The sequence below is a fragment of the Undibacterium sp. GW821-FHT11B02 genome (assembly GCF_058808955.1).
Window position 1 is genome coordinate 57,672 of sequence record NZ_JBXASD010000016.1, and the last position, 52,003, is coordinate 109,674.

Genomic DNA, 52,003 nt, shown 5'->3' on the forward strand with positions numbered 1-52,003 from the left:
GCGGTCGCATATTTGCTTTCATCATGCAAATAGCTGGCTGCATCGCCATTTAACCCTGCACGTAGCGTGGTGACGATATTAGCCTGACTGATGCCCAGGACCGCTGCCTTGCGCTGGTCTACCAGCAAGATTTTTCTTGGCGCATTGATGATACTGCTGTCATCAACATCGACCACACCAGCAGTTTTATTGAACACAGCACGCACGGCTTTGGCAACCTGTCGCCTGCCTTCATCTGTAGGGCCATAAATTTCTGCCACGATGGGAGCCAGCACCGGTGGACCAGGCGGTACTTCCACCACTTTGACATTTGCAGCATAGCGCCTGCCAATTTCCTGCAAGGCCGGGCGCAGGCGGCTGGCGATGAGATGACTTTGCTCCGAACGATGATGTTTATCCACCAGGTTCACCTGCAAATCACCGACATCACCGCCAGAGCGCAAATAATACTGGCGCACCAGGCCATTGAAATTGATGGGTGCAGCGACACCGGCATAGGCCTGATAATCTGCTACTTCAGGCACCGTGGACAAATAAGCTCCCAGTTCACGCAATACCGCTGCTGTTTTTTCTACTGGCGTACCGGCAGGCATATCGACCACCACCTGAAATTCTGATTTGTTATCGAAAGGCAGCATCTTCAGTTGCACCCAGCCGAATACCGGTAAGATGACCGAGATGGCAATCAGTGCGAATATACCCAGAGCCAGCTTCCAGCCATTCGCTCGTCCCTTGCGCTCATCCAGGAAGGGACGAAAGACCTTGGCAAATAGGCTGCCAAGCTTTTTCTGCAATTTACTTTCACGTACACCATGGCCATGCTTCATCCAGATGCGCGCAAGCCATGGGGTGACGATAAAGGCTATAGCCAGCGACAGCAGCATACCCATGCTGGCATTGATGGGGATGGGGCTCATATAAGGACCCATGAGACCGCTGACAAAGGCCATAGGCAACAACGCGGCAATTACCGTCAATGTCGCCAATATGGTTGGCCCACCGACCTCATCGACGGCACCGGGTATGATTTCGGTCAGTGACTTATTCGGGAACAGTGCCTGATGCCGGTGTATGTTTTCGACGACGACGATCGCATCATCCACCAGGATGCCTATGGAAAAAATGAGCGCGAACAGGGACACCCGGTTCAGGGTAAAGCCCCATGCCCAGGACGCAAACAAAGTCACGGTCAAAGTCAGTATGACTGCCATACCGACAATCGCTGCTTCACGTCGCCCCAATACAATAAACACCAGCGCCACTACAGAAGCCGTAGCAAACAATAACTTCTGTATGAGCTTTTTTGCCTTGTCGTCAGCGGTTTGACCATAATTGCGGGTCATACTGACTTCCACACCTTCGGGTATAAGGGTATTGCGCAATTCCTCAACGCGCTGTTTGACAGCATCAGCAACGGCGACGGCATTCTGACCTGGTTGTTTACTGACGGCGATGGTCACTGCTGGGTATTCAGCAGCCTCCTTGCCCGTTTGCCCGTGCCAGACATAAGAAGTAGCAGGCAATGGTCCGCCTTCAATTTTGGCGATATCACTCATGAAGACAGGCTTGCCAGCTTTGACGCTGACCACGACTTCTGACACAGCTTGTGCGTCATGCAAAAATGGACCAGCATCGATGGCAATGCTTTGGTTGGCGTGCGTCAATTCACCAACCGGCAAACCCAGATTGACGGCTTGCAGACTGTTTTGCAGATCGGTTACTGTCAGGCCATTCGCCGCCAGTTTGGCCGGATCAAGTTCAATACGAATGGCGCGACCAGGGCCACCTGTGGTGCTGATTTCACGCGTGCCTTTCACACGCTTGAGTTCAGCTTCTATGCTGTGGGCAACACGTTCCAGATCATAGGCGGCGCTCTGCTGATTCTTGCTCCACAAGGTCAATGCCACGATGGGTACGTCGTCGATGCCTTTCGGTTTGACAATGGCTTCCAGTGTACCCAATTTGGCGGGGAACCAGTCACGGTTACTGTGCACCACGTCATACAAACGCACCAATGCTTCGGTGCGCGGCACGCCCACTTCAAATTGCACGGTCATGATGGCCATGCCTGGCCGCGATACGGACGCCACATGTTCGACATTGGCGATTTGGCCCAGCACCTGTTCAGTGGGTATGGCAACTTGCTGCTCGACCTGTTTGACTGATGCACCAGGAAAAGGTATCAGCACATTCGCCATCGTCACATTGATTTGCGGTTCTTCTTCACGCGGCGTGACAATGACGGCGAATACGCCGAGCAAAAATGCCACCAGAGCCAGCAAGGGAGTAATTTGCGCCATCTGGAAAAATTGCGCAATACGGCCAGAGAATCCCAATTGTTTGGACATAGATATCTTTAGCGAGATTGGGCAGCGACCAAAGGATTGAGCACAACTTTTTCACCTGCAGCAACGCCAGCCAGCACCTCTTGTTCATCTCCGCTCACTGGGCCAGGTTTAATTTGTCTGAGCAGGGCCTTGCCCTGTTGGTTCACGACATATACGCCGTACAGCTCGGCCCGGCGCAACACCGCCCTCACAGGAACATACAAGCGTGCATTGTCATCTTTACCCAAAGCCTGCACCGGCAATTGCAGCCGTGCAAACATGCCGGGGGCAAGTCCGTTCACAGCAGGTAAATCGAAGCGCAGTTGTACGGTATGGGTACCAGCATCCGTCACGGGCAATACAATGAATTTATCAACCTTGATAACGCGCTGTGTCTGTGGCAAGCCAGGTATCTCAATACTGACAGACTGTCCGTTCGCCAGACTGGCCAGTTGTGCTTGTGGCAGTGTTGCTGTAACACGCAACGCGGTAGGGTCAAACACTGACATCAATGCCTTGCCCGGCGTCACCATATCGCCCTCACTGATATAAACATCAGCAATGCGACCTGCATAAGGGGCTGTCAGGTTATAAAAGCCTGATTGTGTTTGCACTGCACTGGCTTGGGCGATTTGTGCGTTGGCATCGGCGGTGGCAGACTTAAATTGTGCTTCGGCGCGGTCAAGCTGAGCCTGACTGATGTATTGACGGACAAATAACTGTTTTTGACGTTCGAAATCTTTGCTTGCCACCTGCAAGCTGGCACGCGCAGCCTCAACCTGCGCCAGACTGGCATGGGCCTGCTGACTGGCAGCACGGCCATCCAGACGTACCAGCATTTGTCCGCCTTTCATACTGTCACCGGCCTTGACCGGCAATTCAGTGATAGCACCTGATACCTGCGCAGAAATGACCGTTTGCCTGACTGCTTCGACCACACCGTCAGCAGTAACGCTGCTGGCAGTATGACTGGACCTGACCTCAGCCACCTGCAGACCAGCAGCTGCAACTTCAGCTGCAAAGCAGATGGCAATCGAAACAAATACTAGCTTCGATATAAAGTGAATTGACGAAATCAGTGTTCTGGAAGTCATGAATAAAGTCTCTGTTAACGAATAGCTATTGTTTGCAAAAAGCATTTGCATGAGCTACTCGCACATAATATTCTTATTTGCGCAATTACGCAAATAGTAAATTAAGTGAGTACAATATCCTCAACCAGGGGTATGATAGAAACATTCCCACTCTCACACTGCATTGTTATGGATGGATTGTCTGATCAGGCGCTGGTGCAGGTTGCCAATTATTTTTCGGCATTGGCTGAACCTACCCGTTTACGTATCTTGAACTGCCTGCGCGAAAAAGAACACAATGTCGGCGAACTTGCTGAACGCTGCGCCTGCTCGCAGGCGAATGTTTCGCGCCACTTGTCCACACTGGCAAAACATGGCCTGGTGGCACGTGAAGGGCGCGGCACCTCGGTGTATTACCATATCGCCGATCAGTCCATTTATGCACTTTGTGACCTGGTATGCGGCAATGTAGCGCGCCAGTTTGAATCCCAGGCGGCCCTGTTGAACGGTAGCCGCACTGGTACTGGTTAATTCGGACGACTCAAATCAAGGCGCGGTAAAACAGACTGATTGCCACACAGACCAGCATGCCAATGAAAATGCTCTGTACCTGATGAGCAGGCAGACGCACAGCAATGCGTCGTGCAGCCAGCATACCGCCCACCGTAGTGATGACGAAAAAAACTGACAAAGCCAGTGGCAAGCTGGCTCCACTCAGCACGGCGGAACCTACTCCCATGCTACCCACCAGACTGACGACCAATAGCGATGTCGCCACTGCCACATGTATGCTGGCATTGGTGTAATGCCTGAGCATGGGGACAATGACGAAGCCACCACCAACACCCAGCAAACCCGTCATGAAGCCTGAGACAGCACCAATTGAGGCAATCACCGCCCCCGTTTTAAAAGACCATTCAAACCGGCCGGTACTGTGATTGATACGCGCGAGTGCAGAACGCGGACCGTGCTCATCTTCTGGCGACCTTACCTGCACCACCAGGCGTACTGCAACAGCACACAGGATCAGCGCAAAAGCCAGCATCAGCCATTGCTGCGACAGACGATGTGCAAGCTGCACGCCCAGTAGCGTGGGAAGACTGCCGGCTACCGCCATCAGGATGGCAGCCCGATAACGCACCTGCTTACGATACAAGCCTTCAATAGCACCGATAGCAGCGGCCGTGCTGACAGCAAGCAAGGCAACCGGCATGGCTTGCTGCATACTCCAACCCTGCGCGTACACCAGCGCCGGGACCGCAAGTATTCCGCCACCCGCTCCCGTCAAACCCATGATCAGTCCAACCACAGCACCAATCAGGATAACGAAGACATCAGTCAGCGGGAGTAGCATAAAACCTCGCAATAAAAATGGTAAGTGTATTCCTTGCTGATTGACTCGTCGAGTCAAGGCCTCTTTAGATTAACGCAAACACGATATCAAATTCACCAACAATTTTGCTATCATCAGCACATCACGCAAAACCGGACTCTCCATGAAACCGCACATACAAAGTTTCTTCGATACCCAAACCTGCACAGCTACGCATGTCGTGTTTGATGAGGCTGGCGGCCATGCTGCCGTGATTGATCCGGTGCTGAATTACGAGCCCAAATCAGGCCGCACAAAAACTCAGTCTGCCGACCAGGTACTGGAATTTCTTCAGTCACAGCAATTACAACTGCAATGGATACTGGAAACCCATGCCCACGCCGACCACCTGTCCGCAGCGCAATACATCAAGCAACATGCTGGTGGCAAAATCGCCATCGGCCAACACATCGGCGAGGTGCAACAGGTTTTCAAATCCTTGTTCAACCTGGAACCGGCATTCGCCGTGGATGGCTCACAATTCGATCACCTTTTTATCGATAATGAAGAATTTTTCATCGGCAAACTGACAGCCCGTGCATTATTTGTACCCGGCCACACCCCGGCAGACATGGCCTACCATATCGTTGACAGCATCTTTGTCGGTGACACGCTGTTCATGCCAGATGTAGGTACGGCACGCTGCGATTTCCCCGGTGGTGACGCCACCCAGCTATATCATTCCATACACAGGTTACTGGCATACGCGCCAGAAACACGGCTATTTTTGTGCCACGATTATCCGCCTGCCGGACGCAGCACCTGTACCCAAACCACGGTTGCGCAGCAAAAAACAGAAAACATCCATGTCCGCGATGGTGTAGCAGAAGCAGAATTCGTGGCCATGCGGGACAAGCGCGACAGTGGCCTGGAAATGCCCTACCTCTTACTGCCTGCCATACAGGTAAATATTCGTGCCGGCGTTTTTCCTGCCCCTGATAACAATGGCATCAGCTATTTAAAAATCCCGCTGAACAGTCTTTAAAAAAACAGTGAACTCCCTGATCCATGCCAGTTCAAAGGCAGTGGTGTGTCTGCACGCAAAATTATAAAATGTTATCATTTTGAAACAATTTACTTTTGCACACAGAATCCACTCCATGTAGAGTGATCAATCATCGCAACTTGAAGGAAAACTATGGCAACTATCCACGTCACAGGTCAAGGCTTGAATTTCACTGCACCTATAGCAACTGCTATCAGCTCTTCACAAAAATCCACATCAGGTAGTTTTATCAGCAGCTTCATGCAATCCGAATGGGCGGGCTATAACCTCACCTACAGTAGTGGCAGTTACACGCCGACCAGTGGCACAATAACCTCATTTACTGTAAGAAATGCACTGGGTGTCGAGCAGTTCAGCATCAGCGGAGTTTCGTATCAAATCCAAGCCAATGATGACTTTAGCCAACTGTCAACTATTTTCGTCAAGATGGTGGCCGGGGACGATACCTGGACTGGCACCGCGGGGAATGAATTATTCTACCTTGGCCTGGGTAATGACAGCTTTGATGGTGGTGCGGGCCTGGACACGGTGCTGATACAGGCTGTGTCAAATAACTTCTCAATCAACCAGGTGAAAAATGGCTTCACTACCACCATTAATGCACCAGGAACTGCAGTGAACGGCCAGGTGGATTATTTTACGAACGTTGAAAGACTGCAATTTACTGACAAGATGGTGGCTCTGGATCTGGATGGTAATGCTGGCCAAGCCTATCGACTGTATCAGGCAGCCTTCAATCGCACGCCTGACAAGGCAGGATTGGGATACTGGATAGGTCAACTGGACAAAGGGGCTGAAAACCTGAACCATGTCGCGGCAGGTTTTGTGAATTCTGCTGAATTCAAACAAATGTATGGTGCTAATATCTCAGACAGCACGTTTTTGACAGCACTGTATAACAATGTGTTGCATCGCAATCCAGACCAGGCAGGTTTCGACTACTGGAATGGCCGCGTTGCAGCCGGCATGACACGTTCGGATATTCTGGCCAGCTTTAGTGAAAGTGCAGAAAACATCGCCCAGGTGATAGGACAAATTTCTCATGGCATAGAATATATCCCCTTTGGTTAAACCCTCATCCTACAAGGCCTGCCATGTCCGCACCCATCAAACGTATAGCCATCAGCACCGGTGGTGGTGATGCTCCTGGCCTCAACGCTGTCATACGTTCGGTAGTACTGGCAGCAGAACGGCGTGGTTGGGAATGTTTTGGCATACGCGAAGGCTTCAACGGTATCTTGCTACCTGAACGCTATCCGCACAACGGTGTCGTGCGTCTGACAGTGGATCAGGTGCGCGGTATAGGGCATCTGGGTGGCACGATATTGGGAACCACCAATCATGGCAACCCCTTGAAGTTTGCCACTACCATGCCAGATGGCAGCGTGCAAGAGATTGACCGTAGCGGTGATATCCACCGCCATCTGAAGCAGATGGATATCGATGCCCTGGTCTGCATAGGTGGTGACGGCACGCTGACCATCGCCAATGCCTTGCACCTGCAAGGCTTGCGGGTGGTGGGGGTACCCAAGACCATAGATAACGACCTGGACAAGACCTTTACCACTTTTGGTTTTGATACGGCAGTGTCGTTTGCTACCGAATGTGTGGACAGACTACATAGCACGGCGGAAAGCCACCAGCGCATCATGGTGGTAGAAGTAATGGGGCGTTATGCCGGATGGATTGCCTTGCATTCCGGCATTGCAGCCAATGCCCATGCCATCGTGATACCTGAAATTCCCTATGATGCTGAAAAAATCGCTGCCATGATAAGTCACCGCGATGCCAATGGCCGCCATTATTCCATTGTATTGGCAGCAGAAGGGGCGACACCCATAGGAGGACAGCATGCCGTACAGGAAAGTGCTGGCAGCGGGCACGTTGAAAGGCTGGGCGGCATAGGTGAAAAACTGGCGCGTGACTTGCAGCAACTTACGGGCAAGGAAGCCCGCGCCGTGGTACTGGGTCATTTGCTGCGCGGTGGCAGCCCGACAGCATTTGATCGTCTGTCAGCCATGCGTTTTGGCGCAGCGGCAGTACGTGCGCTGGACGAAGGGCATTCCGGCATCATGGTGGCCCTGGCTTTTCCGAACGTGAATTATGTCGCATTGGAAGAGGTAGCGGGACGCATGAAAGCAGTACCCATGGATAGCGACACCCTGCAAACTGCCCGTGACATCGGCATCTGCCTTGGTGACAACTGAATTTCCAAGGGTGTTTTGATCTATCTTTTTAGCAGGCCAGTGAGATAGAGCCGCAGCCCTGGTGCTTCAAACTTCTCCTGATATAGGCTTCAAACTTCTCCTGACATAGGCTTCAAACTGGTCGGCTGGCAAGGGTTTCGAATACAGATAGCCCTGTACTTCATCGCAGGTTTGCTCACGCAAAAATTCCAGCTGTTCTTTCGTTTCCACACCTTCTGCGATCGTCATTAAACCCATGCTTCTGGCCATGCTGATAACTGCACTGACAATCGCCCGGTCTTCCGGGTCACTGGTAATATCGCGCACAAAACTCTGGTCTATCTTCAGTTTATACACCTTGAACTGCTTCAGGTAACTAAGTGATGAATAGCCTGTACCAAAATCATCGATGGACATGCGTATGCCACGCTCGTGCAGATTATTCATGACTGCAACAGCGCCTTGCGGATCATGCATGGCAACGCCCTCGGTCAATTCCAGTTCCAGGCATTCAGGCGGCATATCTGCTTCACGTAAAATGCGCGTGACCAATGCGGGTAAATCATGGTGACGGAACTGGACCGCTGACAAATTGACGGCAATCAGCAAATCGGGGAGACCATTTTCCTGCCACTGTTTCCATTGCCGCACGGCCGTGCGCAAGACCCATTCACCAATGGACAAAATCAGACCGCTTTCTTCTGCAACCGGAATAAATTCCGCTGGCGATACCGCACCCAGCAGCGGATGCTGCCAACGCAACAGCGCCTCTGCACCCAGCACAGCACCTGTCTGCATGGCAATTTGCGGTTGATAATGTAATTGAAACTGCTGTTTTTCCACTGCCTGGCGCAGGGCATTCACCAGTTCCAGATGGCGGGTCGAACGCTCCTGCATTTCCTGGGTAAAGAAGCGGAAAGCATTGCGTCCTTCACGCTTGGCGCGATACATGGCGGCATCGGCATTGCGGGACAATGTTTCGAGGTCTTTACCATCGTTAGGATAAATGGCAATACCCAAGGAAGCTGTCACATTCAAATCATAGTCACCGATACAGAATGGCGCATTAACAACCTGCATAAGTTTTTGTACCACCTGTTCCGCCTTGTGCTCATCGACACCTGTCAATAACAAAATAAATTCGTCGCCACCCAGCCGTGAGATCGTATCATTTTCACGCATCGCAGCCACCAGACGCTTGGCAAGTTCAACCAGCATAACATCGCCCAAACTGTGACCAAGGGTATCGTTAATGTCCTTGAAGTGATCCAGGTCAAAGAAAATCACCGCCAGTGAATCATTATTTCTTTCCGCCAGACTAAGTGCATAACGCGCCAGTTCGTCCAGCAGAGTGCGGTTGGGCAAGCCTGTCAGTGCATCATAGTGGGCAAGATATTTGATACGTTCTTCAGTACGTTTTTTGTCGGTGATGTCTTCCTGTATTGACAGGAAATTGGTCACTACACCTTCACTGTTGCGTATTGGCGAAATATGGGCAAGGTCAGTATGATCCAGGCCATCAGCGTAACGGTTGATCAGTTCGCCTTTCCAGCTTTCGCCACGCTCAAGCTGCTGCCACATGTCATCATAAATTTCCGGCGCGGTCCGGCCTGACCGCATGATACTGGGCTTGCGCCCGACCACTTCATCAAGACGCATGCCCGCATTCTTCAGATAGGCGACATTGGCATATTCAATATTAACCTGGGTATCGGTAATGACGATGGCATTCGAGCTCTGTTCCAGCGCTTGTGACAGTTTGCGCAAGGTCTCTTCTGTCTGCTTGCGTTCTATGCCGATGGCGATCAGGTTTGCTGCCATTTCAAGCATCTGCAGGGAAAACAAATCAGGGCTCAAAGGCTTTCGGTGATAAATGGCAAAGGCACCTATGACCTTGCGATCTGCAGAAAAAAACGGCTCTGACCAGCAAGAGTGCAGGTCCGCCTGCTCAGCCACGGCCCAATAATTGAGCCAATAAGGGTGAGTAGACAAATCGGCAGCAATAGTGCGATTCCCGGTAAACAAGGCATTTCCGCAAGACCCCACGCCGACACCTATCTGCACCCCGTCTATGGCACTGGTATAAAATTCTGGCAAACTGGGTGCAGCGCCAGTGCGCAAACGCACACCATCCTTGTCCAGCAACATAATAGAACACAGGCAATCCGGCAATAGCGATTCCACCTTCAGTACGACATCATGAAATAGCTCTTTCTGCGTCGCAGTACCGGTAATTCTCTCCAACATAAAGCTACGTAACTCTTCCATCTGCAACGCGTGCTGACGCTCGGCTTCGAGGTCGAAACGATTTAGCACATGGCTGACGTCCACCGCAAATTCGATCAGCAAATCCTGTACCGCTTCATCAAAGGCATTTTCATGATCTGAATACAGGTTGAAGGTACCCACTACCTTGCCATTGTTAAGCAAAGGCAGTGCCGCTGAAGCCTGCCATCCTTGTTCAGCGCCACGCACGTGCCACGGCGCGGTGACAGGATCAGTTAAAAAATGCTGGCACCAGTAAGGTGTCTTTTGCAAATATGCCTGAGCGCTCGGCCCCTGGGCAGTCAATTCACCGGGACGGAGTGAAATATGCAAGTCACGCAGGTAATCAACGCCTGCTCCAAACGAGGCAATAGGTTTCAACACCTGCTCGCTCTCATCTGCCAAACCTATCCAGGCCATTTTAAGCCCACCTATCGTGACTGCATCTTCGCAGATGCGTGGCATCAGTTCAGCCCGGTTGTCAATGCGTAAAATGGACTGATTGCACTGTGCCAAGGCACCATAAAGCTGGTTTAACCGTGCACTTTTCTGTGCCGCCAGGCGTCTTTCTGCTTCAATAGCTGCCAGCCTTTGCCGGGTAACGACCAGCCACCCCATAATACTGTCTTCCGCTCCTTGCCTGACGGTCACGGGCCCAGCAAAATTCCCTTTGCCCAAATTCACCAGACCTGCATGTACCTCACTCAGCGTACTACCCAACGTCAGATTTAGGGCACGGTAAGATCGCCATAGCAAACCCACTAGCAAAATGCCAACCACAATGAACAGAACGCGCATACGTAAGGCAAACTGCTCTGCCTCCCTGACCAAACCCAGATTGCGTATTTCTATCATTTCATGGGCTTGCGCAATCGGGCGCAAGATGGCCAGTTTGGCTTGCCGGTACTGCTCGTCATACAACATGGTGATAGCACGTTGTCTTGCTAATTGCGGATCTTCTGTGGGGCTTTCTATTAACTGCATTGCGGCCCGCTCTAAGCTGGTCAGGGCATCAGAATTGGCCTTGGCCAGTTCCAGTTTGGCCAATTCTTCTTTACTTAGGCCCGCGTTACCAAGCAACTCAAGCAAAGGGATGCTGCGTCCGGCGACGCCAGGATGATCCGTCGTGCGACTGGTATTGATCGCTGGAACCAGATCCCAGAACAGGTTCTGCCCCGGCGCTGGCCGCGCTGCCTTGCCATTGCGCACATCCAGGATATGCTGGTAATAACGCTTGTAGTCGGGATTGCCAGTAACAATATAACTGCGCACCATGCGCGTCAGGTCTTCCGAGGTTTGTTGCAGCTCCATGGACAAGACATGAGATTCAAACCTGAGCTCGTTCATCTGGTCTATGGACTTTTCTGAGCGCACATACCAGATAAAAACCAGCGTAAACATGGCGAATACCCCCAATGTCAGCCAGAAGCTGCGGGAGTAGTTAGATAAACCGTTGTGAGAAGTCATCGAAGGAAGGCTTTCAAGACTCGGGCAACAAAAAACTGCGTCAGTGCGCGGGATTTTTATTCTAAAGTATGTTTCTTGTAATGCAATTCTACACTTGAGTATAGTGTAACGGACTCAGGCACGGCCTCAAATGCTTATTTGAATCAGGTTTGCGCTACACCAATCCCGCCCAGACTTTTGTCTGGACAAGCGTTGCTTATGGTTCGTGTTTTGGATGAATACGGACCAAAATAATACGTGGGCCATTCATTTTTTTTACAACAGCGTCAAAACGCTCGAATTCAACTTTTTGACCTTCCACCGGTAAATCACCAAGCTTGTGCATGATCAAACCGCCAATGGATTCAACTTCGTCACTGTCAACATCAAAGCCCAGTGCACTACCCAGGGTAAACAGGGGCAGGCTGCCCTTGCCTATCAGGGTGCCGTCATCCAGCAGAGTCCAGTCATTTTCATTCTGGCGGAATTCATCACGTATCTGGCCGACCAGGGCGCTGAGCAGGTTGTCCAGCGTCAGGAAACCGACCGGCTTGCTACCGCGGGTACCGACGATGGCAAAATGCGGTGCACCTTTGCGGAAGCGGCGAAACAACTCCAGTGCTGGCATGGTCGGTGGGACAAATTCAACCTGGCGCAAATGCTTGCTCAGATCTTCCAACGGCTTGCCAGCCAGCTGTGCCAAAAACAGGTCCTTCAAATGCAGCATGCCGAGCACGGTTTCGTCATCTTCATCGAAATAGGGATAACGGCTGAAACGGTTGCGGGCAGCTGTTTCCATGTTTTCTTCAAGTGAGGCACTTTTATACATGGCCACCACTTCATTGATGGGACGCATCAGGTCGGAAATTTCCAGGCCGCCAAAATCCAGCACCTGGGCCATGATGCTCCACTCGTCGCGGGTTTCTTTCTTGCCGCCATGGCTGCCACGCAAGATCAGTTTCAGTTCTTCCGGCGAATAATGGGCGTCACCGCCATGCTCGGCACTCAGACCTACCCATTTCAAGACCTTGTTGGAACTCCAGTTAAGGGTCCAGATAGCCGGGTACATCGCCCAGTAAAATGCGTATAGCGCTGGTGCAGTCCACAGGGATACCCGCTCCGGCATGCGTATGGCCATGGATTTGGGTGCCAGCTCACCGACCACGATGTGCAGGAAGGAAATGACAAAGAAGGCGAAGAAAAAAGAAATACCGTGTATCAATTCTGCCGAATTAACGCCAACAATGATAAACAGGGGATGCAACAGACTGGCAAAGGCCGGTTCACCTATCCAGCCCAGGCCCAATGAGGCCAGCGTAATACCCAACTGGCAGGCAGACAAATAGGTATCCAGATGCTGATGGACCGTAAATAACAAACGGCCCCGCAAACCCGACGTCTTCGCAATACTGCGTACCCTGGTCTGACGCAACTTCACCAGACCAAACTCCGCTGCGACGAAAAAGCCGTTTAACAGGACCAGTAACAGGGCAGCAAGCACCAGCAATAAATTTTCCAACGTCTAACCTTTGTTATGCACAAGCCGACACTTTAGACTAAATTGCCCTTACTTGCATGCAATTGGGATGGAATATGCGGTGCGACCTCCACATTATGAGAAGCAAACCACATTTACTTACAAACAGAATGACTTGTTCACATGACAAATAGCGCAATTTGCGTTAAAACCTAGACTCTATTGCACTTTGAGGAGAAACGTTTGAGCATAGACAACGTTTTGGCCGAGATTGAAATCCGCCTGACCGCAGAACCTGCATTGAACGATATTCAATATTTACGTCATCTGGTCGCAGAAATAAGGCCTCCACGACCACATGATATCGCCCGTGCCACCGATAATCTGCGTGCCTTATGCTTTGTGTTGCGACAACGCCCAGCATGGCGTAACGCATTGCGCTGCTATTTGCTACAGGCGTTAACCACGCGCAAGCTTGTGCATTTATTTACCGACACTGGCATTACGCAGAATATTGGATTCTGGTCGGCGGCCAGACAGCGCCTGCTGAACAAACTGCTGCCACCGCTGGTCAATGACACCTACATCAAAGATGTGTTCGGCCAATTATTCAGCGAGCAGACTGACCATATCTGGGTCAACGGTGTTGAGGACCAGACCTGGATAGATTTGATCAGCGCCATCGGCTTTCGCTCGCGCACCGTCCGTACCACGCACGGCGTGTTGACGTCAGAAATATTGAGTGCAGTACAGGTATTGTCATATCGCATCACCAATATCGGGCTGGAAGCAGAACTGGTACGCAATCACCCGGATATAGAAAAATTCGAATCACCCTTCCTGCGGCAAAACGATGCCATCAACGATTACGTGCTTTTTTACAGCCAGTGGCTGGTCGATAAAAACCAGATGCGGGAAGATGGCAAACACATTGAAGTCTTGCTGACTCAATGTGAAGAAATCACCAGTCGCATACGCAAGACGGCTGCATTCCAGGGCGTGTCCATCAGCCTGACCCGTTTGCTGCTACAACTGACACAAAGCATCGCCCGTCTGCGCCAATTGCTGGACCTGCTTGATAGCCGCGATATGGGTGCAGCAGGGCCTTTAGGTGCACAGTTGCTGAAAGAGCTGGTCACTGCCGACAACCAGCGCCACAGTCTGGGCAATTTAATTCAGACCAGTACCGAACTATTGTCCTTGCAGGTAACTGAAAGAGCAGGTCGCAGTGGCGAGCATTACGTCACCAACAATCGGGCCGAATGGATGAGCATGCTATGGTCGGCCATGGGAGCGGGGTTTATCGTCGGCTTCATGGCGATGATCAAAATCGTGTTTGGCAGCCTGGCGATGGCACCATTTGGCTATGCGCTGCTATACAGCCTGAATTACTCTTCCGGCTTCATGCTGGTGCATGTACTGCACTTCACCATCGCCACCAAACAGCCAGCCATGACGGCTGCCTTGATTGCCCGTGCGATAGACGAAGGCAAGCAAAAGCTCGATGAGTTGGTAGAGTTGATTGTACGTGTACTTCGCTCACAATTCATTGCCATTATCGGCAACGTAGGTCTGGCCATACCAACAGCCTACGCCATTGCCTGGGCCTGGGTAATGATCTCCGGCAAGCACATGGTGTCACCAGAAAAGGCCGAGCATTTACTGCATGACATAGATCCTTTTGGTAGCCTGGCCCTGCCGCACGCGGCGATTGCCGGGGTTTGCCTGTTTTTGTCGGGACTGATTTCCGGCTATTACGACAACAAGGCCAGCTATGCCAATATCCCTGAACGCTTGCGGCAACTAGGCTGGCTGAAGAAGATATTGGGTGAAGACAGATTGCTGCGGGTCACCACCTATATCGGCAATAACCTGGGTGCCCTGGCAGGTAATTTTTTCTTTGGCATCATGTTGGGTACGATTGGTCAGCTGGGCAGCTTCTTTGGCTTACCGATTGATATCCGCCACATCACCTTTGCCAGCGCCAATTTTGCCTTTGCGCTGGTCGGACTCGATAATCATATTAGCTGGCAACTGGCTGCGTATTCGCTGTTTGGCATCATCGCTATCGGCATGGTGAACCTGGGTGTCAGCTTTAGCCTGGCGATGCTGGTTGCCTTGCGTTCACGACGTGTCAGTTTTGGTCAGGGCGGCTTGCTGACTGTCTTGCTGTGGACCCGCTTCTGGCAAGGCCCGCGTGATTTTTTCCTGCCGCCAGCAGACCATGAGGAAGCTGAAACAGAACAGGATGCTCCCAAATAAATTGACAGCAGCCAGATCAAAACCGTGGACCGGTCAACCAAAACTGGCTGGTCCCCGTTAAGTTTGAGTCATCATCCCGATCTGGAACGTTATGAAATTGTTGAAAAAATTGCTTATCACTTCGATTGCCATGGTGACAGTACAAGCCGCCAGCGCCCATGAATATGAAGCGCTGATGAAAGCAAAGAAATATACAGAAGCCGATAAAGCAGCCAGTGCAAAATTGGTCAGTGACCCAAACAATGCCGATGCCCTGTTGGCAAAGGCTGACCTGATACTGGCCGAAGGCAAACTCGATAAACTCGATGATGCTGCAAAATTTGCCGAACAATGCATCAGCACACACCCACAGATGTCCGAATGCCATGAAATGCTGGGCAATGTGCTGGGAACCAAAGCCACCTCAGGCAGCATGTTTGCCGCCATGTCCTACGCCGGAAAAATCCGTGATGCCTTTATCAAGGCGGTGGAACTGGACCCAAAAAATTTCGGTGCCCGTAATTCCCTTTTGCAGTATTACCTGCAGGCGCCTGCAATTGCCGGTGGCGGTAAAAGCAAAGCGCAAAACCTGGTGCTGGAGACCGCCAAGGTCAGCAGTGCAGCTAGCAACCTGATGCAGGCAACGATAGACTTGTCGGACGAAAAAGCCAGCCGTGCAGAAACCAATGCCCTCTCGGCCATCCCCGGCAATGTCGAAGCCCTGGCGAAAATGCAGCGCAACGTGCTGTTCAACGTTGGTGCCGTGTATGTGCAAGAAAAGAAATATGCCGATGCAGAACGTGTTTTCAGTGAACTGCAACAGCGTTACCCGGACAAATACCAGGGTTCCTATGGCATGGGTCGCGCCTTGCAGGAACAGGGCAAACACAAGGACGCCATCAACTGGTTTGAAAAATCCCTGAGCATTGACGCCAATGCCGCAAGCCACTATCGCCTGGGCCAATGTCAACAGGCTATCAACGACAAACCCAAGGCTATTTCAAATTTTGAGAGAGCCTTGTCGTACAAACCTGCCCTCAACAAAAAATTGCGGGAAGATGCAGAAACCCAGTTGAAGACACTAAAGAGCTGATGACAATAGCCCGCATACTGTTGCCGGCTTTACTATAAGGCAGCATCGAATCTTAAGGGAATGGCTGCCAGGTCTTGACGCACATCAACGAAGCAGACTATCACCCGCCAGACCAATAGGTAGCTGGCATACCAGCAAGTATAATTGTCGCTCATCAAAGCTTATAGAAGCTTATAGACCTTGCATTTTCGCCATGAAAACCGTCAGCGACACCCCATCCAAACCCCTGGTAGCACACAGCCTGCTGGAAGACGTGCTGGCCATCTTTACAGGCACCATGCTGGTGTCGCTGGGTGTCGCCTTGTTTAATCAGGCCGGCTTGCTGACTGGTGGCACCGCTGGCCTTGCCTTTCTGATTCATTACAGTACTGGGCTATCCTTCGGCCTGGTGTTTTTCCTGATCAATTTGCCATTTTACTGGCTGGCCTGGCGACGCATGGGCTGGCGCTTCACGCTCAAGACATTTTGTTCAGTGGTACTGGTATCCGTGTTTTCTGGCCTGCATCCCAAACTGATACATCTGGCCAGCATGACAGCATTGACCCCTTTCTATGTCGCGCTGATCGGTGGCTTGATGATGGGGGTAGGTTTTATTGTTCTTTTCCGCCATCAGGCCAGTCTCGGCGGCATCAATATCCTGGCCTTGTACTTGCAAGAAAAACGCGGCATACGTGCGGGCACACTGCAAATGGCGGTGGATTTTTGCATAGTCATGGCTTCGCTGGCGGTGGTGACACCGATGGCACTGCTGGCTTCCATCTTGGGTGCCTTTGCCCTGAACCTGGCAATCAGCCTGAACCACCGCCCTGACCGTTATGTGGCGATGTAAACCTGTCACGGTATTGCGTCGGAGACAGATGCAGATGCTTTTGAAATACCCGGCGCAAATGATCATCGCTGGCGAAACCGCAGCGGGCAGCAATGGTTTTGACCGGCATGGCCTGTTCTGATACATCGGCCAATAAGCGCTGGGCACATTCAAGGCGTGCAGTTTCGATAAATTCTGAAGTACTGACACCCACTTCACGCTGAAACAGACGGGTGAAATTGCGCAAGCTCATACCCGCCATATCCGCCAGTTGCGACACCGGCAAGCGTTGATGCAGGTTGGACAAGATCCACTGCTGCAGTTCGCGGATATTGGTCTGTGCCGTTTTCTGGCTCAGCAAATGGGTACTGAATTGCGATTGCCCACCAGGGCGTTTCAGGTAGACCACCATGTCACTGGCAACTTCCAGCGCCAGTTCATGGCCGCAATCATCTTCGACAAAGGCCAGCGCCAGGTCTATGCCTGCCGTCACACCTGCCGATGTCCACAGGTTACCGCTGCGTATGAAGATAGCATCGGCATCCACCTGTACAGCCGGGAAATCATCCTGCAACTGGCGCGCCACACTCCAGTGCGTGGTGGCATGCTTGCCATCCAGCAGCCCTGTCTTCGCCAGGAAGAAAGCACCCGAGCATAAAGCCGCCAGACGCTGAATTTTGGGTGCCACGTGCGCCACCCAGTCGATGATCGCGCCATTATCCTCCAGCGCCTCACGAATATGGCGCGAGCCGACAATGATCGCGTCGTCTGGCAATGCCAGCGGGTTGATGGCCTTGGTGGCATCCAGGCTCATCAGCGTGTCTGAGTGCACCGGTCCAATCTGGGCAGCAGCAATTTTGACATCATAGGCGGCAGACTTGCCCTGGCGCTGCAAATGGATATTCGCATATTCAAACACCGACATTGGCCCTATCGCTTCCAGCGCCTTGAAACCGGGATACACGATAATATCAAGCCTGCGGGGAAAACCGTTTTTGTCTGCACGTTTATCCGCACCCTTATCTGATTTCACAGTCTGACCTCGCGCATAAGCAAAAGCATGATCATAGTCCAGAAGTAGGTAGCCCGTCCTTTTAAGCCATTCTTCATTTAAAATCAGCCAGATAAGTAAAAAACACCCGCAATGTACCTGCTTTCTAAGACAATCAGCGGACGTTAACATTTCACAAAGGATCAGCATGAAAACCAAAGCCGCCATCGCCTGGAAAGCAGGTGCGCCCTTGACGATAGAAGAAGTCGATTTGCAAGGCCCGCAAGCTGGTGAAGTGCTGATCGAAGTCAAGGCTACCGGCATTTGCCATACCGATTATTACACCCTGTCCGGTGCCGATCCGGAAGGCTTGTTCCCTGCCATTCTGGGGCATGAAGGTGCCGGCGTCGTAGTTGATACCGGCCCCGGCGTCAGCAGCCTGCGCAAGGGTGACCATGTGATTCCTTTGTACACGCCAGAATGCCGCCAATGCAAATTCTGCCTGTCACGCAAGACCAATCTGTGCCAGGCTATCCGTTCCACTCAGGGACGCGGCTTGATGCCGGATGCCACATCGCGCTTCTCACTCGATGGCAAACCGCTGTTCCATTACATGGGTACATCGACTTTTTCCAACTACATCGTGGTGCCGGAAATTGCCGTCGCCAAAGTACGCGAAGATGCCCCATTCGACAAGATTTGCTATATCGGTTGCGGCGTCACTACTGGCGTCGGTGCCGTGGTTTTCACCGCCAAGGTGGAAGCTGGCGCGAATGTGGTCGTGTTTGGCTTGGGCGGCATAGGTTTGAACGTGATCCAGGCAGCCAAAATGGTCGGTGCCGACAAGATCATCGGTGTTGACCTGAACCCTGCGCGTGAAAGCATGGCGCGCAAATTTGGCATGACCCATTTCATCAATCCATCGCAGGTAGAAAACGTGGTTGACCACATCATCCAGTTAACCGATGGCGGTGCCGACTATTCATTTGAATGCATAGGCAATACCAAGGTCATGCGTCAGGCGCTGGAATGCTGCCACAAGGGCTGGGGCAAATCCATCATCATTGGCGTGGCAGAAGCCGGCGCTGAAATCAGCACCCGCCCCTTCCAACTGGTGACGGGCCGCGAATGGAAAGGTTCTGCCTTTGGTGGCGCCCGTGGCCGTACCGACGTACCAAAAATCGTTGACTGGTACATGGAAGGCAAGTTAAATATTGACGACCTGATCACCCACAGATTGCCACTGGAACGCATCAATGAAGGTTTTGACCTCATGAAAAGCGGCGAATCGATACGTTCAGTGGTGTTGTACTAATGACGCAGCGCAATTCCAAAGATAGCGTGGAAGACGACGCAGAAGAAGTGACATTGTTGAGCCAGCACGCCTGCCATGGCGGCGTGCAACGCTTTTATCAACATGACTCTGCCGAGATTGGCCTGCCCATGCGGTTTTCCGTCTATCTGCCACCACAAGCCATGGCGGGTGAAACGTGCCCGGCCATTGTTTACCTGGCCGGGCTGACCTGCACCGAAGAAACCTTCATGATCAAGGCGGGGGCGCAAGCCATTGCTGCACGCGAAGGCATTATCCTCATCACGCCAGATACCAGCCCGCGCCATGCCAACATCCCTGGCGACAGCGATGCCTGGGATTTTGGTGTGGCTGCCGGTTTTTATCTCGATGCAACGCAAGCACCGTGGAGCAAACATTACCGCATGCACAGCTATATCGTAGCTGAACTGCTGCCCATGCTGCTGGCCAGCCTGCCCATGGACAAGTCGCGTGTGGGCATCATGGGGCATTCCATGGGTGGCCATGGTGCCCTGGTACTGGCCCTGCGGCATCCCGAGCTGTTCAATAGCGTATCAGCCTTCGCCCCTATCGCCGCCCCCAGCCAGTGCCCCTGGGGACAAAAAGCCTTCACTGGCTATCTGGGACCTGAGCAAAGTACCTGGGCTGACTATGACGCAACAGCACTGATGCAAAAGCAGAGCCAGCCGCCCTTCCCCAAAGGCATACTGATCGACCAGGGATTTGCCGACAAGTTTTTGGTAGAACAGCTACACCCCGAAGCCTTCAAGACCGCCTGCGCCAGCGTGCAACAGCCGCTGACACTGCGCTACCACGAAGGCTATGACCACGGTTATTACTTCATCACCAGCTTTGTTGAAGAACATTTGCTGCATCATAAGCAGCAATTGACTGGCTGAAGGCCAAAAAGCCGCCAATTCAGTCATACAGGCTTGTTCCGGTTTTAATATGCACCAAACTGGAACAAGCACTCTATTTCTGTGCGTTTCTCGTTTAACTGTCATCTTTATTGTGTAAAATCGAGCGACATCGTCGCGCATTTTTGCGCATCATTCAAGAACGACATAACAAGAAAGCAAGAGATGAGTAAAGTAGTCATCAGCGGCACCGGCCTGTATACGCCACCCCAGTCCATTTCCAATGAAGAACTGATCGCCAGCTTCAATGGTTATGTCCAGCAATACAATGCGCAAAATGCTGCTGCCATCGCCAGCGGCGACGTGGTGGCACTGGAAGAATCCAGCGTTGCCTTCATAGAAAAAGCCTCCGGCATCAAATCGCGTTACGTGATGAACAAGGACGGCATACTTGACATCAACCGCATGGTGCCGCGTTTACCAGAACGTAGCGACGACGAACCATCCATCATGTGCGAAATGGCCGTGGCAGCGGCCACCCAGGCGCTGGAACGCGCTGGCCGCACAGCAGCCGATATTGACGGTGTCATTTGTGCCGCCAGCAATATGCAACGCGGCTACCCTGCGATGGCAGTTGAAATTCAGGCTGCCCTGGGCATCGACGGCTATGGATACGATATCAATGTTGCCTGTTCATCTGCCACATTTGGCATACAGGCCGCCGTCACCGCGATACAAAGTGGCCAGGCCCGTGCCATTCTGGTGGTCAACCCGGAAATCACCAGCGGCCACCTGAACTGGCGTGACCGCGACAGCCATTTCATTTTTGGTGATGCCTGTACTGCCATCATCATAGAACGCGCTGACCTGGCAACATCCAAACACCAGTTTGAAATTGTCGGCCTGAAACTGAAAACACAATTCTCGAACAATATCCGCAACAACTTCGGCTTTTTGAACCGCGCCGATGAAAGTGGCATCGGCAAAGCCGACAAACTGTTTCGCCAGCAAGGCCGTAAAGTGTTTAAAGAAGTCTGCCCCATGGCCGCTGCCGTCATCACCTCAACGGTACAAGCAGCTGGCATCAGCATTCCTGATGTAAAACGCTTCTGGTTGCACCAGGCCAATCTCAACATGAACTTGTTGATTACCCGCATGATTTTGGGCCGTGATGCCGCAGCAGAAGAATCACCCACCATCCTCGACACCTACGCCAATACTTCATCGGCCGGCTCTATCATCGCCTTCCATAAATACCAGGAAGACCTGGCACCTGGCACAGTAGGGGTGATCTGTTCATTTGGTGCTGGTTATTCCATAGGCTGCGTAGTGGTGAAAAAGCTGAGCTAAAAAACTGAACAGGTTATCCACGCAAAGCTAAAGTGTACTAGCTCAAACTTCATCTGACACAGGCGATCAGATGAGTTAGTGTTCTATGGCCATGGCCGCCACCGGCCAAGAGCGGCCAATAGTCGCCGAAAAACGCAAAGACGGAGGAAGCATGACCCGGGGAAGATATGCTCAGTAACATCACGGCTCCTTGTACGAACGGTTGGGCAAGACGCAAAATCCAATGCGGATTAACGCAAGCCAGTGCGACTGATGCGATCTGCATCGGTGTCCGCAGATTAATGGTTGTCCTTAGTTTCCTTTTTCCGGCAACGGTATTTGGCCAAGTGGGGTGCGCGAGCGAATTTCTGAATCCGCAGGAATCATATTCGCATAACACTGCGCTGCCCTCGGCCTCACCTCTTGAATTCCAGCAGGGACCGAGATTGGGCACCGTTCATTACAAGGTTGCCGGCGATCCAGTTGTTCACACGCTTGAGGAGTATCTTGGTAAATTTTGCACTACAGGCTTGTTAGTCATAAAAGACGAGAAAATCGTTTTTGAGCGCTACCTGCAGGGGCGAAAACCAACTGATCATCTGCTGTCAGCTTCTATGTCAAAGACCATTCTTGCGTTATTGACTGGCATTGCTATTGGTGATGGCAAACTGTTGCTGAGTGATCGGGTGTCTGTCTTGCTACCTAAGTTTAGTGCCAGCGCATTCGCTGACGACACAGTCGAAGATCTCTTGAGGATGTCATCTGGCGCAGCGCTAACCAACTCATTCGAGCGTGGCGTCGACTCAGACAATCGTGCGATTAATCCAATGATCTGGCCACAACGCGATGTAACAGGCTACTTGCGGAAAAAGACGAGGCGATCTTCCGCCCCTGGCTCAGTATTCGATTACAACGGTGCGCAGACTGCGGTATTGGGACTCATAATGAAGCGGCGAACGGGGCGCAGCGCGACCGCTTACCTTGAAGAGAAAGTATGGCAGCCAATGGGGGCCGAATCGGCTGGTTATTGGATAATTAATCAGAATGGCGACGAAGGTGTAGCTGGACAATTCTCAGCCACGCTGCGCGATTATGCGCGCCTCGGTATCCTGGTCATGAATCAAGGACGCATCAACGGTCAGCAGCTTATACCCGCCGACTGGATTGCGCAAATGACACAACTGCGGGCCGACAAACCTCAGCCGAGCCATCCCCCGTTTTATGGACTGCACATATGGATTCCTCAGGCAGCAGGTGGGCGTGCAATGTTTTGGGGAGTAAACGGGCAAAACATTTTTATCGATCCAATCGCGCGAGTCGTCATTGTCCATACTGGCAACGGACCTAATGCCGAGTTTAACGGCAATGCCCATTTGTTCCCTTTGCGTGACGCGATCGTTCGCACACTTTTAAAGCCTGCAAAGGATGACAAGCCATCTGACTCTGAGTAGAGCTCTCGTCCAAATTCGAAAGAGAATAAGCAAACGAAGGTCCGGGATGGGGTGGAAGCTGCCGCTTATCGGACGCTCACTGGCAGGTCAAGTCTGAGCTACCACAGCTAAAGGCCGCTTAAGCAAAGTTAATGCGGCCTTTTCTTGCCTAGCTGTTTGTAATGTCTGCATCAAAACTATTGATACAAGGTCAAGGTGATTTACATCCCCAAAGACTTCAACAGTTCAGCATTGTCATCTTCTGCTGCCGCAGGCGGGGTAGCTTCCGCTTTTTGACTGGCTTGCTGCATATCAAGCAAAGCGTCAGGATCAGGCACTTCATGTGTTTCAAAGTCGTGCAACTTGATGAATTCTGTCCGGTCGATGGCCAGTTCCAGGTAAAAAATATTATTCTTTTCTGTGAAGAAAGATACGCGGCGCAATTCTGGCCTGTCCAGTGGGGTATCCACACTCAGCATGACCTGTTTGGTCAACACCAGCATCTTGGGTTGGTTCTGCGTGATATTGGTTTGTAGTTCCCTGCGTATCTTGCCGGTGAAATCACCAACGATCTGATTCATCAGTTCACCCAGGATATTCGCCACCTCATCCGAGGTGAACGACGTGGCCAGCTCAGACTTGGGCATACCCATGTTGAGCATGTATTTTTCATAAATTTCCAGCGCCGTATCACCATCAAAGTTCAGCACCACCAAACCTGAGAAACCGCCATCAAACAGCACGAAGCAACCGATGTCCGGCTTCAAGCCTATCTTGGTGATACGCTGCACCATTGCCGAATAATGCACCTTGCTTTGTGTGGCTACATTCAACACCCGTATGACCGAGTTACACAAACTGGTCAACAAGTCTTCCGTTCCATACACGACACTAGTTTCGTCCAAGGCCATGGCCAACTCCTATTTTTTTATACAACAATTATCTCAATTCACTTGCTACTGGCGACCAACTGGCAATCCATTCACAATCTTGTCACTGGTTCCTACCAGATGGTGGCACGACATGAGCACGCCCGGGGTCATCAGAAGCCGTCATTCTGAACAAGACAAGCTTGGCATCAGGAACTTTATGTCGGCCAACGAGCCCTCCTCCGGTACCGTGCAATGTCGAACCAGTGATTAGCATGGTTTCACCCTAAGAACCGTTTATCATCTGTAGCGAGCGTGCCAGACATGCACAAGAAAAACAACGGCACATCCCACCACAGGACAAGCTGCCCTTATTCATAGGAATAATGCAAGAATACTGAAGCGTTGGGCCTCCGTCCACTTGTTTCACGCAGTCCGCACAATTTGTTTATTCGCCAGTACTGGTGTGATTATAGTACGTTGCCCCATCGCAACCAAGATAAAACGGGCTTAATGATGCCTGGAGGCATCGCCCGTCTACATTGCAGAAGTGTCTGTTTTGTTAATAATGCGAAATGACTCTTGCAGCAGACACGCTATAGTGTTGAAAACCCATCTTCTGGTATAACTGACAGGCCACTTCATTGGCGCGTATCACACGCAAAAATATTGGCTCATTATTTTGCATATACCGTCGCAGCAATACAGATGTCAGTCGTCTGCCCAGACCTTGCCCCTGAAAATCTGGATGGGTGCATACACCGCTGATTTCCCGATACCCCCCTGCACATAAGCGCCCGCCACCCATTGCCATCAAACGCGGGCCGTCAAAAATACCCAAATACTCACCCAGTACCAAACTTCCAACAGCAAAGGGGCCAGGATTACTCTGTTTTACCAGGTCCAATATGGCAGGAATATGCTGTGAACCAAGCAAGACAGTTTCCAATGAGGTTTCAGCAATCGGCATGGCAGCATTCCACACCATTTTTTGCAAATCAGATTCGGATTCGACGCGCCAGCCCTGCGGCACGGTACCAGCCCAGCCATCACAATAAATCTGTTCGCCAGGTGCCACATATTGCGCCAGCGTGGCAAGATCAGGATTATCAATATCCTCAAAGGCAGCAAAGGCTGGAAAGCCCGCCCTATAGCGCCGCACCGTTCCCTGCCCTTCCGCATACGCCGCATGCGGCCCCAGCAAGGTGTGCCAAACGATGTTATCCAGTAAATTGCTCATACACAGGTTCCACGCCTTTAGTATTAATATTGCCAGTCAACCGCAATGACTGCCTTAAAGCAATATATCATGAGAATTTGTCTTCATGCCTCAGTGAGGCAACCTGACTTACCGGATACTCCTGTTTGTAAAAATAAACAATCAGGAAAAATTATGAAGCACAAAAGGCCGTATACACCAGAATTGCGGGAAGACCTCGTATAGCTTGCTTTGGTGCAAGGCTGACGCTGGAGGATGCGGCATTTCGGATTGCTATGCCGAGGGGGCTTTAGTTGGTTGGGTAGCTGCTGCCAGGAGTTCTGGCCAATACTGAGTTGCTTAGAACCCGTCTACGATCTTACTGCGCGTGGGTGATCGCAGACAGGTTCTTAGTCTTGACGACTATTCTTAAACTATAGTCAACCAATGTCGATATGTTGAATCTTCACCTGTCACAGCCGCAAAAAATTTTGATTGCAGTTTCTCAGTTATCAAACCAAGCTTTCCATCACCTATTGTTCGATTATCCAATTCGCGGATAGGTGTCACCTCTGCAGCTGTTCCAGTGAAAAAAGCTTCGTCGCTGCAATATACTTCGTCTCGCGTGATGCGTTTTTCGATGACTTCAATATTCATGTCACGTGCGATGGTTAAAATAGTGTCGCGAGTAATGCCGTCAAGACAGGATGCAAGATCCGGGGTATATATCTTGCCATTCTTCACAATAAAAATATTTTCTCCAGCACCCTCCGATACATAGCCGTCGGTATCAAGCAATAATGCCTCATCATAACCGTCGTTCAATGCCTCTTGATTTGCCAGGATCGAATTAATGTAATAGCCACTGGCCTTGGCTCTTACCATAGACGAATTCACATGATGTCGTGAAAATGACGATGTCTTTACGCGAATACCTTTGGTGATACCTTCTTCGAACATGTACGCGTTTCTGGCCCAGGCTGAGATGGCGACATGTATGCTATTGCCCCTGGCCGAAATTCCAAGTTTCTCTGAGCCGATCCAAATCAACGGACGCAAGTAACAGGACTTCAGATCGTTTTCACGAACAACTTGCTTTTGAGCCTCCATCAGGCTCTCCAGATCAAAAGGCACAGTCATCTGGAAAATTTTGGCTGAGTTGATCAAACGCTGCGTATGCTCTTTCAGTCGAAATATGGCGACTCCTTGCGGAGTCTGATACGCCCGGACACCTTCAAAGACAGCCATTCCATAGTGCAGTGAATGGGTCAATACATGAACGGTGGCATCGCGCCACGGAATCAATTTTCCGTCTTTCCATATTGTCCCATCACGATCTGACATTGACATAATTTTTTCCTTAAAATTGGGTTTTGCTAAAATTAAGCAACTGGGATGTAAACGAAAACTAAGTTGCAAACTAAAATGTGCCCACCAAAATTCTTTACTGCGATTTCTTAAATCTATTCATTAATGCAGGGCCAACACGATTTGCCAGCTGTTCGAGAAGCTTCTCTGTGGTACGCCAATCCAGACAAGCGTCAGTAATGGAACTCCCATATTTAAGTTTGGACAGATCTTCCGGAATCGCCTGATTTCCAGACTCAATAAAACTCTCCAGCATCACGCCGACGATTGACGTATTTCCATGCTCCAGTTGAGAAGCAATATTTTTAATAACATCTTGCTGCGCGAAGTGATTTTTCCGGGAATTTCCGTGCGAGCAATCTATGACTATATTCACGGGTAAGTCTTCACGCAGCAGTGCCTCTTCAGCCAAACCGACATCAAACCGTTCATAGTTAGGGCGAATTCGTCCTCCTCGAAGAACAAGATGCGCGAGCTTGTTTCCCGGACTTCTGATAACGCAATTTTTACCGTGACTGTCTATGCCCATGAAAGAATGCGGTTGGCGCGCTGTCAGGATGGCGTTGATCGCCACATCAATTACACCCTCCGTCGAATTTTTGAAAGCTACAGGTCCATCGATTGAAGATGCAAATTCCCTGTGAATTTGAGACTCTACCGTGCGCGCACCTACCGAGGTCCAACTTATTAAATCGCCAAAGTATGGATAGCTGAGCGGATCAAGCAATTCTGTCGCGGTTGGCATATTGATGTTCGCAAGGTGAAGTAATAAATCCCTTGCGCGAAATACGCCTTCATCAAGCCTATGGCTTTGATCAAGATAAGGATCATTAATCCAGCCTTTCCAACCCGCTATCGTTCTTGGTTTCTCAAAATACGTTCTCATCACAAAAAACATTGTGTCAGAATATTTTCTTGCGGCGGTAGCAAGAAGATCAGCATAATCTCTCGCGGCAGCATCATCATGAATGGAGCATGGTCCGCAAATCATTAACATTCGAGGATCCTTTCGCTCAAGAATATTGCGTATTGTTTCTCGCGCCGTCCTAACATTCCGCATCGCTGTAAACGTTGCCACGCATCGGTTATGGATATCGATTGGAGTCGGTAGTGGCGACATAAAAGTCCCGCCATCGTTGTACAAAATATGAGAGTTCATTCAATAGTCCTGATTTCTTTAGTGATAGTAGATTTGATTGATCACACTACAAATTACATAAAAAGCACGGCAAAAATTTACATCTCCAAACTTCCTGGTTTGACTAGAACTCGTTTCAAGAGATGTCGCCAGAAAACAATTTCCATGAAATCCAGAAACGGAAGCCTATTCAATAAAAACATTTTCCAGATTAGTCTCGACCATGTTTGAAAATAAACGCTCACCAGACTTGTCGATTTGTGTGCGATCGGCGATAAAACGCAAACCTTCAAAGTTCATGTTTGCTCCAGATCCTATTGCGATCAAGGTTTCATTTATTATCGGATTTGGAGAATTTACTTTTTGTTTTATATATTCTTTGACACCAGCGACCGCCAGTGCCCCTGCGGGTTCCAAAATACTGCGTGTATCTAAAAATACGTCTTTCACCGCGTCACAAATTGCATCCGTGTCGACCAAAATAATGTCGTCAACATATAATCTTGATAGGCGAAATGTTTCCTCTCCCACTTCTTTTACCGCGGTCCCGTCACAAAATAGTCCTACGTCAAACAAGGCCACTCGCCGCCCCACCCTAAAACTACGAGCCATCGCGTCAGACTCTATTGACTGCACACCTATGATTTTTATTTCGGGTCGTATGGCCTTAACATAGGTGGCTACACCAGCTATCAAACCACCGCCTCCAACGGGGACGAAAATAGCGTGAATCGTGTCTGGGTGTTGACGTAAAATTTCCATTCCAACGGTTCCCTGTCCGGCAATCACATCAGGGTCATCGAAAGGATGAACAAAGGTCAGGCCCCGTTCTTTCTCAAGCACCAGAGCATGTTGATAGGCTTCCGTGTAAGAATTACCAAAAAGGATTAATTCACAGTCATTAGCCGCGACAGCATCTATTTTGACTCGCGGCGTAGTTGTCGGCATCACGATGACTGCTCTGCATCGGAGTTTCGCTGCTGAGAACGCCACACCTTGTGCATGATTGCCTGCTGACGCACAGATTACTCCGCGCCTTAACTGTTCAGAGGTCAAATTTGCCATCTTATTGTAAGCACCTCTTATCTTAAAACTGAAGTTCCTTTGCATATCCTCGCGTTTAAAATAGATGCGATTTCTCGTCCGCTGTGAAAGCAAGTTGGCCAACTCAAGTGACGACTCAACAGCAACGTCGTAGACCCGAGATTTCAAGATTTTTTCGATGTAATCTATATTCATAAAAGAAATGATGCGAATTTTTGGCTGATATCAATCCACTGCTCAACTAGCAGATTTAAAAATAATTTCTCACCGTAATTTCGCAACATCTACCCCCTAAAAAGTGTCAACCAAAATTAACTTCTTTTCGTGTATCAGACCAAATTTCCTGAACTCATTTCATAAATAAAGCCGTTCAAAATTTTTCAACTTGATTTTTCAACTTTATTGACCAATTTCATGGGCTTTGTTAGCCACACTAAGCCAATTGAGACAATGAACAGAATAGATGACATCGTGAATACGTCTGTCGCCCCCATCGTGCTTGCCTGAATCGTAATGAGTTGATCAATTTCCAATCGGGCACTGACACCGGACATTCCTTGAGCAATTAAAACTTGCGCAGATTGATTGAACGGCAGATGAGATGTGCTTAGATTTTCTACCAGCCTGGCATGATGGAATATGGTGCGGTTTTCCCATAACGTCGACACAATTGAAGTTGCCAATCCGCCAAAAATGGTCCTGGCAAAAATGAACAGGCTGGCCGCAGTGGCGATTTTGTCCGGACTGAGACCAGATAAGATGATGGAATTTACCGGGGTGAAAAACATTGCCATCGCAGCACCCTGAATCAAAGTCGGAATCATCAAAGAAAAACTATCGATCTCCGGGGTGAATCTGGCTCTTAGTTGAAATACCAATGAAAACGTTAGTAATCCAAAGGTCGCAAGCCAGCGCGCATCGATTTTTGGCAATAGCATCCCAACCAAGGGCGTCATTAAAATAGCGAGAATTCCTACGGGAGCCATCACTTTGCCAGCCTCAGTTGCTGTATAGGAGATTTGAGTCTGTAGCCACACGGGAAGAATGACCAGGCTCGCAAAAAACAACCCGAATGTGATCGACAGCGCAACAACGCCGCTACTAAAATTTTTGTTTTTAAATAACGCTAAATTAATTACTGGGTGAGGATCATACAATTCCCAAACGACAAAATAGATGAATCCCAATAATGCAACTGCGAGCAACACAATACATATAGAAGAATTGAACCAATCGAGCTCCTGCCCCCTGTCCAACAATATCTGCAAGGAGCCGACCCAGGCTATAAGCAGCACCAAGCCAATTTTATCCATTCGTACCTGTCGGATGCGCGACTCTCTATTGCGGTAAATCGACCATGTCACGCTCGCGGTAAGCAGGCCAATAGGAATATTGATATAAAAAATCCAGGGCCACGTATAGTTATCCGAGATCCAACCGCCAAGCACTGGCCCCAAAATTGGGGCTACAAGCGTTGTCGTCCCCCAGAAAGCTAGCGCCATACCGGTTTTATCTGGTCTATAACTTGGTAATAAAAGCGCGTGCGACAGCGGCACAATCGGCCCCGCCACAGCCCCTTGCAGTATTCGTGCGGCGATCAAGGTTTCAATATTGGGTGCCAGACCACATAGCCAGGACGACGCCGCAAACAACAAAACTGCTCCCACAAACAATCTGACTTGCCCAATACGTAGCGTCAACCACCCTGTAAGAGGTATGGCAATCGCATTGGCGACGGCAAACGAGGTCACAATCCAGGTGCCCTGGGTCGGAGAAACGCCAACATCTCCCGAAATGGCCGGAATAGAGACGTTGGCGATCGATGAGTCTAAAATGATCATGAACACCGCGAGCGACAATGCGATTGTTCCCCAAACAAGCTTGGCTCCTTGTAAAGGCGGGAAATGAGGGTGGTCAATTGCACTCATGGATTAGCACGTATTGAACTGCAATTCTTGGCAATAATTTGAGCAATGACCTTGTCAGCCTCTTTCATGTCGAAGTCGAATGCCGTTGTCTTATAGGCTGTATTTGCTAACGTTTTGATTGGTAAAGAATCGCTACCATCGCCGTTAATCTGGACTTTTACTTGCATGGACATTCCGATGCGCAATGGCCGCATCTGAAGCTCTTTGGGATCAAGTGCAATGCGCACAGGCAGTCGCTGGGTAACCTTTATCCAATTACCGCTCGCGTTTTGAACCGGTAGTAACGCGAAGGCTGCACCCGTTCCTGCCAGGAGACCGCTCACCTTTCCATGATAAGTGGTGCTCGTGCCATACAAATCCGCGTGCAAGGTCACGGGCTGATTAATATGCATATGAGCAACTTGCACTTCTTTAAAATTGGCATCTACCCACAACGAATCCAAGGGAATGATGGACATCAAGGGTGTGCCAGATACGATACGTTGCCCAACCTGCACAGTCCGCCTGGCGACAGAACCAGCAACGGGAGCCAACACTTTCGTGCGCTCGTACGCCAGATAAGCAGATCTCACCTGGCTGGCAGAACGAAGCACGCGGGGGTGTTCGGCGACTGAAGTATTTTCTATCAGCGCAAGATTGGAAGAAAGTGAGCCACGCGTTGCCTCTAGCGCGGACTCTGCACTTTGCAGGGCACTACGGGAATGCTCGACATCTTCCTTGGAAACAGCTCCGGTCTCGATTAATTCCTGACGGCGCCTCAGATCGTCACGTTCACGTTCAACATCCACGCTACGCATTTTTACGTTGGCAGCAAGTGTACGAGTGTTGACGTACAAGGTGTAGACATCGCGCACAGTCTCTGCCAATTTGTTTTTTGCTTCGTCGAGCGCTAATTTCTCGTCTGTCTGATCAAGTTCAACCAGGGGTTTTCCAGCATCGACCATATCGGTGTCGTCCGCATTGATGGATAGCACTGTTCCATCAATGCGAGATGTCACTTGCACGATACTGCCAGACACATAGGCATCGTCGGTGCTTTCAAAATTCTTGAAATAAATTAACCACAAGACACCATAAGCAAGCGATCCAATCAATATCACCATCGATATGGTAATTAGTATCCGGCCGCGCTTACCCGAATTGTCAGGCGTATTGCCTGCTTCAGAATTGGGGGGCGTCATGATACATACTCTGAAAAAGTGGAGCGTTGAAAATAGCTTGTTCGTTCACCAACTGGCATAGATATCGTAGGGGCATGGGGCCCACTTTCCTGGAATCCACCACCTAAAGCTTTTATTAAATCTATTTGCACATCCACTGCACGCGTCTTCGTATCGAGTTCAAATTTTCTGCGAACTAACCACGACGCCTCTGCCGCCAGGACTTGTAGCGAATTGTAGGTGCCTGCACGCTGACGCCGTTTGGCCAGATCAAATGACTTAGATGCTGCTGTAGTCGCGATTTTTTGCGCTTCGATTTGATCATGCGCCGATTGTAGCGAGTGGGCTTTTTCCACTACATCACGCACGGCCGTCCCGAGTGCCTGGTTATAACTGGCCACAGCCGCATCAAAGTCAGCCACCCGGGTTTTTAGCTTCGCCCGCAGTCTTCCACCATCAAATATTGGAAGGCTGATAGCCGGACCGATGCCGACGATCCGGCTGCCAGTATTAAGAAAATTTTCTAAACCAAGACTGGATAAGCCTGAAAAAGCAAGCAATTTAACATCGGGATAGAATTCTGATTTGGTATGGTCTACATCTGCCAATGCCGACTCAATACGCCATCTGGCCGAGACCACATCTGGTCGCCGCCCAAGCAGGTTTAATGTCAGCTCGGCGGGCAACCCACCTTTGCTTGAGATGGGTAGAGCTGCCCGTTTGATTTGCTGGGCCCGGTCAGGGCCGGCCCCGAGAAGTGCTGCTAGTTGAATCCTGGTGACATGAATAGCATCTCGCAATCCAATCATCTCTGAACGAAAATCGACCAATTGAATTTGTGCTTTTTGATAATCAGTTTGTACATCCAGCCCAATCAAAATGCGCTGCTGGGTCAACTGAAGAACCTTATCCTGTACTCGTAGTTCCTGTTCGACCAGGTCCAAACGGTCATATTGCTGTGCCATTTTTACCCAGGTATGCGCAACGGCAGCAGTTAAAATCAGTTCAGCGGAATGTCTATCTGCTTCAACTGCTTTTGCCTGTGATACCGCAGCACGTAGCGCCGCAGCATGCTTTCCCCAAAAATCAAAATCATATGAAAAATTGAGTTTCAACTCATTGTCGAGCCGATAATGCCCTGCCAATGGTGATGAAACCGAACCATTTTCCGAGTATCTTTGATATGTATTATTAAGCTCCCCGCCAACACTAGGGGAGCTTTCAGCAATGACTTCTTCAGAAATTGCCAGCGCGGCTTTCAAGCGTGCTTTCGCGATTTGTATATCGGGATTCCCTGCGAGTGCCTCGTCCACTAACGCTGCCAGCGGCTCTCCACCGATATCCGCAACCCATGTCCGTTGAGGCCATTCACCGCTTGAAGAAAAAGAGTTTTCGGAGGCATAATCACTGGCAGATTTGATCTGTGCCGTGCTACCTATTCCATTAAAATTCGCGCATGCCACAGACAAAACCGTCGAAACAGAAACTGCCACATAACACCTTAGCGTCGTTAGTCTTACAATGACCGGAAAATTGAGTGAGAGACGATTGAACATTTTTTTGTTATGGAAACCGGAATATTTCTTTAAGTTGGCAGGGTAATTCGACAAATGGACAATGTAGTTTTATAGGCTCAAGAAAATTCAAATGCGATTTCTTTTTCAGGGATACCTATTTTTGACAAGAGTCCCCTAAAGCCCGTATATTCCCTCACGATTCTTTTCGACTTATTCGCCGCTTGACACTCCCCAATAATCTGATCAGCTTCGTTCACGCCAACGAAATTCAATATTGATTCCCATGCACCAAAATCAATTTTGACAAACGCATCCAGACCTTGCGTTAAGGCTTTCACAAAGATTGAGCGATCACGTTGATTGAAGTGTTCAAAGATGCGTACGACCATTTCTTCATAGATGCTGCGGTGATCCAATTCATCTTTACGATGTAAGGCTGTTGTTTCCCGATTGAAGGGTTGAATAGACTCGTCGCTTGCAAGAATATTTAAATATTCGTTGACAGTCACTTCAGCCACCGCAGCGAATGCAATCTGAATCAGTTCAGCATCACGAGTGGTTTCTGCTTCGCTCAATGCCCTGTCTAATTCGAGTGCAACGTAAGATTTTGGAATAGGCAAATTTTCAATACCGTGCATTTTTCTGGCAAGGAGGCACGCGTCCAGGCTCATGAGCACGTGAAACTGTTCGTCAATTTGCGTCTGTGCAATCAAGCGCTTTGACGAAGCCGTATCCAGGCCAGGAAATGCACCTTTCAAAAGTAGCGCACAAGCAGGGGCCGTCACAGACATTTCCACATCCATGGTTTTTTCGTTGTACGCGACCCATGCGCCAGCCAGAATTTTTTGACGAATTGCTACACTAAGAGATTTATAGCGAACGTCGTCTTTGAACGGTACAAGATAAGGAGGGTAATCGGGAATGTTTTTGTCATAGTAACTATCGACATCCAGATCACCCGTTCTTACCGCAGTTCTTGAAGACCAAGAATCTGCGAGCACCGCTCTTGCCCGATCTTGAACACTGGTGCCGGCAGTATTGTCAGAGATTACGCTATACATATATACCTTTCGATTACGCTTCGTTAAGCAACACTGGAAAATTCATCGTGTTTGACTTCCGAAGTTATCCGGATAAAATTTGAGAGCAGTTGGTGACCGTGCTCTGTCATGATGGATTCCGGATGAAATTGGACGCCGAAAATCGGGAGGTCTCTATGCGAGAGCGCCATGATTTCTTCAAACTCATTGTTAGCTGAATTTGTCCAGGCTGTTATATTTAAACAGGCTGGGAATTGATCATGCTCTACGATAAGTGAGTGATAGCGCGCAGCGAGAAAATGCTTTGGAGTATTCGCGAAAATACCGTCGCCATGATGACGGATGCGGCTGGCTTTGCCGTGCATCACCGATTTGGCATGTTTGACGCGGGCACCGAAAACTTCACCAATTATTTCGTGCCCCAGGCAAATCCCAAGTGTAGGAATTTTCCTTTTTGCGGCTTCGATCAGTAATTCTTTCGAAATGCCAGAATCATCTGGTGTGCCCGGCCCTGGCGACAACACCAGATGAGTCGGATTTAGTGCCATAACTTCGGAAACTGACATTTCATCATTCAGAATAACTCTGACGTCGATAGACAATTCGTGTAAATAGTGAACGATGTTGTAAGTGAAGGAATCATAATTATCGATTAAGCAAAGCATTTTTTACCCTCCTCAATTAAGCCAAGGCCGAGGTCAAGCTCGACCTTCACAATACCCCGGACAGCATTGGTAAGAATTATTTCGTCGGCCTTCTTCAGGTCGTCGACTTTGAGAACTTTCTCTGTCACGTCGAGCTGCTTCGATTCAAGCAAGCATTGACGCTGGATTCCCGGTAACAAGCCACAGGAAACAGGCGGTGTGTACCATTTTTCCCCTATGCGGACGAATATGTTGTGAAAACTGCCTTCAGTAATCTCTTCGTTTTCGTTCATAAAAATCACGTCGTAATATCCATCACGACAAAATTGCTCATATTGTTTTTTATAGAACGTTCGAAGAGATATTTTGTGAGCAAGCAATTCTCTCTGTTCAAGAGAGACCGGTATCCGCGAAATAGCTATTTTCTTTTCTTCAAATTTTGAAGCCTCAACTGGAAAATGTTCAAACTTATAGTCTCCAGTTCTGTATACCGATACCCGAACCTTGGATGGCACAGTCACAACATTGGAAAATTCCAGCAATTCTTTTTTGATTTGATCGATATCTACAGGGAATCCAAGCTTTAATGTGCTCTTGGTCAGGCGCTCAATGTGCTTATCAAGGTTCTTGTAACCATCCTCGTAGAGGAGAGATTCGATGATGTTGAAATCTGAAAAACCTTGGGTAAAAAAGTTACCTTTTAAACGACACTCATCGTATTCGGCTTCCGCATTGGAGTCATGAACTACTCCACTGCCGACACCCATTTCGCCGTCGCCTTCTTTATTTAAGACAAGGGTCCGGATCGCCACATTGAAGCACATGGATTTGTCTGGATTTATGTAGCCAATTGAACCTGTATAGATACCCCTCGGCTCGGCTTCCAGATTTCGGATTAATTCCATCGTGCGCATTTTTGGGGCGCCTGTAATGGACCCGCACGGAAATATTTGCTTTAAGAGATGAGTCAGAGAAATGTCATCGTCGATTTTTGCCGATACGGTTGAAACCATTTGATGCAGTGTTTCATAAGTCTCTACCTCGAAGAGCCCTTTTGTCTTCACAGTTCCACGGTGAGAGATGCGAGAAAGATCGTTGCGCAACAAATCAACAATCATGACGTTTTCCGCCCGGGACTTGTCATCGCTCGACAGGAACTGGAAATTAGCCTTGTCTTCTTCAGGGCTTTTCCCGCGCTTGCTTGTTCCTTTCATTGGCTTTGTGTAGATATCTTCTTTATCTTTTTTGAAAAAGAGTTCAGGAGATCTCGACAAAATAGTCAAATCAGGGAAGTCCAGATACGCCCCGTATTCAACCCGCTGCCGCTTGCGAAGCTCGGCATACAATTTTTTTGTGGAGCCGGCATAGTTGAATTTATATTTCAACGTGTAATTTACCTGATACGTATCGCCGTTATAAATATGACGTTTTACCGAGCCAATTCTGTCAAGGTAATCTTCCTTGCTCATATTTAGTCGGCAATTTGTTATGCATACGTCGTCTTGGCCCGCAGCTTGGGCAAATGCAGCATCCAGGCTCCCGCTGTCGACCTCCATTCTGTCGTCGTAAATTCCAACACAAAATAAAGGAACATTTCGATTTTCCGGCAAGTGCTCACTAATACGCTGATTTAACACATAACCCAACTCGTAGGAAAAATAGCCAACAGCATAGCGACCTGACTCTATTTGTTTTTCTATTTCATCCAGTTGTGTCTGGACTTCACCCGGAGAAGATGCGGTGTAAAACGTTCTGAGCTGAGAAAATACATAACTGCTTTTTTTGTTCTCATCCTTATTGTTATCGAGAATTGCAAACTGTCCTCCGGAAATTACCTGGCAAAGCTTTTTTACTGTATCCATCTAGTTCTCCAAAGTATTGCTGTTCATTATTTCAGTTGAAAAAATCAAAAATATGCGCGCAACAATCCATGATTTCCTTGAGAAACCTGCGCTGTACTCTAATGATAGAAAATTAGCCGCAACGAAGATTTGTTACGCCTCGTGCGGATAAGGGGAGGCTTATCCCGCAAACTCCCAAGCGGATGTTTTATCTATCCCAAGGCCGGATCATGTTGAGGTAGGACATCTTTAATTAAACGATTTTCTGATTTAGGGCTCGCCCACATACCAGCGGGTCGGGTAAGCATAATGACGACCATTGCTAAACCTACTAAAAGCTGCTTCAGAATCTCTGGAGCAAGCAACACTTCGCCAAACCAAATCTGCTGCACTGGCACCACCACGTAACGCAATAATTCTGGCAGTGTTGCAAGGGTAATGGCACCCAGTATCACTCCAGGGACATATCCCATGCCGCCAAGAACGACCATGGATAAAACTGCGATAGATTCTGTTAACGAAAATGACTCTGGAGAGATGAATCCCTGGAATGCAGCAAACATGGAACCTGCCACGCCGCCAAAAGAGGCCCCCATCGCGAAGGCAATCAGTTTGATATTGCGCGTATTTACTCCCATCGCTTTTGCGGCAACTTCATCTTCGCGGATCGCAACAAACGCCCGGCCCAAACGTGAGTCTTGAAGACGCAGCGTGACAAAGACGATCACAATGCACAACAGCAGAAACAGAAAATAATAGGCATTGACTGAAGGCATTGAATATCCCGCAAGATGTAGCGTGGCATTGGAGTTGGCCTCACCGTGCAGCGATACACCAAAAATCCGGATGGGGTCGATCAGGTTGATGCCCCGGGGACCATCAGTAATGTTGATAGGATCAGTAAGGTTAACAATTAAGAGACGAATAATTTCACCGAATCCCAGCGTTACCACTGCAAGATAATCGCCGCGTAGTTTGAGTGTCGGGGCACCAAGCAGAACACCAAAGCAACCTGCCAGCGCCGCACTAAGAGGAACAAGAAACCAGACAGAAAGATGAATTCCGTTCGTTGCTATTTCTGGACCAAAGAGCCAAATTAACAAATTACCGAGCGCAGGATAATAATTCACGACCGATTCCAGAAAGACTGCAAATTGCGGGGATGCAAGCAATGCGGTCAGGTAGGCGCCCAATGCGTAGAATGCGATATATCCCAGGTCAAGCAAACCTGTAAAGCCAACGACAATGTTCAGCCCCAATGCCATCATGATGTAAAGCAAAGTGAAATCCATTATACGCACCCAGGCATTACCGAAATTAGCGGCAATGAAGGGGAAGGCAACTAAAGCTATCAGCAGCAAATAAATATAAATTTTTTGCCCGCCCAACCTGTCAAGGGTAAGGTTTTTCATCATTGAAGTTTCACCGGAACGTTGTGGAGTAAGAAAGGTTCGTTTAATAGAAATCTTCATATTATCGAATGCTAGTGACGAGTCCTTGGAACCTGTTTACGATCTGTAGCGAGCGTGCGTTAGCGGGGTAAGGGTAACTAAGCGCAGCGCAAAAAGCGGAATGTACTCTGGTACATGAGCATTTTGAGCAGCACATGAGCCTCGCGTCGACTCCGATTGCGTACGCGCAGTAAGATCGGAAACATGTTCTTATTGCATAGCTGGTCTCATAAATCGGTCCCGAACAAGTGCAAGAAATCCCGAAAAATCGAGTTTCGAGGACATCTTGCTGACTGTCCGGACACACCTGAAAATGAAAAACATGTCACCCGGATCTCTTTATTTTCAGATGGACGCCATCCGTTATTAATGAATATTCTCTTCAACACGCTTCTTATATTTCGATTCCAGGAATTCCTGGAACGAAGGAACCTTAGACGCATCGCCCCTTTGCTTGATAAAAATCTCTTCAAATAAATCGAAATTAACTAAACGAACCAAATTGTCTGTAAATACGCCTAATCTGTGATTTCTCACAAAATCTGCTGGCACGTATTTTTTGCACAGCTCATTCAATTCATTTGAAAACTTGCTGCCTGCAGAAGGGAAAGTCAGTTTTTCTCTTAGCGCAATATCGAGCATGTCCGCGCCGAATTTTCTGATCAGAATTCTTCGCAGTACATGCTTTCGTATTCCCAGTTCTGTATTGACTAAATGTCTGATGGGAATCGACGTTCCTATATCAATCACGTCATTGTCGAGAAATGGAACGCGCACTTCCAAACTGAATGCCATCCCAAATTTGTCTACGCGATGCAAATGTGAGCGGTCGAGCTGGTCTTCGCAGCTGAATTTAAATAACTTGTCCAAATATTTTTCGTAAGATGGCGCACTGATGATTGGCTCAACATACGCCGCGGCCTCATTGGATAGCTTGATCCCGGCAGATCCAGCCGATTTAATGCGTGCAGAGATGCTGGCCACTTTGTGCCATCTGTCAACGTATTCCAGATATCCACCAAATACCTCATCTGCCCCTTCCCCGTTAAGGCAAACTTTCGTTTCCATGCCGATTTCTTTATTCATCAGATAATGCGACATATCACTTAGATCACTTGGAAATTCTTCAGCAGCAATAAACTGGGGAATGCAGTTGAGATATTCTTTGCTGTCGATGACCAGGGTGCGATGATTTGAGCCTATGAAATCAGCAACATATTTGGCTTGTCCAACATCTGGATGTTGCCAATGGTCAGCCACGGTATATGTTCTCAACGGGGCTTGCTGGGTTGATTTGGCGATCAATGCAAGTAACGTCGAATCGAGCCCGCCAGACAAAACTAGCCCAAGGTTTCCATCAGTAGTTTGACTGTGGAGATTTACCGCATCTGTCAGTGCCGATAAGGTTAGCTCCTCTGCCGTCTCCATGCTCATGGAGTCATCGCGTTGATAGGTAAAACTGAAATATTTTTGTGGAATGAGCTCTTTCGTCGGATTTGAAACGTCAACAACGATTTTTTCGCCTGGCCCTAACAGGCTAATTCCCTCAAACATGGTTCTGTTACCGACGGGGTGACCCAGGATGGCCCAATCAGTAACAGCCGTTTCGTCCAGCTTGGCAGGTACACTTGGGATTGCCAGCAGGGATTTAATCTCTGAGCTAAAAAGAAAGAGGTTTGAATCTTTGATCTGAGTAAAGAATAACGGTTTAATTCCAACTCGGTCGCGTGCAATAAATAATTTTTTACCGTCTGCTATAGCAAAGCTGAACATGCCCCGTAGATAACTGACGCATTGCTCACCATATTCCTCGTACAAATGTATGATTACTTCTGTATCTGAGGTAGTCGAAAATTTATGTCCTGCGTCCTGAAGCTTCTTGCGAAGCTCTACGTGGTTATAGATTTCCCCGTTGAAGACAAGACACAATGTTCCGTCCTCATTAAAAATAGGTTGATTACCACCGAGAGGATCGACGATAGACAATCGAGCTGAACCTAGCGTAATGGGGCCAAGCGCAGCAGTGCCATTGTGATCGGGTCCTCTATGATTAAGTGCGGCAATCATTGCCGCTGTAATCGACTCATCGGTAGTTCCAACCGTTCCGGCTATTCCACACATAATTTCACTCCAATTTTGGTTTTATCTAGATAATTGTCGAATCGATGCTTATCAATTGGACAGGGTCGCTCAAGACAGAGGTAGCTCAAGAACTACCGTTTCAATATTGCACGATATTTTTCTGCGGATTTCGATCAGTACCCGCTGCTGGCGTTGCTTACTGCCGCAGTGGTGGAGATGTCAGTTTCAGATGGAGTCCGGAATTTCTCTACCAATACCTTGGTGGCATTCACGAGAAGTGAAGTGTCTACGCCGACAGCGATGAAAGTGACACCCTTCGCGATATAGTGACGCGCCAGTTTCTCGTCAAGGCAGAGTATGCCGGCTGCTTTGCCAGCCTTCCGTATTTTGTCGATGCCGGAATTAATCAATTCAATCACGTCCGGATGTCCGGGCTTACCTAAGTGCCCCATGGAAGCAGACAGATCTCCAGGACCGATGAGTACGCCGTCGACACCCTCAACTGCCGCGATTTCATCCAATTGCTGGAAGCCGGCAACCGTTTCCGCCTGGACGATCAAGCAAACATTGTCGTTGGCTTGCTTGGCGTAGTCTTCGTAGCGGGTCCAGCGTGACGAGCGGCCTATGGCACTGCCAACGCCCCGGATTCCGTGGGGTGGATATCGCATTGCCTTCACCAGCGCGCGCGCCTGCTCAGCAGATTCCACCATTGGAATAATCAAGGTAGTGGCACCCAGCTCCAGCGCTTGTTTAATTAAAGCAGGGTCGCCATGCGGCAAGCGCACTGTCGCCTTGGATGGATATGGCGCGATACTTTGTAGTGTATGCAGCAGCGTACGTAGATCGTTTGGTGCGTGTTCCCCATCAAGCGACAGCCAGTCAAAGCCGCTGGCAGCGCAAATCTCGGCAGCATATGGATCAGCCAGGGCAAGCCACAAACCTATTTGCAGCTCTCCACGTGATAGCGCTTGTTTGAAAAGATTGACCGGTGTCAGCATATGTTTCCTTTTCCAATTTATAAAAGTAGTGCACTTTGTTGCAGTCAAATGTATTTACAACTAAACCGTTTGCATCATGTCTTTGCAATTCACAAAAACCACCCCTCTCCAAATCAGGAAAAAACTTCGGCTTTTCCCCAATCCGCTCACATAAGAATGATAGAAATTACCTTATTAATAATAATTTAAGTAATTAGCATTACTGCAAAGGCAGAATGAAAAATGCTTGTCTTGCAATATATTCAATCTGTACCTGGCTATTAAATGCACGAATTTTCAAAAAAATATCCTCAGAGGCTGCCTGGTTCCGGCTGCGCTCATTCCCATGATTTCAAAAATAACTTATTGACAAACAAAGTCGGTTCATACGCCAACCTTCACTGACTAAGTCGGTAATAGCTGTTTTTGTATGACTTTTGCGTGATTTTTTCGCAAGCAGAGTATCAACTAATTAGCTGATTGATATCCAATACAGAATTTAGATGGCAGCGATCTAATCCGTAGATGCCCCCAGAACATGCTCAAAATTGTAACTAATTAATACAATAGCATTCAAAAACAATAAAATTCTGCTTGGTGACTTTATATTCAAATAACATTTGGGTAGTTCTATCTAAAATGATTTGCGAGCAACATCATTGCGCGGCGTAAATTTCCGCGGCTGAGTCAATTACCGTATTGCCAAATGCGTTTGATCTGTGATCGCTCTGCAATCTCTTACATGAGGACCTCGATATATCCAGTATTTGAACTAAGAAAATGTACAAGGAGACAATGGGAATTCGTCGCTTTATATGTTCGATAAACCAATGAAAATGGACGCTTTTATCTTCAAATGGAATTACGCCAACTTGCATATTTCTTGGCAATTGCCGAAGATCGCAACATGTCGAAAGCCGCATCGCGACTGTTTATTGCACAATCGGCACTAAGCTATCAAATCTCACGGCTCGAACAGGAGTTCGAGACGATACTCTTTCATCGATCAGCAAAAGGAGTCAGACTCACTGAAAGTGGTGAAGTATTTCTTGAAAAAGCACAAAGCATTTTGGGACAAGTGCGCGACACCCGTAACGTAATGTCCAAATTTCTCAGGAACAGTCACAAAGAAACTGTTGTTGTAGGAATGCCCTCCGCCGTGTCAATGGTGCTTGCAGTACCGCTGCTGCTTGCCGCAAAGCGAGAACTGCCGGATGTATTTCTTCAAATGACTGCAGACTTTACGTACCACTCTCTCGATAAGCCACAAAGTAATAAAGTCGATGTCGCGCTGCTATATGACCATGGGCAATTTGAAGAATTTAAGATAAGCCCGCTCGTGGAAGAGCAAATGTATCTCGTCTGGTCAAAACTGCAAATGCCAAAAGGGATTGTGGCCCCCATTTCTATTAACGACCTCAAAGATATTCCACTCATTTTGCCGAGCCGGGAATGCAGGGTCAGAAAAATGATCGAACAACACGTCCATGACAGTGGGTATCAATTAGGACGAGTAGTAACTGAGATGAATTCTCTTGAAATGATCAAGGGAGCGATACTCGCCGGTGTTGGGGCTTCAATTTTGCCGCTTTCTACTATAGTCGCCGAAATGCAAAGGGGCGAACTAGTGATTCAGGAAATCCCTGATCCAGGACTGTTTCAAAAAATTTCGATTTACCGCTCACCAAACTACAGTCCGACAAAAGCAAGCATTGCCATCACCAGTTTGATCAATGAGATTGCTCAACAGTTGTGCAAATCAGGTGAATGGGCAAGTGCCGTTGCACTTGGTAATGAGGAAAACTCTTCTTCGGCTAATCCAATCAAATCCAAACGCTAGAACTCATTTCATAAATAGCGGTGAATGAGTTCTACTCAGGGTTTGGGCCATAAACCTTTAGGGCGCTTGAGCATGATCGTCACCATGGACAAGCCTATCAGTAACTGGCGCAATATTTCAGGTTCAATCAAAACCTGTCCAAACAGATACTGCTGCACTGGCAAGACTACGTATCGCAAAACTTCTGGCAATATCGCCAGAGTCAGCGCGCCAAGAATGACGCCGGGGATATGCCCTATGCCACCAATAATCACCATTGACAGCACGGTAATCGATTCGTTGAGCGAGAAAGATTCTGGCGAAATAAAACCCTGGAACGCCGCAAACATCGCCCCCGCCACACCACCAAATGACGCCCCCATCGCAAAGGCAAGCAGCTTGATATTGCGCGTGTTGATGCCCATGGCCTGGGCTGCCACTTCATCTTCACGTATCGCAACAAAAGCGCGCCCCAGGCGGGAATCATGCAAGCGCAGCGTGACAAAAATAATCGCAACGCACAGCGTCAAAAATAAAAAATAATAGGCATTCACCGAAGGCATGGAAAAGCTACCCACCTGTACCGTCGCATGTGAGCCAATTTCACCACTGAGCGACACACCGAACAGACGTATAGGGTCGATCGCAATAATCCCTTTCGGGCCATCGGTAATATTGATCGGCGAATTCAGGTTGATAATGAAGATACGCACAATTTCACCAAAGCCCAAGGTCACCACCGCCAGGTAATCACCACGCAACTTTAAAGTAGGCGCACCAAGCAACATACCCAACATAGCTGCCAGCGCTGCCCCCAGCGGAACGATCACCCATACCGACAAATGAATGCCGTGTGCCGCCACATCAGGCCCACATAACCACAACAAAGCATTCCCGATCACGGGGAAAGTGTTGAGGAAAGATTCCAGTACATATGCAAATTGCGGCGATGCCAGCAAGGCCGTCATATACGCACCCAGCGCATAAAAAGCGATATACCCCAGGTCAAGCAAGCCAGCAAAACCAACCACAATATTAAGCCCCAGCGCCAGCATCACATACAACAAGGCCAGATCCATGATACGCACCCATGAATTGCCAAATTGGGCAGCGAAAAAAGGAAAAACGATGGCAACAGCCAATACCAGCACAGGCATATAAGCCCGGGCAACATTTGTCTTTGCAGCGAAATAACCAGGCAAGGCATTCCCACTAAGTGTTGACGGCATGACTCCCCCAAAAATAAGATGCCAGATCAGCTGTCTGAGGCAAGCTTGCCAATCCGGTTTTCGCAGAAAAACGCATGGTAACTTTCAGACATAGATAAATTCCACCTATCTTAAGCCCCAGAAAAACCAGCCGCTACCATAATCTTGCTCAAATCGCATCTAAAAGTAGTTGTAACACCGCAGAGGTCAAAACTTCAATGGCAATCCATACGATAACGTAACTGCGAGGGCGTCATACCAAACAGCGATCGAAAACTGGACGTAAAATGGCTGTGACTGGCAAAACCATTTGCATGCGCGATGGTGGTGAAGTCCAGGCCCGCTGATTGCATTGCTTGCAGCGCCTTGCCCAGGCGCGTGCGTATCAGATAGCGATGCACAGGCACCCCCACTTCTTCCCTGAATACCCTGGCCAAATGAAAAGGCGATGTATTAGCCTGATGAGCAAGACTGGTAAGTGTCCAATCTTGGTTTGGTTGAAGAGAAATCAATTCCTTGACTGCCTCAACTTGCTGACGCCGGCGAGCCGTGGTCACCGTCTGTTTGGCCCGGTCAGAAAGACGACTATTCAAACTTGCCGCCTGCAATGACCCGGCCAGCATGGCGATACTGATCTCTTCAATCGCCAACGGGTCTACAACCGCCTGCCTTAAATGACGCCATAACAGTTCACGGTTAAGCACACTGGCAGGGGGAAGCAAACAATGCGAGCACAGAGACGACGAACGGAAATCGTCGCCAGCAACCATCTCTGTCAGCATTTTTGCCAGCACCTCTTTAGAAAAATCCAGCACCAGCGATTCATCCCCGACCTGATCAAGAAAACTGATGCGATACGGCTTGCCAGCGCCAAGAAAAATGCCATGGTTGGGATTAGCAATGAAATGCTGCCTGGGGCCATCGTGTTTGGCAAAGACCCCCTTGATAGGCAACAAAATCAAATCTGCCGACTCGCACTCAATATTGCTGACACCATCAGGCGACGGTCGCGCAATACCATGGCGAATGGATAATAGCTTGCTATGAAAGACGGTTTTAAGATCAAGTAACATAGGCCGTAATGGTCGAAAGTTAGCTCTCGCGATGGCAACATGTACAAGCCCGGACACCCCGGCCTGAACACCACCATCAATCAAATAAATAGTACCTTATCTTTATCTTCGCACAATTAAATTTCTAAATTTATCGTGATGGCAGGAGGATGAACAGCGGCAAGTGAATGTCAGCAATTTACTCATCAGCAACATTTGCTTCAATCAAATGCTCTGAAGAAGCCAGTCTGCACTCTTTAATGGATTGAGCTTTACAGCAAAAAAAGCAAAAGGCCGCATATAGCGGCCTTTTCATTTGGTGCATCTTTCAGCTTGTTAGCGTTCAGAGCACATATCCCAATCTGATAATACTTGTATGTTATGTCGATATTATTGTAAAGTCAACACATTAGTAAAATAACATGGAGTGGAGCATGCTTGGCAAAATGAGGTATCGACTGGCTTTGGACTTAGGATCAACTTCTTTGGGTTGGGCAATGGTACGTCTGAGCGCTCAAAACCTACCCTGTGCCATTATTAAGGCGGGAGTTCGGATATTTTCAAATGGGCGAAATCCAAAAGATGGCTCCTCTCTTGCCGTAACTCGTAGAGAAGCGCGTGCAATGCGCAGACGGCGCGACAGGCTGCTTAAACGTAAAGCACGCATGATGCGCTCACTGATTGAACATAGTTTTTTTCCTTCTGACGAGGAAGAAAGAAAAGCGTTAGAAACTCTAAACCCCTACCATTTGAGAGGTACGGGACTGGATGAAGAACTGACACCCGAAGAATTTGGCAGAGCATTGTTCCACATCAACCAAAGGCGTGGCTTTAAAAGTAACCGTAAAACCGATAAGAAAGACAATGATAGCGGAGCATTAAAAATTGCTATTAGTAAACTACGCACTGCGATGGTCGAGGAAAATTGTCGAACCGTTGGCGAATGGCTGTACAAACGTGACCTGGCAGGAAAAACCGTCCGCGCCAGATATCGCGAAGCCAAAATCATCAAAGATGATGGGAAGACACGTCTTGATAAGAGCTATGATCTTTACATAAACAGAGCAATGATAGAAGCAGAATTCGACGCGCTTTGGAAAAAACAAGCTGAATTCAAACCGCAACTTTTCACTGAGGTAGCATATCAAGATCTCAAAGACGTTCTGCTACATCAACGTCCACTCAAACCTGTCAAACCTGGTCGTTGTACCTTTTTACCAGATGAAGAACGTGCACCTCTGGCACTACCCAGCACACAAAGATTTCGCATCTATCAGGAAGTGAATAATTTACGGATACTCAGGGAGTACATGCGAGAGGATGCACTGACTTTGGAACAAAGAGATGTACTGGTTAAGGCTCTAGAAGAAAACAGCAAGCGCACATTTACGCAAATAAAGAACTTGCCTGGTATTGGCAACGTCAATTTCAATTTTGAAGATCCAAAACGCCAAGAACTCAAAGGCAATATTACAACCGTAAAGCTGAGTTCCAATGATTGTTTTGGAAAAACCTGGTTTTCTTTTAGCGAAGAAAAGCAAGATGCCATCGTGCTGCAATTAATCACAGAAGAGAACCTTGCAAAACTCATTCGCTGGTTGACCGAAGAAACAGGGGTAGACGAAGAACGAGCAGAAACCATCGCAAATACAGCACTGCCAGAAGGATATTGCAGTCTTTCCATAAAAGCGCTGGCACGAATTCTTCCTGAACTCAGACGTGATGTGATCACTTATGACAAGGCAGTTATCGCAGCCGGTTTTGAACATCATAGCAATATTAGTCTTTCCGCAACTGGTGAAATTTTTCCTGAATTGCCGTATTACGGACAAGCATTACAACGCCACGTCGGATTCGGCACGGGTAAAACGACCGACACAAATGAAAAGCGCTATGGCCGTATCGCCAACCCAACAGTACATATAGGATTAAATCAAATTCGTCTGGTCGTCAACGCACTCATAAAGCAATATGGTCATCCAAGAGAGGTCATAGTCGAAGTTGCCAGAGATCTTAAACAAAGTAAAGAGCAGCGTGACAATGAAAGTAAGCGTCAAGCGGAAAATCAGAAGCGTAACAGTCAAATTAAAACTGAAATTGCCGGAATTTTGAACATCAGCGAAGAAAGAGTAAGACACGCCGACATTCAGAAAATGATACTTTGGAAAGAACTGAGTTTTGATCCTGCAGACAGACATTGCCCTTATTCCGGATTAAAAATCAACGTGCACACTCTACTTAGTGATGAAGTTGAGGTTGAGCATATTTTGCCATTTTCCTTGACGCTGGATGACAGTCTCAACAACAAAACAGTGGCTATGAGACAGGCAAACAGGGTCAAAGGAAATCGCACCCCATGGGATGCATTCGGGGAAAAGCATATCGCCGGATTTGAGTATGACGACATACTTGGCCGAGCACAGCAAATGCCTAAAGCAAAGCGCTATCGCTTTGCAAAAGATGGCTATGAACGCTGGTTAAAAGACGATGCAGGTTTCCTTGCTCGCGCACTAAACGATACACGTTACATGAGTAGAATTGCACGCGAATACGTGCAATTAATCTGCCCAGATACAAGAGTAATACCAGGTCAGATGACGGCAATGCTAAGGCAGAAATTTGGTTTAAATAAAGTATTGGGCTTAAACGGAGAAAAGAACCGCAACGACCACCGTCACCATGCTGTAGATGCTTGTGTAATTGCCGTAACTGATCAAGGACTGCTGCAGCGCTTTGCACAAGCCAGTGCAAGCACGCGCGAAAAACAACTGAATCGGCTGGTTGAGGACATGCCTTTGCCATGGCCCACTTATTACGATCACGTTGTACGAGCTGTGAATAACATTTGGGTTAGTCACAAACCTGATCACAGTCACGAAGGTGCCATGCACAATGACACAGCCTATTCGCTACAAAGCAACGGCAAAGTCAGTGTACATAAATTTATCGACGGGAAACGCACAAAAATTGAAGAAAGTCTGAAAGTCATTCCATTTGCTAGTGCAAAAGCATTGGATAGACACGGAGTATTAGAAAATGGAGAACCTAAACCTTATAAGGGCTACAAAGGAGACAGCAATTATTGTATTGAAATTGTGCGAAACGAAAAAGGTAAATGGGAAGGTGAAGTAATTTCAACATTCGAGGCCTATCAGCTAGTTCGATCTGAAGGTATTCAACGCCTACAGCATCCAACACAAAGTTTTTCTGGTAAAACTCTTGTGATGCGTTTAATGATTGATGACATAGTCAGGTTAGAAATCGATGAAAGCGTAAAAACAACTCGTGTTGCAACGATAAGCGGAAATGGCCAGATTTTTATGGCTGATCACAACGAAGCAAATGTAGATGCTAGGAATCGTGATAAATATGATGCATTCGCTTATGTCTCCAAATATCCTGGTTCTCTTCAAAAGGCAAAAGGAAGGCGTTGTACAGTTTCTGAAATCGGAAAACTTCGCGATCCTAGGTTTAAGGAGTAGTCACCATGATAGGCCGCATAGTAGAAATAGCTGATGACTGCAGACACCTCTTTCTATCACGCGGCTTCATGGTGGTGCAAGATACTGAGGGGCAACGCAAAGAATTAGGGCAGGTTCCCTTGGATGATATCGCGGCAGTCATTGCAAACGCACATGGCCTCAGTTATACCAACAATCTTTTGATTGCCTTAGCAGAACGGTGTGCGCCTTTTGTTCTCTGTGCGGCGAATCACAATGCTGCTGGCATGTTATTGCCGATAGAAGGCAATTATCAGCAAGCCAAGCGTTTTGATGCACAAATTGCAGCGTCGCAACCGACTATCAAGCGCTTGTGGGCAGACATCGTTAAATCCAAATTGCAGCAGCAAGCCGCAGCACTGGAAGCCGCCAACGCGCCTAGCATTCCCCTATCATCTTTGATACGCAAAGTACGCTCAGGTGATCCTGACAATTTTGAAGCACAAGGGGCAAGGCGATATTGGAGCCTCTTATTCGGGGATGATTTCAGACGCGACCAACAAGCAGGCGGCCTGAATTCCATGCTCAACTATGGCTACACCGTGTTACGCGCTGCTACAGCACGTGCCGTCGTGTCCGCTGGGTTACACCCTACCTTGGGGTTGCATCATAGCAACCAAGGAAATGCTATGCGTCTTGTAGATGACTTGATGGAACCCTTTAGACCCATGGTAGACCTGAAAGTATGGCAATTGCACAAACAGGGAGAAGACACCATGACGCCAGAAACCAAACGCTCTCTGGTGCGTACGATGTATGACGATATGCAAACAAGCGCTGGTGTCACCCCTGTCATTGTATGTGCACAAAAACTGGCAACGTCCCTTGCACAAATCTTTATTGGTGAAAAAGAAAAACTTGATTTACCGTTGCCTGGATTGCCTCTAAACCTGGCAGCATCTATACAAGACGAATGATTCATCATGCTCAGTGGATATCGTATCATGTGGATGATAGTGATGTTTGACTTACCTGTGATAGAGAAGACTGAGCGCAAAGCGGCAACAGAATTCCGTAATTCCCTCCTTGACATGGGATTTGAGATGTCCCAGTTTTCTGTTTACATGCGTTTTTGCACCAGCCAGACACAAGTGGAAACCTATTGCAGGCGGGTGGAGCAAAATCTACCTAGCGGTGGCAAGGTGAATATCCTACAATTTACAGACAAACAATATGAACGCATCATCACTTTTCGTGGAAAAGCCAAACAACCCGCGAATAAAACGCCGGATCAATTTGATTTATTTTGATGAATTTCTCTATTTTTCTTGAGCCAAAAAACAATAAACCCCTGAAGAATCAGGGGTTTATTGCATTTCTAGTCTAACAGATTGGGATATGTGCTCTGACCGGAACCTGTTCAAGAGCTATTTGAAAAAAGAGTCGAGTCTAACAGATTGGGATATGTGCTCTGACCGGAACAAAATAAAGCAACCGGTGTCGGCTTGCTAGAGTCTAACAGATTGGGATATGTGCTCTGACCGGAACACTCCACCCGGAATGCCAGCAGCGGCGACTAGTCTAACAGATTGGGATATGTGCTCTGACCGGAACTGACAGCGCTGCTTAAATCGGCTGGCTTTGAGTCTAACAGATTGGGATATGTGCTCTGACCGGAACCTAATGCAGACACAAGGTAATGGTCTTAATAGTCTAACAGATTGGGATATGTGCTCTGACCGGAACAATCCTACGGCTACCACAAACAGCGAATGCAGTCTAACAGATTGGGATATGTGCTCTGACCGGAACGTAATTCGCGCATGACATTACCCCGCCAGTAGTCTAACAGATTGGGATATGTGCTCTGACCGGAACCCAAGCAGCCATCGACACCCAAACGGAGTAAGTCTAACAGATTGGGATATGTGCTCTGACCGGAACTGATCAATTTCACCGACGCCCCGCCCGAATAGTCTAACAGATTGGGATATGTGCTCTGACCGGAACCCGCCATCTTGACCCCAATTTTCCCAATCAAGTCTAACAGATTGGGATATGTGCTCTGACCGGAACACATCGACGCAGCACAATATTTTATAAAGTAGTCTAACAGATTGGGATATGTGCTCTGACCGGAACCGCTTTAGCTGTGGACTTTCAAACGAAATAAGTCTAACAGATTGGGATATGTGCTCTGACCGGAACAGATTCCTAGGGCAGCTAACAAGCGCATATAGTCTAACAGATTGGGATATGTGCTCTGACCGGAACTTGTAGTGGGTGAAGTATGGAGCGCTGCGGAGTCTAACAGATTGGGATATGTGCTCTGACCGGAACCCACAGCACCGGTTGATACAAGTTCCTCCGAGTCTAACAGATTGGGATATGTGCTCTGACCGGAACCATTCACCCAGGCCGGTATCTTCGCCGCTGAGTCTAACAGATTGGGATATGTGCTCTGACCGGAACGCCAGCGACGACGTTTAAGCAGGGGGCGGCAGTCTAACAGATTGGGATATGTGCTCTGACCGGAACCCCAGTGCTTCCACCAAGTCAGACATGAGTAGTCTAACAGATTGGGATATGTGCTCTGACCGGAACTCCAATAATGGTGGCAATGCCATCTGGGGCAGTCTAACAGATTGGGATATGTGCTCTGACCGGAACAAAGTCATTGCCTTTATTGCTGGCGGTAGCAGTCTAACAGATTGGGATATGTGCTCTGACCGGAACTCGGTCAGCGCTTGACCAGTCAACCCCTTCAGTCTAACAGATTGGGATATGTGCTCTGACCGGAACCGCTGAACGCTACGCGTGGCGCCCTGCTCCAGTCTAACAGATTGGGATATGTGCTCTGACCGGAACAAGACTGGTGCGCTTGCTGTGGCGCGAGAAAGTCTAACAGATTGGGATATGTGCTCTGACCGGAACTACAACTGAGCTTCCCCTGAAATTTAGTTCCCCAAAGGTGACGTAAAATAAACGTAACTTTGGAAAAACAAATGATGAAC

Annotated in this window: 36 protein-coding genes, 1 pseudogene and 1 CRISPR repeat array (1 of these 38 running past the window's edge); of the genes and pseudogenes, 15 read left to right on the forward strand and 22 right to left on the reverse strand. The window is 48.7% G+C overall.

The window, feature by feature from the left end; genetic code table 11:
- Together AC1RVX_RS26560 and AC1RVX_RS26565 are read right to left on the reverse strand one after the other, a co-directional pair.
- On the reverse strand, positions 1-2,348 hold the 5' portion of the coding sequence (locus AC1RVX_RS26560) for an efflux RND transporter permease subunit (protein WP_493219598.1). It extends 862 nt beyond the left edge of the window; the window shows 2,348 of its 3,210 coding nt (coding positions 1-2,348); the start codon lies at positions 2,346-2,348; its stop codon lies beyond the left edge, outside the window.
- An 8-nt stretch (positions 2,349-2,356) separates the two neighbouring features.
- A complete protein-coding gene (locus AC1RVX_RS26565; protein ID WP_493219599.1) occupies positions 2,357-3,421 on the reverse strand; it encodes an efflux RND transporter periplasmic adaptor subunit in 1,065 nt (354 codons plus the stop codon).
- Positions 3,422-3,589: 168 nt separating this feature from the next.
- Here AC1RVX_RS26565 and AC1RVX_RS26570 point away from each other — a divergent pair, with 168 nt between their 5' ends.
- Entirely contained in the window at positions 3,590-3,931 is a 342-nt protein-coding gene (locus AC1RVX_RS26570; protein ID WP_493219600.1) for an ArsR/SmtB family transcription factor, read from the forward strand.
- A 10-nt stretch (positions 3,932-3,941) separates the two neighbouring features.
- Here AC1RVX_RS26570 and AC1RVX_RS26575 read toward each other — a convergent pair whose 3' ends face one another.
- The gene (locus AC1RVX_RS26575) at positions 3,942-4,754 is read right to left on the reverse strand and encodes a sulfite exporter TauE/SafE family protein (RefSeq protein WP_493219601.1); all 813 of its coding nucleotides are present in this window, start codon (positions 4,752-4,754) and stop codon (positions 3,942-3,944) included.
- Between the two features lie 142 nt (positions 4,755-4,896).
- On the opposite strand from AC1RVX_RS26575, the gene AC1RVX_RS26580 reads away from it, so the two are divergent.
- From AC1RVX_RS26580 to AC1RVX_RS26590, 3 genes are all read left to right on the forward strand, one after another.
- Positions 4,897-5,757 carry an MBL fold metallo-hydrolase gene (locus AC1RVX_RS26580; RefSeq protein WP_493219602.1) on the forward strand — a complete coding sequence of 287 codons (861 nt, stop codon included), beginning with the start codon at positions 4,897-4,899 and terminating at the stop codon, positions 5,755-5,757.
- 153 nt (positions 5,758-5,910) lie between these two features.
- Positions 5,911-6,849: a DUF4214 domain-containing protein gene (locus AC1RVX_RS26585; protein WP_493219603.1), complete on the forward strand. Its 939-nt coding sequence runs from the start codon at positions 5,911-5,913 to the stop codon at positions 6,847-6,849.
- Between the two features lie 23 nt (positions 6,850-6,872).
- Complete coding sequence (locus AC1RVX_RS26590; RefSeq protein WP_493219604.1) at positions 6,873-7,985, forward strand: 6-phosphofructokinase; 1,113 nt, start codon at positions 6,873-6,875, stop codon at positions 7,983-7,985.
- Positions 7,986-8,051: 66 nt separating this feature from the next.
- On the opposite strand, the gene AC1RVX_RS26595 is transcribed toward AC1RVX_RS26590, so the two are convergent.
- Both AC1RVX_RS26595 and AC1RVX_RS26600 read right to left on the reverse strand, forming a co-directional pair.
- Complete coding sequence (locus AC1RVX_RS26595) at positions 8,052-11,696, reverse strand: bifunctional diguanylate cyclase/phosphodiesterase (RefSeq protein ID WP_493219605.1); 3,645 nt, start codon at positions 11,694-11,696, stop codon at positions 8,052-8,054.
- Positions 11,697-11,892: 196 nt separating this feature from the next.
- Positions 11,893-13,194: a hemolysin family protein gene (locus tag AC1RVX_RS26600; protein ID WP_493219606.1), complete on the reverse strand. Its 1,302-nt coding sequence runs from the start codon at positions 13,192-13,194 to the stop codon at positions 11,893-11,895.
- Between the two features lie 201 nt (positions 13,195-13,395).
- Here AC1RVX_RS26600 and AC1RVX_RS26605 point away from each other — a divergent pair, with 201 nt between their 5' ends.
- The 3 genes from AC1RVX_RS26605 to AC1RVX_RS26615 all read left to right on the forward strand — a co-directional run bounded on the left by AC1RVX_RS26605 (position 13,396) and on the right by AC1RVX_RS26615 (position 17,315).
- Positions 13,396-15,414, forward strand: a complete 2,019-nt coding sequence (locus AC1RVX_RS26605) for a site-specific recombinase (RefSeq protein WP_493219607.1) — start codon at positions 13,396-13,398, stop codon at positions 15,412-15,414.
- 91 nt (positions 15,415-15,505) lie between these two features.
- Positions 15,506-16,486 carry a tetratricopeptide repeat protein gene (locus tag AC1RVX_RS26610; protein ID WP_493219608.1) on the forward strand — a complete coding sequence of 327 codons (981 nt, stop codon included), beginning with the start codon at positions 15,506-15,508 and terminating at the stop codon, positions 16,484-16,486.
- A gap of 193 nt (positions 16,487-16,679) precedes the next feature.
- Entirely contained in the window at positions 16,680-17,315 is a 636-nt protein-coding gene (locus AC1RVX_RS26615; RefSeq protein WP_493219609.1) for a YitT family protein, read from the forward strand.
- Here the strand turns inward: AC1RVX_RS26615 and AC1RVX_RS26620 are convergent.
- Positions 17,275-18,327, reverse strand: a complete 1,053-nt coding sequence (locus AC1RVX_RS26620) for a GlxA family transcriptional regulator (protein ID WP_493219610.1) — start codon at positions 18,325-18,327, stop codon at positions 17,275-17,277. The genes AC1RVX_RS26615 and AC1RVX_RS26620 overlap by 41 nt on opposite strands.
- A gap of 166 nt (positions 18,328-18,493) precedes the next feature.
- Here AC1RVX_RS26620 and AC1RVX_RS26625 point away from each other — a divergent pair, with 166 nt between their 5' ends.
- From AC1RVX_RS26625 to AC1RVX_RS26640, 4 genes are all read left to right on the forward strand, one after another.
- Complete coding sequence (locus AC1RVX_RS26625) at positions 18,494-19,600, forward strand: S-(hydroxymethyl)glutathione dehydrogenase/class III alcohol dehydrogenase (protein ID WP_493219611.1); 1,107 nt, start codon at positions 18,494-18,496, stop codon at positions 19,598-19,600.
- A complete protein-coding gene (fghA, locus tag AC1RVX_RS26630; RefSeq protein WP_493219612.1) occupies positions 19,600-20,496 on the forward strand; it encodes an S-formylglutathione hydrolase in 897 nt (298 codons plus the stop codon). The genes AC1RVX_RS26625 and fghA overlap by 1 nt, the downstream gene beginning before the upstream one ends.
- Before the next feature lie 183 nt (positions 20,497-20,679).
- The gene (locus tag AC1RVX_RS26635) at positions 20,680-21,804 is read left to right on the forward strand and encodes a beta-ketoacyl-ACP synthase III (protein WP_493219613.1); all 1,125 of its coding nucleotides are present in this window, start codon (positions 20,680-20,682) and stop codon (positions 21,802-21,804) included.
- A gap of 167 nt (positions 21,805-21,971) precedes the next feature.
- A complete protein-coding gene (locus AC1RVX_RS26640) occupies positions 21,972-23,234 on the forward strand; it encodes a serine hydrolase domain-containing protein (protein ID WP_493219614.1) in 1,263 nt (420 codons plus the stop codon).
- Between the two features lie 200 nt (positions 23,235-23,434).
- On the opposite strand, the gene AC1RVX_RS26645 is transcribed toward AC1RVX_RS26640, so the two are convergent.
- The 14 genes and pseudogenes from AC1RVX_RS26645 to AC1RVX_RS26710 form a co-directional block, all read right to left on the reverse strand.
- Complete coding sequence (locus AC1RVX_RS26645) at positions 23,435-24,124, reverse strand: DUF3334 family protein (RefSeq protein ID WP_493219615.1); 690 nt, start codon at positions 24,122-24,124, stop codon at positions 23,435-23,437.
- A gap of 520 nt (positions 24,125-24,644) precedes the next feature.
- On the reverse strand, positions 24,645-25,322 hold the full coding sequence (locus AC1RVX_RS26650; RefSeq protein WP_493219616.1) for a GNAT family N-acetyltransferase: 678 nt from the start codon (positions 25,320-25,322) through the stop codon (positions 24,645-24,647).
- Between the two features lie 387 nt (positions 25,323-25,709).
- Positions 25,710-26,630: a branched-chain amino acid transaminase gene (locus AC1RVX_RS26655; protein ID WP_493219617.1), complete on the reverse strand. Its 921-nt coding sequence runs from the start codon at positions 26,628-26,630 to the stop codon at positions 25,710-25,712.
- 94 nt (positions 26,631-26,724) lie between these two features.
- Positions 26,725-27,807, reverse strand: coding sequence for a 3-deoxy-7-phosphoheptulonate synthase (locus tag AC1RVX_RS26660; protein WP_493219618.1), 1,083 nt, complete (start codon positions 27,805-27,807; stop codon positions 26,725-26,727).
- A gap of 207 nt (positions 27,808-28,014) precedes the next feature.
- Positions 28,015-29,025 (reverse strand): annotated as a pseudogene (gene ilvA / locus AC1RVX_RS26665) (threonine ammonia-lyase, biosynthetic); the annotation flags it as partial.
- 185 nt (positions 29,026-29,210) lie between these two features.
- On the reverse strand, positions 29,211-30,758 hold the full coding sequence (locus AC1RVX_RS26670) for a DHA2 family efflux MFS transporter permease subunit (RefSeq protein ID WP_493219619.1): 1,548 nt from the start codon (positions 30,756-30,758) through the stop codon (positions 29,211-29,213).
- Positions 30,755-31,939: an HlyD family secretion protein gene (locus AC1RVX_RS26675; RefSeq protein WP_493219620.1), complete on the reverse strand. Its 1,185-nt coding sequence runs from the start codon at positions 31,937-31,939 to the stop codon at positions 30,755-30,757. Before AC1RVX_RS26675 ends, AC1RVX_RS26670 begins: the two co-directional genes overlap by 4 nt.
- A complete protein-coding gene (locus tag AC1RVX_RS26680; protein ID WP_493219621.1) occupies positions 31,936-33,474 on the reverse strand; it encodes an efflux transporter outer membrane subunit in 1,539 nt (512 codons plus the stop codon). Before AC1RVX_RS26680 ends, AC1RVX_RS26675 begins: the two co-directional genes overlap by 4 nt.
- Positions 33,475-33,551: 77 nt before the next feature.
- Positions 33,552-34,496, reverse strand: coding sequence for a diiron oxygenase (locus tag AC1RVX_RS26685; RefSeq protein WP_493219622.1), 945 nt, complete (start codon positions 34,494-34,496; stop codon positions 33,552-33,554).
- Positions 34,497-34,519: 23 nt separating this feature from the next.
- The gene (locus AC1RVX_RS26690; protein WP_493219623.1) at positions 34,520-35,140 is read right to left on the reverse strand and encodes an anthranilate synthase component II; all 621 of its coding nucleotides are present in this window, start codon (positions 35,138-35,140) and stop codon (positions 34,520-34,522) included.
- Positions 35,128-36,981: an aminodeoxychorismate synthase component I gene (pabB, locus tag AC1RVX_RS26695; protein WP_493219624.1), complete on the reverse strand. Its 1,854-nt coding sequence runs from the start codon at positions 36,979-36,981 to the stop codon at positions 35,128-35,130. Before pabB ends, AC1RVX_RS26690 begins: the two co-directional genes overlap by 13 nt.
- A gap of 191 nt (positions 36,982-37,172) precedes the next feature.
- Complete coding sequence (locus AC1RVX_RS26700; RefSeq protein ID WP_493219633.1) at positions 37,173-38,372, reverse strand: ABC transporter permease subunit; 1,200 nt, start codon at positions 38,370-38,372, stop codon at positions 37,173-37,175.
- Between the two features lie 405 nt (positions 38,373-38,777).
- Positions 38,778-40,532 (reverse strand): asparagine synthase (glutamine-hydrolyzing), encoded by a 1,755-nt coding sequence (gene asnB / locus AC1RVX_RS26705; protein ID WP_493219625.1) that lies wholly within the window; start codon positions 40,530-40,532, stop codon positions 38,778-38,780.
- 134 nt (positions 40,533-40,666) lie between these two features.
- Positions 40,667-41,491: an aldolase/citrate lyase family protein gene (locus AC1RVX_RS26710; RefSeq protein WP_493219626.1), complete on the reverse strand. Its 825-nt coding sequence runs from the start codon at positions 41,489-41,491 to the stop codon at positions 40,667-40,669.
- An 835-nt stretch (positions 41,492-42,326) separates the two neighbouring features.
- Between AC1RVX_RS26710 and AC1RVX_RS26715 the strand changes: the two genes are divergently transcribed.
- On the forward strand, positions 42,327-43,310 hold the full coding sequence (locus tag AC1RVX_RS26715; RefSeq protein ID WP_493219627.1) for a LysR family transcriptional regulator: 984 nt from the start codon (positions 42,327-42,329) through the stop codon (positions 43,308-43,310).
- Between the two features lie 35 nt (positions 43,311-43,345).
- Here AC1RVX_RS26715 and AC1RVX_RS26720 read toward each other — a convergent pair whose 3' ends face one another.
- A complete protein-coding gene (locus AC1RVX_RS26720) occupies positions 43,346-44,446 on the reverse strand; it encodes an ABC transporter permease subunit (protein WP_493219634.1) in 1,101 nt (366 codons plus the stop codon).
- Positions 44,447-44,712: 266 nt separating this feature from the next.
- A complete protein-coding gene (locus AC1RVX_RS26725) occupies positions 44,713-45,570 on the reverse strand; it encodes a helix-turn-helix transcriptional regulator (RefSeq protein ID WP_493219628.1) in 858 nt (285 codons plus the stop codon).
- A 413-nt stretch (positions 45,571-45,983) separates the two neighbouring features.
- Between AC1RVX_RS26725 and cas9 the strand changes: the two genes are divergently transcribed.
- From cas9 to cas2, 3 genes are read left to right on the forward strand one after another with little or no spacing between them, the layout of a single operon-like run.
- On the forward strand, positions 45,984-49,031 hold the full coding sequence (gene cas9 / locus AC1RVX_RS26730) for a type II CRISPR RNA-guided endonuclease Cas9 (RefSeq protein ID WP_493219629.1): 3,048 nt from the start codon (positions 45,984-45,986) through the stop codon (positions 49,029-49,031).
- A gap of 5 nt (positions 49,032-49,036) precedes the next feature.
- The gene (cas1, locus tag AC1RVX_RS26735; RefSeq protein ID WP_493219630.1) at positions 49,037-49,966 is read left to right on the forward strand and encodes a type II CRISPR-associated endonuclease Cas1; all 930 of its coding nucleotides are present in this window, start codon (positions 49,037-49,039) and stop codon (positions 49,964-49,966) included.
- A gap of 27 nt (positions 49,967-49,993) precedes the next feature.
- A complete protein-coding gene (gene cas2, locus AC1RVX_RS26740; protein WP_493219631.1) occupies positions 49,994-50,299 on the forward strand; it encodes a CRISPR-associated endonuclease Cas2 in 306 nt (101 codons plus the stop codon).
- Between the two features lie 70 nt (positions 50,300-50,369).
- Positions 50,370-51,923: a CRISPR direct-repeat array (repeat unit 36 nt; unit sequence AGTCTAACAGATTGGGATATGTGCTCTGACCGGAAC).
- The last annotated feature ends 80 nt before the right edge of the window (positions 51,924-52,003 follow it).

Coding starts and splice junctions, on each gene's coding strand:
- AC1RVX_RS26585 (WP_493219603.1), top strand. CDS start 5,911: ATGGCAACTATCCACGTCACAGGTCAAGGCTTGAATTTCACTGCACCT.
- AC1RVX_RS26635 (WP_493219613.1), top strand. CDS start 20,680: ATGAGTAAAGTAGTCATCAGCGGCACCGGCCTGTATACGCCACCCCAG.
- AC1RVX_RS26610 (WP_493219608.1), top strand. CDS start 15,506: ATGAAATTGTTGAAAAAATTGCTTATCACTTCGATTGCCATGGTGACA.
- AC1RVX_RS26710 (WP_493219626.1), bottom strand. CDS start 41,491: ATGCTGACACCGGTCAATCTTTTCAAACAAGCGCTATCACGTGGAGAG.
- cas1 (WP_493219630.1), top strand. CDS start 49,037: ATGATAGGCCGCATAGTAGAAATAGCTGATGACTGCAGACACCTCTTT.
- AC1RVX_RS26650 (WP_493219616.1), bottom strand. CDS start 25,322: ATGAGCAATTTACTGGATAACATCGTTTGGCACACCTTGCTGGGGCCG.
- AC1RVX_RS26670 (WP_493219619.1), bottom strand. CDS start 30,758: ATGAGTGCAATTGACCACCCTCATTTCCCGCCTTTACAAGGAGCCAAG.
- AC1RVX_RS26590 (WP_493219604.1), top strand. CDS start 6,873: ATGTCCGCACCCATCAAACGTATAGCCATCAGCACCGGTGGTGGTGAT.
- fghA (WP_493219612.1), top strand. CDS start 19,600: ATGACGCAGCGCAATTCCAAAGATAGCGTGGAAGACGACGCAGAAGAA.
- cas9 (WP_493219629.1), top strand. CDS start 45,984: ATGCTTGGCAAAATGAGGTATCGACTGGCTTTGGACTTAGGATCAACT.
- AC1RVX_RS26660 (WP_493219618.1), bottom strand. CDS start 27,807: ATGAACTCTCATATTTTGTACAACGATGGCGGGACTTTTATGTCGCCA.
- AC1RVX_RS26580 (WP_493219602.1), top strand. CDS start 4,897: ATGAAACCGCACATACAAAGTTTCTTCGATACCCAAACCTGCACAGCT.
- AC1RVX_RS26690 (WP_493219623.1), bottom strand. CDS start 35,140: ATGCTTTGCTTAATCGATAATTATGATTCCTTCACTTACAACATCGTT.
- AC1RVX_RS26595 (WP_493219605.1), bottom strand. CDS start 11,696: ATGACTTCTCACAACGGTTTATCTAACTACTCCCGCAGCTTCTGGCTG.
- AC1RVX_RS26570 (WP_493219600.1), top strand. CDS start 3,590: ATGGATGGATTGTCTGATCAGGCGCTGGTGCAGGTTGCCAATTATTTT.
- AC1RVX_RS26715 (WP_493219627.1), top strand. CDS start 42,327: ATGGAATTACGCCAACTTGCATATTTCTTGGCAATTGCCGAAGATCGC.
- AC1RVX_RS26675 (WP_493219620.1), bottom strand. CDS start 31,939: ATGACGCCCCCCAATTCTGAAGCAGGCAATACGCCTGACAATTCGGGT.
- AC1RVX_RS26645 (WP_493219615.1), bottom strand. CDS start 24,124: ATGGCCTTGGACGAAACTAGTGTCGTGTATGGAACGGAAGACTTGTTG.
- asnB (WP_493219625.1), bottom strand. CDS start 40,532: ATGTGTGGAATAGCCGGAACGGTTGGAACTACCGATGAGTCGATTACA.
- AC1RVX_RS26680 (WP_493219621.1), bottom strand. CDS start 33,474: ATGTTCAATCGTCTCTCACTCAATTTTCCGGTCATTGTAAGACTAACG.
- AC1RVX_RS26640 (WP_493219614.1), top strand. CDS start 21,972: ATGCTCAGTAACATCACGGCTCCTTGTACGAACGGTTGGGCAAGACGC.
- AC1RVX_RS26625 (WP_493219611.1), top strand. CDS start 18,494: ATGAAAACCAAAGCCGCCATCGCCTGGAAAGCAGGTGCGCCCTTGACG.
- AC1RVX_RS26575 (WP_493219601.1), bottom strand. CDS start 4,754: ATGCTACTCCCGCTGACTGATGTCTTCGTTATCCTGATTGGTGCTGTG.
- AC1RVX_RS26720 (WP_493219634.1), bottom strand. CDS start 44,446: ATGCCTGTGCTGGTATTGGCTGTTGCCATCGTTTTTCCTTTTTTCGCT.
- AC1RVX_RS26725 (WP_493219628.1), bottom strand. CDS start 45,570: ATGTTACTTGATCTTAAAACCGTCTTTCATAGCAAGCTATTATCCATT.
- AC1RVX_RS26685 (WP_493219622.1), bottom strand. CDS start 34,496: ATGTATAGCGTAATCTCTGACAATACTGCCGGCACCAGTGTTCAAGAT.
- AC1RVX_RS26655 (WP_493219617.1), bottom strand. CDS start 26,630: ATGTCAATGTCAGATCGTGATGGGACAATATGGAAAGACGGAAAATTG.
- AC1RVX_RS26565 (WP_493219599.1), bottom strand. CDS start 3,421: ATGACTTCCAGAACACTGATTTCGTCAATTCACTTTATATCGAAGCTA.
- pabB (WP_493219624.1), bottom strand. CDS start 36,981: ATGGATACAGTAAAAAAGCTTTGCCAGGTAATTTCCGGAGGACAGTTT.
- AC1RVX_RS26615 (WP_493219609.1), top strand. CDS start 16,680: ATGAAAACCGTCAGCGACACCCCATCCAAACCCCTGGTAGCACACAGC.
- AC1RVX_RS26700 (WP_493219633.1), bottom strand. CDS start 38,372: ATGAAAAACCTTACCCTTGACAGGTTGGGCGGGCAAAAAATTTATATT.
- cas2 (WP_493219631.1), top strand. CDS start 49,994: ATGTGGATGATAGTGATGTTTGACTTACCTGTGATAGAGAAGACTGAG.